55 protein-coding genes are annotated in these 57,263 nt (G+C 56.7%); 39 read left to right on the top strand and 16 right to left on the bottom strand.

From position 1 onward, the window contains the following. The first annotated feature begins 6 nt into the window (after positions 1–6). On the top strand, positions 7–2,484 hold the full coding sequence (locus GH722_00565) for a GAF domain-containing protein (protein MRG70245.1): 2,478 nt from the start codon (positions 7–9) through the stop codon (positions 2,482–2,484). Continuing rightward, positions 2,481–3,206: a hypothetical protein gene (locus tag GH722_00560; protein ID MRG70244.1), complete on the top strand. Its 726-nt coding sequence runs from the start codon at positions 2,481–2,483 to the stop codon at positions 3,204–3,206. Before GH722_00565 ends, GH722_00560 begins: the two co-directional genes overlap by 4 nt. Here GH722_00560 and GH722_00555 read toward each other — a convergent pair. Both GH722_00555 and GH722_00550 read right to left on the bottom strand, forming a co-directional pair. After that, entirely contained in the window at positions 3,203–3,847 is a 645-nt protein-coding gene (locus tag GH722_00555; GenBank protein ID MRG70243.1) for a methyltransferase, read from the bottom strand. The two genes, GH722_00560 and GH722_00555, sit on opposite strands and share 4 nt — an antisense overlap. Continuing rightward, positions 3,848–4,771, bottom strand: coding sequence for a 4-hydroxybenzoate octaprenyltransferase (locus GH722_00550; GenBank protein ID MRG70242.1), 924 nt, complete (start codon positions 4,769–4,771; stop codon positions 3,848–3,850). A gap of 36 nt (positions 4,772–4,807) precedes the next feature. Between GH722_00550 and GH722_00545 the strand changes: the two genes are divergently transcribed. The 15 genes from GH722_00545 to bmt all read left to right on the top strand — a co-directional run bounded on the left by GH722_00545 (position 4,808) and on the right by bmt (position 22,433). Continuing rightward, positions 4,808–5,563, top strand: a complete 756-nt coding sequence (locus GH722_00545) for a 16S rRNA (uracil(1498)-N(3))-methyltransferase (protein ID MRG70241.1) — start codon at positions 4,808–4,810, stop codon at positions 5,561–5,563. Positions 5,564–5,588: 25 nt separating this feature from the next. After that, positions 5,589–6,956, top strand: coding sequence for a glutamate--cysteine ligase (locus tag GH722_00540; protein MRG70240.1), 1,368 nt, complete (start codon positions 5,589–5,591; stop codon positions 6,954–6,956). A 15-nt stretch (positions 6,957–6,971) separates the two neighbouring features. Continuing rightward, positions 6,972–7,205 carry a hypothetical protein gene (locus GH722_00535; protein ID MRG70239.1) on the top strand — a complete coding sequence of 78 codons (234 nt, stop codon included), beginning with the start codon at positions 6,972–6,974 and terminating at the stop codon, positions 7,203–7,205. 148 nt (positions 7,206–7,353) lie between these two features. After that, positions 7,354–10,236: a molybdopterin-dependent oxidoreductase gene (locus GH722_00530; protein MRG70238.1), complete on the top strand. Its 2,883-nt coding sequence runs from the start codon at positions 7,354–7,356 to the stop codon at positions 10,234–10,236. After that, positions 10,233–10,988 carry a 4Fe-4S dicluster domain-containing protein gene (locus tag GH722_00525; GenBank protein MRG70237.1) on the top strand — a complete coding sequence of 252 codons (756 nt, stop codon included), beginning with the start codon at positions 10,233–10,235 and terminating at the stop codon, positions 10,986–10,988. The genes GH722_00530 and GH722_00525 overlap by 4 nt, the downstream gene beginning before the upstream one ends. 4 nt (positions 10,989–10,992) lie before the next feature. Beyond that, positions 10,993–11,943: a dimethyl sulfoxide reductase anchor subunit gene (locus GH722_00520; protein MRG70236.1), complete on the top strand. Its 951-nt coding sequence runs from the start codon at positions 10,993–10,995 to the stop codon at positions 11,941–11,943. 83 nt (positions 11,944–12,026) lie between these two features. Then, positions 12,027–12,917, top strand: coding sequence for a hypothetical protein (locus GH722_00515; GenBank protein MRG70235.1), 891 nt, complete (start codon positions 12,027–12,029; stop codon positions 12,915–12,917). A 6-nt stretch (positions 12,918–12,923) separates the two neighbouring features. Next, entirely contained in the window at positions 12,924–13,601 is a 678-nt protein-coding gene (locus tag GH722_00510; GenBank protein ID MRG70234.1) for a transglycosylase SLT domain-containing protein, read from the top strand. A 64-nt stretch (positions 13,602–13,665) separates the two neighbouring features. Beyond that, on the top strand, positions 13,666–15,651 hold the full coding sequence (locus tag GH722_00505) for an SUMF1/EgtB/PvdO family nonheme iron enzyme (protein MRG70233.1): 1,986 nt from the start codon (positions 13,666–13,668) through the stop codon (positions 15,649–15,651). Beyond that, positions 15,651–17,099, top strand: coding sequence for a hypothetical protein (locus GH722_00500; GenBank protein ID MRG70232.1), 1,449 nt, complete (start codon positions 15,651–15,653; stop codon positions 17,097–17,099). Before GH722_00505 ends, GH722_00500 begins: the two co-directional genes overlap by 1 nt. After that, positions 17,099–17,626: a hypothetical protein gene (locus GH722_00495; GenBank protein MRG70231.1), complete on the top strand. Its 528-nt coding sequence runs from the start codon at positions 17,099–17,101 to the stop codon at positions 17,624–17,626. Before GH722_00500 ends, GH722_00495 begins: the two co-directional genes overlap by 1 nt. Further along, entirely contained in the window at positions 17,626–18,738 is a 1,113-nt protein-coding gene (locus tag GH722_00490; GenBank protein ID MRG70230.1) for a hypothetical protein, read from the top strand. Before GH722_00495 ends, GH722_00490 begins: the two co-directional genes overlap by 1 nt. Next, positions 18,735–20,153: a DUF4384 domain-containing protein gene (locus tag GH722_00485; protein MRG70229.1), complete on the top strand. Its 1,419-nt coding sequence runs from the start codon at positions 18,735–18,737 to the stop codon at positions 20,151–20,153. The genes GH722_00490 and GH722_00485 overlap by 4 nt, the downstream gene beginning before the upstream one ends. A gap of 26 nt (positions 20,154–20,179) precedes the next feature. Then, positions 20,180–21,370, top strand: coding sequence for an aminotransferase (locus GH722_00480; protein ID MRG70228.1), 1,191 nt, complete (start codon positions 20,180–20,182; stop codon positions 21,368–21,370). Beyond that, positions 21,294–22,433 carry a betaine--homocysteine S-methyltransferase gene (gene bmt, locus GH722_00475; GenBank protein MRG70227.1) on the top strand — a complete coding sequence of 380 codons (1,140 nt, stop codon included), beginning with the start codon at positions 21,294–21,296 and terminating at the stop codon, positions 22,431–22,433. The genes GH722_00480 and bmt overlap by 77 nt, the downstream gene beginning before the upstream one ends. Positions 22,434–22,439: 6 nt before the next feature. Here the strand turns inward: bmt and GH722_00470 are convergent, their stop codons facing one another. The 6 genes from GH722_00470 to GH722_00445 form a co-directional block, all read right to left on the bottom strand. Continuing rightward, a complete protein-coding gene (locus GH722_00470) occupies positions 22,440–23,600 on the bottom strand; it encodes a hypothetical protein (protein ID MRG70226.1) in 1,161 nt (386 codons plus the stop codon). Then, complete coding sequence (locus GH722_00465; protein MRG70225.1) at positions 23,492–24,061, bottom strand: hypothetical protein; 570 nt, start codon at positions 24,059–24,061, stop codon at positions 23,492–23,494. The genes GH722_00470 and GH722_00465 overlap by 109 nt, the downstream gene beginning before the upstream one ends. Beyond that, positions 23,791–24,456, bottom strand: a complete 666-nt coding sequence (locus GH722_00460; GenBank protein ID MRG70224.1) for a branched-chain amino acid ABC transporter permease — start codon at positions 24,454–24,456, stop codon at positions 23,791–23,793. Before GH722_00460 ends, GH722_00465 begins: the two co-directional genes overlap by 271 nt. Before the next feature lie 106 nt (positions 24,457–24,562). Beyond that, on the bottom strand, positions 24,563–25,393 hold the full coding sequence (locus GH722_00455; GenBank protein ID MRG70223.1) for a helix-turn-helix domain-containing protein: 831 nt from the start codon (positions 25,391–25,393) through the stop codon (positions 24,563–24,565). 102 nt (positions 25,394–25,495) lie between these two features. After that, the gene (locus GH722_00450; GenBank protein ID MRG70222.1) at positions 25,496–26,689 is read right to left on the bottom strand and encodes an acetyl-CoA C-acyltransferase; all 1,194 of its coding nucleotides are present in this window, start codon (positions 26,687–26,689) and stop codon (positions 25,496–25,498) included. Between the two features lie 16 nt (positions 26,690–26,705). Next, a complete protein-coding gene (locus tag GH722_00445; protein MRG70221.1) occupies positions 26,706–27,359 on the bottom strand; it encodes a flavin reductase family protein in 654 nt (217 codons plus the stop codon). 97 nt (positions 27,360–27,456) lie between these two features. Here GH722_00445 and GH722_00440 point away from each other — a divergent pair, with 97 nt between their 5' ends. The 5 genes from GH722_00440 to GH722_00420 are packed head-to-tail and all read left to right on the top strand — an operon-like array spanning position 27,457 to position 32,203. Then, positions 27,457–28,179, top strand: a complete 723-nt coding sequence (locus GH722_00440) for a WYL domain-containing protein (protein MRG70220.1) — start codon at positions 27,457–27,459, stop codon at positions 28,177–28,179. Positions 28,180–28,227: 48 nt separating this feature from the next. Continuing rightward, a complete protein-coding gene (locus GH722_00435; GenBank protein MRG70219.1) occupies positions 28,228–29,490 on the top strand; it encodes a homoaconitate hydratase family protein in 1,263 nt (420 codons plus the stop codon). Beyond that, positions 29,490–29,987, top strand: a complete 498-nt coding sequence (locus GH722_00430) for a 3-isopropylmalate dehydratase (protein MRG70218.1) — start codon at positions 29,490–29,492, stop codon at positions 29,985–29,987. The genes GH722_00435 and GH722_00430 overlap by 1 nt, the downstream gene beginning before the upstream one ends. After that, positions 29,987–30,847: a carboxyvinyl-carboxyphosphonate phosphorylmutase gene (locus GH722_00425; protein MRG70217.1), complete on the top strand. Its 861-nt coding sequence runs from the start codon at positions 29,987–29,989 to the stop codon at positions 30,845–30,847. Before GH722_00430 ends, GH722_00425 begins: the two co-directional genes overlap by 1 nt. Positions 30,848–30,850: 3 nt before the next feature. Next, entirely contained in the window at positions 30,851–32,203 is a 1,353-nt protein-coding gene (locus GH722_00420) for an amidase (GenBank protein ID MRG70216.1), read from the top strand. A gap of 3 nt (positions 32,204–32,206) precedes the next feature. Here GH722_00420 and GH722_00415 read toward each other — a convergent pair whose 3' ends face one another. Together GH722_00415 and GH722_00410 are read right to left on the bottom strand one after the other, a co-directional pair. Beyond that, a complete protein-coding gene (locus GH722_00415; GenBank protein ID MRG70215.1) occupies positions 32,207–32,500 on the bottom strand; it encodes a hypothetical protein in 294 nt (97 codons plus the stop codon). Then, on the bottom strand, positions 32,475–34,556 hold the full coding sequence (locus GH722_00410) for a 4Fe-4S dicluster domain-containing protein (GenBank protein ID MRG70214.1): 2,082 nt from the start codon (positions 34,554–34,556) through the stop codon (positions 32,475–32,477). Before GH722_00410 ends, GH722_00415 begins: the two co-directional genes overlap by 26 nt. A gap of 169 nt (positions 34,557–34,725) precedes the next feature. Between GH722_00410 and fdhD the strand changes: the two genes are divergently transcribed. Continuing rightward, positions 34,726–35,604 (top strand): formate dehydrogenase accessory sulfurtransferase FdhD, encoded by an 879-nt coding sequence (fdhD, locus tag GH722_00405; GenBank protein ID MRG70213.1) that lies wholly within the window; start codon positions 34,726–34,728, stop codon positions 35,602–35,604. After that, positions 35,597–36,223 carry a molybdenum cofactor guanylyltransferase MobA gene (gene mobA / locus GH722_00400; protein MRG70212.1) on the top strand — a complete coding sequence of 209 codons (627 nt, stop codon included), beginning with the start codon at positions 35,597–35,599 and terminating at the stop codon, positions 36,221–36,223. Before fdhD ends, mobA begins: the two co-directional genes overlap by 8 nt. A 6-nt stretch (positions 36,224–36,229) precedes the next feature. On the opposite strand, the gene GH722_00395 is transcribed toward mobA, so the two are convergent. The 5 genes from GH722_00395 to rpoH all read right to left on the bottom strand — a co-directional run bounded on the left by GH722_00395 (position 36,230) and on the right by rpoH (position 41,982). Further along, entirely contained in the window at positions 36,230–37,258 is a 1,029-nt protein-coding gene (locus GH722_00395; GenBank protein ID MRG70211.1) for a DUF4340 domain-containing protein, read from the bottom strand. Between the two features lie 26 nt (positions 37,259–37,284). Continuing rightward, positions 37,285–39,195 (bottom strand): ABC transporter, encoded by a 1,911-nt coding sequence (locus tag GH722_00390; GenBank protein MRG70210.1) that lies wholly within the window; start codon positions 39,193–39,195, stop codon positions 37,285–37,287. 12 nt (positions 39,196–39,207) lie between these two features. Further along, positions 39,208–39,942 carry an ABC transporter permease subunit gene (locus GH722_00385; protein ID MRG70209.1) on the bottom strand — a complete coding sequence of 245 codons (735 nt, stop codon included), beginning with the start codon at positions 39,940–39,942 and terminating at the stop codon, positions 39,208–39,210. Continuing rightward, positions 39,935–40,894: an ATP-binding cassette domain-containing protein gene (locus GH722_00380; GenBank protein ID MRG70208.1), complete on the bottom strand. Its 960-nt coding sequence runs from the start codon at positions 40,892–40,894 to the stop codon at positions 39,935–39,937. The genes GH722_00385 and GH722_00380 overlap by 8 nt, the downstream gene beginning before the upstream one ends. Before the next feature lie 215 nt (positions 40,895–41,109). After that, positions 41,110–41,982, bottom strand: a complete 873-nt coding sequence (gene rpoH / locus GH722_00375) for an RNA polymerase sigma factor RpoH (GenBank protein ID MRG70207.1) — start codon at positions 41,980–41,982, stop codon at positions 41,110–41,112. 336 nt (positions 41,983–42,318) lie between these two features. On the opposite strand from rpoH, the gene GH722_00370 reads away from it, so the two are divergent. The 9 genes from GH722_00370 (at position 42,319) to GH722_00330 (ending at position 50,391) form a co-directional block, all read left to right on the top strand. Then, entirely contained in the window at positions 42,319–42,834 is a 516-nt protein-coding gene (locus GH722_00370) for a DUF3305 domain-containing protein (GenBank protein MRG70206.1), read from the top strand. Next, positions 42,746–43,387 carry a DUF3306 domain-containing protein gene (locus GH722_00365; GenBank protein MRG70205.1) on the top strand — a complete coding sequence of 214 codons (642 nt, stop codon included), beginning with the start codon at positions 42,746–42,748 and terminating at the stop codon, positions 43,385–43,387. The genes GH722_00370 and GH722_00365 overlap by 89 nt, the downstream gene beginning before the upstream one ends. A 280-nt stretch (positions 43,388–43,667) precedes the next feature. Then, positions 43,668–44,168, top strand: coding sequence for a molecular chaperone TorD (locus GH722_00360; protein ID MRG70204.1), 501 nt, complete (start codon positions 43,668–43,670; stop codon positions 44,166–44,168). Positions 44,169–44,248: 80 nt separating this feature from the next. Beyond that, a complete protein-coding gene (locus GH722_00355) occupies positions 44,249–44,455 on the top strand; it encodes a twin-arginine translocation signal domain-containing protein (protein MRG70203.1) in 207 nt (68 codons plus the stop codon). 33 nt (positions 44,456–44,488) lie between these two features. Next, positions 44,489–47,359 (top strand): molybdopterin-dependent oxidoreductase, encoded by a 2,871-nt coding sequence (locus GH722_00350; GenBank protein MRG70202.1) that lies wholly within the window; start codon positions 44,489–44,491, stop codon positions 47,357–47,359. 12 nt (positions 47,360–47,371) lie between these two features. Then, positions 47,372–47,968 carry a 4Fe-4S dicluster domain-containing protein gene (locus GH722_00345; GenBank protein ID MRG70201.1) on the top strand — a complete coding sequence of 199 codons (597 nt, stop codon included), beginning with the start codon at positions 47,372–47,374 and terminating at the stop codon, positions 47,966–47,968. 96 nt (positions 47,969–48,064) lie between these two features. Then, positions 48,065–48,265 (top strand): hypothetical protein, encoded by a 201-nt coding sequence (locus GH722_00340; GenBank protein ID MRG70200.1) that lies wholly within the window; start codon positions 48,065–48,067, stop codon positions 48,263–48,265. A gap of 31 nt (positions 48,266–48,296) precedes the next feature. Further along, positions 48,297–49,376 carry a formate dehydrogenase subunit gamma gene (locus GH722_00335; GenBank protein ID MRG70199.1) on the top strand — a complete coding sequence of 360 codons (1,080 nt, stop codon included), beginning with the start codon at positions 48,297–48,299 and terminating at the stop codon, positions 49,374–49,376. A gap of 43 nt (positions 49,377–49,419) precedes the next feature. After that, positions 49,420–50,391 (top strand): hypothetical protein, encoded by a 972-nt coding sequence (locus GH722_00330; GenBank protein ID MRG70198.1) that lies wholly within the window; start codon positions 49,420–49,422, stop codon positions 50,389–50,391. 210 nt (positions 50,392–50,601) lie between these two features. Here the strand turns inward: GH722_00330 and GH722_00325 are convergent, their stop codons facing one another. Beyond that, positions 50,602–50,778 (bottom strand): DUF3553 domain-containing protein, encoded by a 177-nt coding sequence (locus tag GH722_00325; protein ID MRG70197.1) that lies wholly within the window; start codon positions 50,776–50,778, stop codon positions 50,602–50,604. 76 nt (positions 50,779–50,854) lie between these two features. Here GH722_00325 and GH722_00320 point away from each other — a divergent pair, with 76 nt between their 5' ends. The 6 genes from GH722_00320 (at position 50,855) to GH722_00295 (ending at position 57,234) form a co-directional block, all read left to right on the top strand. Continuing rightward, positions 50,855–51,481: a hypothetical protein gene (locus GH722_00320; protein MRG70196.1), complete on the top strand. Its 627-nt coding sequence runs from the start codon at positions 50,855–50,857 to the stop codon at positions 51,479–51,481. Positions 51,482–51,604: 123 nt separating this feature from the next. Then, positions 51,605–54,391 carry a response regulator gene (locus GH722_00315; GenBank protein ID MRG70195.1) on the top strand — a complete coding sequence of 929 codons (2,787 nt, stop codon included), beginning with the start codon at positions 51,605–51,607 and terminating at the stop codon, positions 54,389–54,391. Beyond that, positions 54,388–54,876 (top strand): chemotaxis protein CheW, encoded by a 489-nt coding sequence (locus GH722_00310; protein ID MRG70194.1) that lies wholly within the window; start codon positions 54,388–54,390, stop codon positions 54,874–54,876. Before GH722_00315 ends, GH722_00310 begins: the two co-directional genes overlap by 4 nt. A 46-nt stretch (positions 54,877–54,922) precedes the next feature. Then, positions 54,923–55,288: a response regulator gene (locus GH722_00305; GenBank protein MRG70193.1), complete on the top strand. Its 366-nt coding sequence runs from the start codon at positions 54,923–54,925 to the stop codon at positions 55,286–55,288. Positions 55,289–55,363: 75 nt separating this feature from the next. Further along, entirely contained in the window at positions 55,364–56,419 is a 1,056-nt protein-coding gene (gene cheB / locus GH722_00300) for a chemotaxis-specific protein-glutamate methyltransferase CheB (GenBank protein MRG70192.1), read from the top strand. Beyond that, entirely contained in the window at positions 56,419–57,234 is an 816-nt protein-coding gene (locus tag GH722_00295; GenBank protein ID MRG70191.1) for a chemotaxis protein CheR, read from the top strand. The genes cheB and GH722_00295 overlap by 1 nt, the downstream gene beginning before the upstream one ends. Positions 57,235–57,263: the final 29 nt, after the last annotated feature.

Raw genomic sequence — 57,263 nt, 5'->3', positions numbered from 1 at the left:
CCACTCTTGCAAATGATGATAGCGGCGGTCAGAGTCTTCCCGACAGGTGGGAATGATAACCGTGCAGAAGATAATTCTGCCGGAAACGGAGCGATAAGGTTGGCAGGAGTTACGGTTCCGGAGGGGCATTGCAAGTGGCTGATTGAGCAGGGAATAGCCCTCTCTGCGGAACGCCATCTTGACCGGCTGATCTCGCTGATTGTCGATCAGTCCCAGATATTTGCAAAATCAGACGGCGCATTCCTCTATCTTCGTTCCAATGACAAGAAATCGCTTGTTCCAACAGCTGGTCGGCTGAACAGCTCCACGATTACATATGGTGGCGCCGATTCTCCGGCGGCTGACCCCAGTATTCCGGAACTGGAACTTTTCGATCATGAAACCGGCGATCCGATCTTTTCAGATATCGTTGCGCTGGCTGCGATGAAGGAAGAGCCGGTACTTGTTGCGGATCGTGCGGATTCAGAAGGGCTCGAAATTGCTTCGGTTGATTGTCTGGCAGGCATTCCCGGATGGAAACCCAAAGCGATTTTTGCCATACCGCTTCGCAATAATAATGATGTGGTTGTCGGTGTTCTGGTTCTGACCGATCCGGGCGAGGGTGGTGTTTTCTCCGAAGATATCTGTCAGGCGATCGGCATTTTCTCGAATCAGGCCGGTATTGCACTCGATAATCAGATCCTGAACCGCAGGCTTAACGATATCGGCATGGCCCTGTCGGCTGAGCGTAATCGTGACCGCCTTATGGAACGCATTCTGCTTGAAGCGAAGTCGATCACGAATGCGGATGGTGGAACGCTGTATCTTCGGGGCAAGACAGAGCGCAAACGCGATGGTTCGGGACTGCACTTCAATATCAACAGTGATGGCGACCAGCTGAAATTCGCCATCATGCGGACGGATTCCCTGAACATTGCCATGGGCGGCACGACAGGTAAGGACATTCCGTTCCCGCCGCTGCGCCTGTATGACGAAATCAATGGTGAACCGAATTATTTCAACGTCGCGACCCATGTCGCGCTGACCGGTGAGACCAGCAATATTCCGGATGCCTATGAGGCGGAAAATTTTGACTTCTCCGGCACCAAGAAATTCGACAAAGGGACCGGATACAGGTCGAAATCCTTTCTGACTGTTCCGCTGAAGAACAATGCGGCAGAAGTTATTGGTGTCATTCAGCTGCTGAATGCGCAGGATCCTGAAAGTCAGGAAATTCTGCCATTCAGTCAGGAAGTTCAGCCGATTATCGAAGCCCTGGCTTCGCAGGCGGCGATTGCGCTGGATAACCAGATGCTGCTGCAGGCCCAGCGGGATCTGCTGGATGCCTTCATCGAGCTGATAGCCAGCGCGATTGACGCCAAGTCACCCTATACGGGTGGTCATTGTCAGCGGGTGCCGGAACTGACGATGATGCTGGCGGAAGCGGCGGCGGAGTCTGATGATTCCCGGTTCGCGGATTTCTCGATGGACGAGGATGAACGTTACGAACTGCATATCGGGGCCTGGCTGCACGATTGTGGCAAGGTCACGACACCTGAATATGTTGTCGATAAATCCACCAAGCTTGAGACCATTTATAACCGTATCCATGAAGTGCGGATGCGGTTTGAAGTGCTCAAACGGGATGCGGTCATTGAGTATTACAAGCAGGTCGCTGAAGGTGTACGTCCTGAAGCTGAACTGCAGGCCGAACTTGAAGAACGCTGGGCAAAACTGGATGACGATTTTGCCTTCATTGCGGAGGCCAATGTCGGCGGCGAATTCATGGCGCCGGAGAAAGTCGACCGGGTGAAGGAAATCGCGTCAATGAAGTGGACGCGTACATTGGATGACCGGCTTGGTCTCAGTCATGAGGAAGAAAAGCGGAAAGCCCGGACGCCGGCTCAGGATCTGCCGGTCGAGGAAAATCTGCTTGTCGACAAGGAAGAGCATATTGTCTACCGGGAAGGCGACAACAGTACGGAATATATGAAGTTCGGTTTCCGGCTGGATGTGCCGGAGCATATGTACAATTTCGGTGAGGTCTACAACCTGTCGATCGGACGGGGGACCCTGACGCCCGAAGAGCGTTTCAAGATCAACGACCATATTGTTCAGACGATCATCATGCTGGAACAGCTGCCGTTCCCGAAAACCCTGGCAAAGGTTCCGGAATATGCCGGTGGACATCATGAAACGATGATCGGGTCCGGTTATCCGCGGAAACTGAAACGGGCGCAGATGTCACTTCCTGCGCGGATGATGGCGATTGCTGATATCTTTGAAGCCCTGACGGCGGCAGACAGACCCTACAAGAAAGCTAAAACCCTGTCTGAAGCCATCAAGATCATGGGCTTCATGAACAAGGACCAGCATATCGATCCCGATCTGTTCGAACTTTTCCTGAAGTCTGGTGCCTACAAGAAATACGCCGAACAGTACCTGTTGCCTGAGCAGATTGATGAAGTTGACATCGAACAATATCTGCCAAAGGCGGCGGAGTGATCTCTGATCGCCTGAAACGCGCCCTCGATTACCCTTACCCGGCTCCGAAACCGCCCTGGATATTCAGTGACCACCGGGTTTTCACGCCGGGTGACCCCCTGTTTCAGAAAGTCTTTCAGGATATCGGGTCACAGGCCCGGCATGCGGTCGTCGCGGCAGGCTCGAACCGTGCGCCTGATCAGCTTCGCCGGAAGTTTGAACCGCAGGATATTGTACCCGTTTCGATGGTTACCTTACGGGATGTCGATACCGTATATTCCGCTCATTTTTCTGCCTATGGTTCCGTACCGGCAACGCTGACAGAGGCTGCGGGGCTGTCACTGCGCAGTGCTGTGCTGTGGCTGACCGATGAGCAATTGGAACGCATGAACGAAACCGAAGCGCTGGGCGTCAATTACAGACTGGGCTGGATTGCCCGACCGGCATTGTCCCGGCGGTTTGGCCTGAAAAGCCCCCGGACGGGTGCCTATATTTCACTTCATGGTGCATTGACGGACGATGATGGGTCAGCTGTGCCTCTTGCGGGGTTTACGGTGCGGGGCAGGAAACGACGGGGGCTGACACAGCAGGAAGTCCAAAAGCTGGTCAGTGACCGTCTGCATCCGGGATCGGCGATGGAAGACTTTATCGGGATGACCATCGATAATACCGATGAGCGAAACCGGCGACGGGATAGGCTGAAGAAGACAGCAATTCTGCCTGACGATACTTTCTGGCCCTAGCTTCCGACGCGCCAGACGCCGACGGACCGGGTAATCCGGTCTTCCAGTTCCAGTGATGTCGGGATGTCATAACGGCTGATGCAGCTCATGTTCACCTGATCGAAATAGGTGCGGCCGGGGTCGGCGAGTAATACGCTGACGTCTGCTGCAGCGGCTTTCTGTAACCAGTCTGTCACCCGTCTGGCCAGTGGTTTCTCATAGCAGATATCGCCCGCCAGAATGACATCAAAGCCGGAGATCTCCTGATCCAGAAAATTCGATTGTGTGGCTTCCATATCGACCTGGTTTGCGGCGGCATTTTCCCGGATTGCAGCAAGAGCGAACTGGTCGATATCAGCGGCAACAACCCGTTGTGCACCAGCCAGACAGGCCGCGATGGCAACCAGACCACTGCCGGAGGCAAAATCCAGTACAGTTTTACCCCGGACCGTTTCCGGATGATCCAGAAGGTACCGGGCAAGACCAAGACCGCCGGGCCAGGCGAAAGCCCAGAATGGCGGCTGTAATCCCTGTTCCGACAGTTCATCCTCTGTTGCCTGCCAGATCGGTGTGATTTCTGTGGCGAGATGCAGACGGATTTCCGGTGTGAACGGGACCGTGATCAGTTCGGTGTTGGCAATAACGAAGGTGCGGGCGTCCATTCAGCCCAGCGGTGGGATCAGGAATCCCGCGAGCACCAGCCAACCGAAAAACCGGTTCGATTTGAATTTCCGCAGGCAATCGGCGGCATCATCAGCATCAAGGGTTTTAACCTGCCAAACCAGTTGCACCGCGCCAGCCGCGATAAAGGCCAGGGTTATCCAGCCATAGCCCGCACCATAGGCTGTAATCAGCAGCAGAACGGTGGTCGCCGCGTAGAACCCGCCAATCCAGACCGGGCTGGTATCGCCAAACCGCAGGGCTGTTGATTTAATCCCGATCAGCGCATCGTCTTCCTTGTCCTGATGGGCGTAGATTGTGTCATAGCCAAGGGTCCAGAATATCCCGGCGATATAAAGCACCACAGGCCAGATCTGCAGATCACCACGAACTGCGGCCCAGCCCATGATGGCACCCCAGTTGAAGGCCAGTCCAAGAAAGAACTGTGGCCAATAGGTCACCCGTTTCATCAGTGGATAGATGAGGACCAGCAGCAGGGAAGCGACACCAAGCATGATCGCCATATTGTTGAAGGTCAGCAGAATAAACAGACTGATGAGCAACTGGATGGCCAGCCATGCCAGGGCCCCTTTGACCGAGACGGCGCCGGATGGAATGGGTCGGTCGGCAGTGCGGGCGACACGGCCATCGAAGTCCTGATCGACAATGTCATTGTAGGTGCAGCCGGCACCGCGCATCAGCACGGCGCCAATGGAGAACAGTGCGAACAGAGTCAGTGTGCTGCTGGTCGGCCAGCCCGGAGTCGCCATGGCGATGCTCCACAGACAGGGAAGCAGCAGCAGCCAGGTGCCGATAGGACGGTCCAGACGGGACAGGCGTCCATAGGGTTGCAATGGTGCAGGCACGGCTTTCTCGAAAAGGCCGTCACGGGGAATGTCACTGGCTGTGGAAGTCCGGGTGTTCATGCTATATCGCAACTGAATTGAATTTTGAATGGGCTGATGATGGCTGCGCCTAGACTGTTTGTCGACGATGACCTCGGGGAAGGCAATGAGATAAGGCTGGATAAACAGCGCAGCCACTATCTCAGATCTGTTATGCGGCTGAATGCCGGAGCTTCCGTGCGGCTTTTCAACGGGCGGCAGGGTGAATGGCGCAGCCAGATCGCCGATGCGGGTAAGTCTGTCACGCTGAAGGTAGGGGAAAATCGCCGTGCACAGCAGCAGGCAACCGAACTCTGGCTGGTCTTTGCGCCGATCAAGAAAGACCGGATGGATTTTCTGATCGAGAAAGCCACGGAACTGGGAGTCACTGACCTGCTGCCGGTCATTACCCGGCGAACCATTGTCAGCCGGGTTAACACGGACCGGCTGAAAGCACAGGTCATTGAAGCGTCGGAACAATGCGAGAGGCTGGATATTCCAACCGTTCACGAAGCAGTGAAACTGTCTGACCTGAAGTCAGCCTGGCCTGATGACCGGGTTGCATTCGTATTGGATGAAGCGGGTTCCGGGGGTTCTGCGGCTGTGGCGATGTCAGCAAAGGCGGGTCATCCGGCGGCATGTATTAGCGGACCGGAAGGTGGCTATGAGAAATCCGAACTTGACCTGCTGCGAACTCTGCCGAACTTTGTCCCCGTAAGTCTTGGTCCGCGGATCCTCCGGGCCGAGACAGCCGCTCTGACGAGCCTTGCGATCTGGCAGTCTGTCTGCGGCGATGGTGAGGCCCCTCCTGTGCCGCAGGCATTGCGGGATTGATTGAATTAATAGTTTTGGAATTGAAATGTCTGCACCTTCCGCCGGTAACGCGAATCCGATCACCTCGAAAACCCAGTTAGTCGAATATCTGGAAAGCGGATCAAAGCCGCCTTCTGCCTGGCGGATTGGTACCGAGCATGAAAAATTTGCCTTCCATAAGGATACACTTCGTCCGCTGGCTTATGACGGACCAGATGGCATCCGTGCCCTGCTGGAAGGCCTGACCCAGTATGACTGGATGCCGGTCATGGAAAAGGGCAATCCGATTGCCCTGAGCCGTGGTGACGGGTCTTCGATTTCGCTGGAACCGGGCGGACAGTTTGAACTGTCTGGTGCCCCGCTTGAGACCGTCCATCAGACCTGTTCAGAGGTGAATGGCCATCTGGCACAGGTCAAGACGGTGGCCGAGCCGCTGGGAATTGGCTTCGCAGGTTTCGGATCTAACCCGATCTGGACACCTGATGAGGTACCCTGGATGCCGAAAGGCCGCTACAAGGTCATGGGCGACTATATGCCGCGTGTCGGAACCATGGGTCTCGAGATGATGAAGACCACCTGTACCGTGCAGGTGAATCTGGATTATGCGTCTGAAGCGGACATGGTGAAGAAATTCCGTGTTTCCCTTGCCCTGCAGCCGATTGCGACAGCGCTGTTTGCCAACTCACCGTTCAGTGAGCGCAAGCCGAATGGGCGGCTGAGTCATCGCAGCCATATCTGGACCGATACCGATAACGACCGTTGCGGCATGCTGCCCTTTGTCTTCGAAGACGGATTCGGATTTGAACGCTATGTCGATCACGTGCTCGATACGCCGATGTATTTTGTCTATCGTGACGGCGTCTATAACGATGTGGCAGGAAAATCCTTCAGGGATTTCATGAACGGCTCGCTTGATGGATTTCAGGGGCAGGTTCCGGGTATGGGGGACTGGGAAGATCATATGTCGACCCTGTTCCCGGAAGTCCGGCTGAAGAAGTTTCTTGAAATGCGAGGAGCTGATGGTGGTCCCTGGCGACGTATCTGCGCCCTGCCGGCATTGTGGGTTGGCTTGCTTTATTGCGACGAAGCGCTCGATGCAGCCTGGGATCTGGTCAAGGACTGGACCATCGATGAGCAGCAGGAACTGCGGGACAATGTTCCGACCCTTGCACTGAAAACGCCGTTCAGGAATGTCACGGTCCGGGAAATCGCCCGCGAGGTTCTGGCGATTTCGAAGACCGGTCTCAAGCGCCGTGCCCGCCTAAGTTCCATGGCACTGGATGAAACCCATTTTCTGAATGCCCTGCATGAGACGGTTGCCAGTGGTGTGACACCGGCCGAGGAAATGCTGGAGAAGTATGAAAATGAATGGAACCGTTCTGTGGAGCCGTCCTTCCGTGACTATGCTTACTGAAATGGATATCGCCTGATGCGTGACGCCGATGCCATCCTTGATGCCAGTGGCCTGAACTGTCCTCTGCCTGTGCTGAAGACCCGAAAGTCACTGGCAGCCCTGGAGACTGGGCAGATACTCAAGATGATATCGACGGACCCCGGGTCAAAGGCGGATATGGCAGCGTTTGCAGAAGCGACGGGGCACCGGCTGTTGCAAAGTGACGAGAAGGATGGCCGGTTCGTATTCCTTATCGAGAAGACTTCCTGAAGTCATTTTGACTGGTCTTCATTTATTCTGAAGATCACCCCCAAAAGAACTGAGTAGCCAGATCGTGCTGGTCCGGTGAAAATCAGTATGCTGGCTAATTGTATAGTCCGTACAAGTGGTTATGTTGTCGCGTAACCAAGGGGGAATGATGTCGCGTAAAGATAGAACCGACCCATCAAACGCTGTTGATCTGTCGCCGAAAGTGGCTGACGAGATCAAATATACGACCTGTTACATGTGTGCCTGTCGCTGTGGCATCAAGGTCTACATGCTGGATGGCAGCATTCGTTACATTCAGGGCAACCGGGATCACCCGGTCAACCGGGGTGTCCTCTGCGCCAAGGGGTCTGCCGGGATAATGACCCAGAACTCCCCGGCAAAGCTGACCAAACCGCTGAAACGGGTTGGCCCTCGTGGTTCGGGTGAGTTCAAGGAGATCGAGTGGGAAGAGGCGCTGCAGACGGCGACTGGCTGGCTCGGTAATATCCGCAAGACAGACCCGAAGAAACTGGCTTTCTTTACCGGTCGTGATCAGAGCCAGGCACTGACCGGCTGGTGGGCGTCACAGTTCGGCACCTACAACTATGCCGCTCATGGCGGGTTCTGTTCCGTCAATATGGCGGCAGGCGGACTCTACAGCATCGGTGGCTCATTCTGGGAATTTGGTGAGCCGGACTGGGAGCGGACGCGCTATTTCATGATGTTCGGCGTTGCGGAAGATCATGATTCGAACCCCATCAAGATGGGCCTCGGTAAGCTCAAGGGACTGGGTGGCAAGTTTGTCTCGGTCAATCCGGTGAAGACCGGCTACAGCGCGATTGCAGATGAATGGGTTGGTATCCGGCCTGGCACTGACGGGCTTTTTGTTCTGTCGCTGGTGCATGAGTTGCTGAAGGCCGACAAGATCGATGTCGAATATCTGGTGCGCTACACCAATTCGCCATGGCTGGTGACCCGGAACCCCGGCGGCGCAGATGATGGCCTGTTCGCGCGCGATGCGAATGGTGATCCGCTGATGGTTGACAGTGAGACCGGTGAACTGGTCAGTGCCAACCTGGCTGAAATCAAGCCCCGCCTGATCGGTGAAGCCGACCTGCCCGGTGGCGGTAAGGCTGTGACAGTGTTCCAGCTTTTGGCAGAGCGTTATCTGGATCCGCAATATGCGCCGGAAGCGGTGTCGGAGCGGACCGGGGTCAGTGCTGACAACATCCGTCGCATAGCTGCCGAGCTTGCTCATGTTGCCTTCGAGGAACAGGTTGAAATCGACGTTGAATGGACAGACTGGGCCGGACGCAAGCATGACAAGATGATCGGTCGTCCGGTCTCCATGCATGCGATGCGTGGTATTTCTGCCCATTCCAACGGATTCCATACCTGCCGTTCCCTGCATCTGTTGCAGATGCTGATCGGCTCGATCGATTGCCCCGGCGGGTTCCGTTACAAACCGCCATTTCCAAAGCCGATCCCGCCGGGCATCAAGCCGGGCAACAGCTGTGCCCCGGATACGCCGCTGAACGGCCCGCCGCTCGGTTTTCCGACAGGTCCGGAAGACCTGCTGGTTGATGAAGATGGCGAGCCGATGCGCATCGACAAGGCGTTCAGCTGGGAATTCCCGGTCGCTGCCCACGGCATGATGCATATGGTCATCACGAATGCCTGGAAGGGTGATCCCTATCCTGTCGATACGCTGATGATGTTCATGGCCAACATGTCGTGGAACTCCTCGATGAACACCAAGGGTGTCATGGAGATGCTGACCGACAAGAATGAGGAGACGGGTGAGTACAAGATTCCCCGGATCATCTATTCCGATGCCTATTATTCCGAAATGGTCGCCTATGCGGACCTGGTGCTGCCGGATACCACTTATCTGGAACGGCATGACTGTATCAGCCTGCTGGACCGTCCGATCTGTGAGGCCGATGGTGCTGCTGATTCAATCCGTCAGCCGGTGGTTGAACTGGACCGGGATGTACGGCCGTTCCAGTCGATGCTGATTGACCTCGGTGCCAGACTTGGTCTGCCGGGGCTGGTGAATGAAGATGGTTCGCCGAAATATCCCGGCGGCTATCCGGACTACATCGTCAATCATGAGCGGGCACCGGGTATCGGTATGCTGGCCGGCTGGCGCGGTGAGGACGGCGAGTCCTGGGGCAAGGGTGCGCCAAATCCGCAGCAGCTGGAAAAATATATCGAGAACGGCTGTTTCTCTCACTATGAGTTCCCGGAAGAACATCGTTTCTACAAGATGGCGAACAAGGGCTATCTGGAATGGGCGGCATCCGTCGGCTTTGTGCCGAAGGCGGAACAGATCGTCCTTCAGATATACAGCGAGCCGTTGCAGAAGTTCAGGCTTGCGGCCCGTGGTCATGGTGACCGTCAGCCGCCGGAACGCCACCGGGCCCGCGTCGATGCCTATTTCGACCCGCTGCCGATCTGGTATGCGCCGTTCGAAGGGACGATGATTGACGAGGAAGAATATCCGCTGCATGCGCTGACCCAGCGCCCGATGCAGATGTATCATTCCTGGGGGTCACAGAACGCCTGGCTGCGTCAGATCACCGGCTCCAACAAGATGTATATCGGACGCAAACTGGCAGAACGACTGTCGATTGCGGATGATGACTGGATCCGGGTGACCAGCCATCATGGGAACATCAAGGCGCAGGTCGCTGTCATGGATGGTGTCAACGACGATACCATCTGGACATGGAACGCGATCGGTAAACGTTCCGGTGCCTGGAATCTTGATCCGAAAGCCGGGGAATCACAAAAGGGGTTCCTGCTCAATCATGTGATTTCCGAACTGCTGCCGGCGCGCAGTGACGGCCACCGCTATTCAAACTCTGATCCGGTAACGGGACAGGCCGCCTGGTATGACCTCAGGGTCAAGGTGGAGAAAGTGGCGGGTGATCATGATGCGGTCTCCGAACCACAGTTCCCGACATTACCGACGCCGGAAGGTCTTCCGCAACGACCGGCAATCCTCAAATATGGGCAGAGTTTCCGCAAGGAAAGGGGCGAAGGATGACCACATTACCCCAGACGACGGAGAAAAAGCTCGGCCTCGTCATTGATCTGGATATCTGTGTCGGCTGTCATGCCTGTGCGGTGAACTGCAAGGAATGGAATGCTGGCGGTCACGCGGCTCCGCTGACCGATCTTGACCCCTATGGTCCGGATCAGACGGGTGTCTGGTTCAACCGCATTCACACCTTCGAAGCAGATGGCAGCGGCGAATGCGGTGTTGGCACAAGCCAGACCGTGCATTTCCCGAAATCTTGTCTGCATTGCGAAGATGCCGCCTGCGTTACCGTCTGCCCGACGGGCGCCTCGTTCAAACGGGTGGAAGACGGCATTGTGCTGGTCAATGAAGACAAATGCATCGGCTGCAAACTCTGCAGCTGGGCCTGTCCTTATGGTGCCCGTGAATATGATGCCAGCGAAGGTGTGATGAAAAAGTGCACGCTGTGCATTGACCGCATCTACAATGAGAATCTTGACGAGATCGACCGGGTTCCGGCCTGTGTCTCGACTTGTCCTGTCAGCGCCCGTCATTTCGGTGATCTCGGCGATCCGGACTCGGATGTCTCGAAGCTGGTTGAAGACCGTGGCGGATATGACCTGATGGAAGAGATGGGCTACAAGCCAACGAACAAGTATCTGCCGCCACGCAAGCGGCGTGTTGAAGCCGTGGATATCGGTGCGACGGCCTCGCTGGATAGCGTCGTCGATACCGATAATCCGTTGTTGCGCTGGGTCGACCGGCTGTTGTCGAGGTAAAATCATGCATCCCGCTCTCTCGGTTATCCTGTTCACGACGACATCCGGTATCGGATATGGTCTGCTGTTCTTTTATGGACTTGGCGCGTTTCTGGGGCTTTTGACTGCTGACCGCTGGTTCGGCACCGTGGGGCTTGGTTTTGCTCTGGCGCTGGTGACATTCGGACTGCTCAGTTCCACCTTTCACCTCGGCCATCCGGAACGTGCCTGGCGGGCGATGAGCCAGTGGCGGACATCCTGGTTGTCGCGTGAAGGGGTTGTCGCCCTGCTGACCTATGTTCCGGCCGGTCTGTTTGCTGCGGGCTGGGTTTTTCTTGAAAGCAACGATGGGGTCTTTGCCCTGCTCGGCGGCCTTGCCGCAATCGGTGCTGTTGTGACCGTCGGTTGCACGGCGATGATCTATGCCAGTCTGGCGACAATTCACCAGTGGCATAGCCGCTGGACGCTGGGCAGCTATCTCACACTGGCGCTTGCCACCGGCGCTGTCTGGTTCTGCCTGTTCTCTGCGGTACTGGGTGAAGGCGCCGGAGTTGGTCTGTCGATCCTGACAATGTCGGCAGTGCTCGTGGCCTGGGCGACGAAGATGGGGGCATGGAAGCGTAATGATACGACCAGCCATCCCTCGACCCCGGAAAGTGCGACCGGACTGGGGCGCATTGGCAAGGTTTCCATGCTGGAAGGACCGCATACGGAAGCCAATTATCTGATGCGGGAAATGGGCTTCAAGGTCGCCCGGAAACACGCTGAGAAATTGCGGCGGATTGCCGTTCTCTGCGGTTTTGTCGCGCCTGCTCTGTTATCGCTTGCGGGTGCTTTTCTGGCCGGGGGCTGGGATATCATTGTCTTTCTGGCGGCGGCGGTTCTGGTCAGCGTTGGCGTGTTTGTTGAACGCTGGCTGTTCTTCGCTGAGGCGAAGCATGTCGTGACCTTGTTTTATGGCGCGAAGGCTGCCTGATGAAAAATCCGGGTGACCCCGGCTAAATTCGCTCTCGGCCCTTCATAACCTTCCTGTATGATCGTTACGGGAAGGACCACGATATGCGGCTGTTATTCGCTCATGCCCTGATTGCGACGCTGTTGCTGCTGTCTGCCTGTGCCGGTCATCCGGCTGTAGCGGCAGAGGGGCCGGTCGTCATGGTTGCGGGTATTGACCGTGATCCGGACTCTGTTGTCCGTACGAACCGTATAAATCAGCGGGTTGAGGATGGTCTGGTCCGCCAGTTGCGTGACAGGGGATATCGGGTTGTCGATGAAACAGCGGTCTCACTGGGCACGCTGGAGACCGGGCGCAGCCGCCGGGATGAGGGCGAGGTGATCGGGGGTGCCCGGGCTGTCACGACACCCCCTGTCGACCTTCTTGTTCTCTACACTATCTATGCGAATGCCGAGAGCGGCAATTATGCAAAGGTTATCCGGACCCGGGTGACGGGTCGCATCGTGAATGTCAGTTCAGGCGAGCGGCTGGGCGCGTTTGAGACCGCCTTTCCGAAGCCCCGTCATGCACCGCTTGGCTGTGGCCGTGATTGTATTCTGGAGATCGCGGGCCATCAGGCGGAGATTCTCTCCCGCGATCTCGGAAGCATCCTGTCGGCATATATTGAGAGTGCCATACAGGGACAGACAGACAATCTGACCGGGATTACAGAGAAACAGGGACTTGTCCGAAGTTACAGCCTTGCTTTTGAACAGTTCTCGACCGCTGAGATTACCCGTATTGAGGAATATCTCGTCGCGTTCAGCGGTTACCGGACCTACCGGCCTGTCCGGGTTATGCAGCTTCATGCGGAATACTGGTATGAGACCACGGCGGAAGCAGCGCGGATGAACCGTAATTTACGGAAGATGCTGGATTATCTCGGTGTTCAGGGGCGGGTCGCCTTTACGGGCGACAGCTTTGTGGTCCGGAAGCTGCCGAAGTCGGCGGGGTGAGCGGTGATGCGCTGGCGGATTGCTCCGGTTGTTGTGGCTCTCCTCTGTCTGTCGTCATCAGCGGCTTCGGCTGCGGAGATACCCTATCCTGAAATTCAGCATCTGATTCTGCGTCAGGCGCGGGCAACGGGTGTGCCGCCCTCACTGGCAATGGCGGTTGCGCGTGTTGAATCGGGATTCAATCCGGCGGCAGTCAGTCCAGCCGGTGCCATCGGTGTCATGCAGATCATGCCGCAAACCGGTAAAGGCGAGTTCGGGGTAGAGGAGAGCGCACTCCGTGACCCCCGGACCAATGTTCGCATCGGCGTTGAATTCCTCCGTCAGCTCTACCTTCGCTATGATAACCGGTGGGATCTGGCGCTCTCGCATTACAATGGCGGGTCGCTGACGCCGGGTGATGAATGGCAGCCCCACGACTATACACTGGGATATATCGCGAGGGTTATGGCCTGGAAGAAGATCTATGGTTTTCAGCAGCAGTTATGGGCTGGACTGTCTGAACAGCAGGTAACTGACGACGGGGCGAAAATAACAGTCATTGATATCCCGGCTCCGGTGCGGGCATCTGCGATCACCGGATCGTCTGATGATGCCTTCAGTGGTCGGGATTTCGCTACTCGTTTACGGATCGCAGAACGGACATTGGATGACTTTCCTGTTACGGAAACGGGTGAGGGTGGTTGACGTACCGGATTGATTGCCAACAAATCAATGAAGTCATGATTTTTGCGTGTAGGGGCTGGTCAAGTTGGTTGGACGGTATCAATCGTTCTGTGTTGTTCTGTTGTCTGCCGGGTTGCTGCTGGGTGCGCTGTCCGCTGCTTTTGCCAATGCCGGGCAGCGCGGGATCGAGATTGAAATCATTCCGGATGACAGCAAGGGGCAGACTGACGTTGTTAATCTCTACAGGTCTTCCCATGCGCTGGTTATCGGTATTGACGCCTATTCAAACGGCTGGCCACGACTTCACAACGCGGTTGCCGATGCCCGTGCTGTTGCTGAAAGTTTGCGCCAGCGTGGCTTCAGCGTCGATTATTTTGAAAACACGACTTCGGACAAGCTGAGGCAGATTTTCCGGCGTTTCTTTATCGAACGGGGTGCCAGTCCGGACTCCAGGCTGTTTGTCTGGTTTGCCGGTCATGGCCATACGCTTGATGGCGAGGGCTTCATCATCCCGTCTGACGGCGCGACCCCCGACGATGATACAGGGTTTCGCAGAACGGCTCTGCATCTGCGCGATATTGGTAATTTTGCGCGACTGGCCCGGTCCCGGCACAGCCTTGCGGTTTTCGACAGCTGTTTTGCCGGTACGGTTTTCGGGGCGACCCGTGCATTGCCACCACCAGCGGTCCGCCGCGCCGTGCTGAATCCGGTCAGGCAGTTCCTGACCTCGGGCTCTGCCAATCAAAAGGTGTCCGATGACGGTCTGTTCCGGCGTTTGTTTCTTGAAGCGCTTGATGGCAAACGGCCCGCTGACGCTAACGGCGACGGTTATCTGACGGCCTCCGAACTCGGCCTCTTCATGGGGGATGCTGTCAGCAATTATACAGGTAATGGCCAGACGCCACAGTTCGGCCCCTTGCGTGATCCGCTCTATGACAAAGGCGATTTTGTTTTCTTGCTCGACCGTCAGCCTATGACGCCATCCGGCGGTCATCAGACGGATGCGATAGTCTGGAACAGCCTGCGCGACAGTCAGCGTCCGGAAGACTTCCAGTTGTTTATCGATACCTATCCGGAAAGTCCCTTTGTCCCCTTCGCTGCAAACCGCCTGTCAGCCCTGCGGACAAAGCCCGCCGGGCTGATCGACCCTATGGACACTGTTCTCTACGTGATCGTTGACCGGGCCAACCACCGCAGAGAGCCAGGGGTTGAAAGCGAACGGGTTGGCCAGTCTGTCAGAAACGCTGCCGTTCAGGTAACAGGCAAGCTGCGTGATGCGCCATGGTTCCGGATACGCAGGGAAGATGACCGGACAGTCTTCATTCATGCCAGTCTGCTGTCGCCTGAAAAGCGGGCTGATGTCTCGGAAGTCCGGTCATCTGTCAGGCAGCCCGGCGATCTGTTTTCCGACTGCAAGACCTGTCCCGAGATGCTGGTCACTCGTTCCGGACGTTTTATGGCAACCAGCAGGAGTAGCTCGCGCTTGTTTGATATCCCCGAGCCTTTCGCGATCAGCAGTCACGAGATTACCCGGTCAGAATGGGCGGCCTGTCTGAAAGGCGGTGGCTGTGGGAGATATCAGCCAAAAGCACGTGAGGCCGCTTCGGAGGAGACGCCAGTCAGTCATGTTTCCTGGGATGATGCGATGGCCTATGTCCGCTGGTTGTCGGAAAACACAGGCCTTCCCTACCGGCTGCCCAGTGATGCGGAATGGGAATATGTGGCGACGGAGTTTGGTCTGGTGCAACGGGATGTTGCGGATCAGTCGCTGCAGGATGTCGTTCATGATGAACGCCGTATTGGCGGGCCTTCTCAGCCGGTCGACGCCCGTGCGGCGAATACGGCCGGTGCTTATGGCATGACTGATGGTGTTCGGGAATGGGTGGCTGATTGCCGGATCGGTCAGGAGACCCGGCGTTGCGTTACCCATGCTGTCCGCGGGGCCGCTACTCTCGAAAATGAGAACGGTGATGTGACATTGCCACGTGTGTGGATTGAGCCTGATGCCCGTAGCCCGGTCATCGGATTCCGGGTTGCCCGGGATCTGAAAAAGGGGGAGCTTGGACAGTGATGGCCGGGGACGAAATTATCCATCTGTACCGGGTTGGTGCCGAAGGCGATCCGATATCCGTGTTCTCCGGACTGGTGGAATCCGGTCGCTATCCGGATAGCCGGGTTCTGCAGAAAATTGCAAAAATCGTGGCGGGAGCAGGTACAGGCCCGAACCGGGACACGGCATGGTATGAGCTTGCCCATATGGCTGCAGCGCTGGCGCAGGGCGGAATTGTCGGCGGCGCACGGTTCGGCTTTCTGCTGGGTCAGCAGACCATTACGGTTGGTGCTATCCGGCAGGCCATACAGGAGATGATGACGCCAGCGAAAATGGTGTCTGTCGATGCTGTCGGAATTGAAATTGACTATGGTACTTCGCGATTTGCGATCCGGTTTTCCCGGATGCCGGTCTTGTTCGGCCTTTATGAATTTCTGTCAGGGATTGATGATTTCAGCTTCTTCAAACCCTTGCAGGACATTCTTGATGCCCTCGCCAGTGAGGCACTGGGGGAGGCGGATGTACGGCAGGCAGCAAGCCAGATTTCATCGCATATGCGGGGATATCGCCGGACGCATATGGCTTATGCCCGGCGCGAGGAAAAATTCGACCGGCTATGCGCCTATCTGAACCACCGGGCTGAAACATCGGGTGTCTGGCAGATTGACGATGATGCAGTGCTGGATTTCTGGAAGTCTCATGCCAGCGGCAGTGACTTCCGGTCTTTCCGGACCTGTTTTGATGGTTTCATTTCGCTGATGACGGTGCTGGAGACGGCGCGTCTGGCGATTTCAATGTCCCATGCGGCTCCTGTAGGACAGGACCGGGAAGATTCAGAGATTGATGTTGCCGATACTCAGGCGGAGCCGGCCGATGAATGGGTGAACCCCTTCATGGTCTTCGATGAGGAGGAGATGCAGGAGATCAAATTCTTCAAGACCTCATCTGAACGCCGGCCCCTTGAAATTCTGATGTTCTATGGACCGGCTGTGCTGTCATTGCCGGAGGGCTATTTCCGGCATGAATGCCTCGGCGCTGTCCAGACCGCGATAACCGTTGATCTTCAGTTGCGGCGCGGCGCGGAGTCCGTCCGTCGGCGATTGTCCTGTGATGAGGCGGAGACCTATACAGACCGTCTGGCGGTTCTTGAAAAGCTGAAATCCCATCTGCACCGGCTGCAACTGGCTTCGCTGCATTACATTTCCGGCACGGCGACGGATGGACAACTGAAGTCTGAGGCGAGACAGGCGGTAACCCGGCTGAAACGCAAAGGGTTTGATCCGGAGGATGTTGGCGCTGAACGACGTGAACTGTTTTCACAGGCTGCGGTGACGCTGGTGCGGATGTCTGATCATCTGAACCGGTGCCTTCTTCAGTTCGCAGGAATGGAAGAAAAACTGCCGGAATTATTCGAACAGGACCGTCAGGAATTTTCGGCTATATTCAGCCAGCTTTACGGGACTGAATGATGGCTACTTTTCGACCTCCGAAACGCAATGAAGAGGCAGGTTTGCGAGAGGCCTTCGTGGCGGAAGATATCCGTGGCGAGTTGCTGCTCGGAGGGGAGACATTTGTAACACAGGCGGTGAGTACAGGGCGGCTTTATCAGCAGATACTGTCAGACCAGCTGGACTGGACAGATTTGTCTTCCGGTGCCAGGCGAACTGCGATGGAAATTGAACGCAGTTTGTCCGTCGTTGATTTTGGCACTGCCATCGCCGCTGCGGACGCCGGTCCGGTAGAGCGGCGATACCGTGGCTATTCGATTACGTTCCGGGAATCACAATCTGACCCGAACCTGACTTATCTGCTGATCAGCGGGACGTCGATGACGACGGATAACCCGGCTAACCTCATTGTCTTTGGTATGGATGAGCGACGAATTTCCTTTCCTTTGCCACCATCACGACGAGGCGTCATTCAGGTTTTGATCGATACCAGCAGTGAACTCTATGACCTGCTGTCAGAGCCGTCTTCTGTCCTGATTCTGCGATAATGATGTATGCGGTCTATATTGCGACAACTGACGGGCCGGTGCGCATTCAGCGCCTGCAGCCGGAATCCGCACCGCTGAGTGAGGTTTTTATCGGTCGTGGTGTGACGCCGCTCGGCTTCCTCAGTGCGGGCTTTGATAATTTCATGCAGCCGGGGAGACCCCCTCATACGGCATTTGGTCCGTTCAGCATGCCGGGCTTTCGTATGGACCTTTCCTCGCCTGTTGAAAGTGGAGAGAGCTGGCAACTTGCGGTTTTTCTGGCTTGCGGCCTGGCGCGTTCGGGCCTGCTGGCAGGGCCGAATGATGCAGTGGATGTCAGCCTCTGCCTTACCGGGCGTGTTGATGCTGACCTTACGGTTCGAAAGGTTGGTCATCTGGACATCAAGCTTGAGAAACTGCGAGGGCTGATCACCAGGGTCGGGCATCCGGTGAAGATTTTCGTTCCGGCGGATGAACTGCCGGAGGCGACAGGGAGAAGCGGGAATGTGACGGCAGTCGATGATGCCCTTGAAGTTTTTGACCAGCTTGGTCTGCCACGCCCGGAGTCTGCCAGAAAGACAACAACCGGCAAGTCATGGACCCTGACAGGCAAGGCAGGGGCTGTTTGTCTGGTTCTCGGATTGCTCGGGTTTCTGATTTATGAGTTTCGGCCCGGCAATGACCGGGAGTCCCCGGAAGACCGTGTGATGACAATGGAACAGGTCGCTGACCTGGCCCCCCGTCTTGCTGTTAACGTCCTCAGACCTCCGTCAGGGGAAAGCTGCGCCGCTGTTCATTTTGGCAATGTGCAACCGGTTCAGGAAGATGTTCCCCTTCATAACAACGCGGTCCGGTTATCCGTTTCACCGCTGTTATGTGGTCTGTCTTTCGTCATCAGGGCCGCAACACGCGGGGAGAACCTGTCGACCTATGCGGACTTTCAGGGTGCCCGCGTCGCCGAGATGATCGGGCAACCGGGTGAGGCATCACTACCGGTCCGCTTTGCCGACCAGCATGAATGGTCGGTGATGCTGCCGGCCCTGCTTTCTGAGGAATTCAATGTCACTGTGTTCGCGATGACAACGGGAGAGGAACCTGTCGCCCGCCGGTTGAATCTGTCGGTGACGCCATGAGGCTCCTGATTCGCAGTCTGATCCTGTCATTCATCATTCTGTCCATGATCTCTGTGGCCATCCGTGCACAGAACGTGGATGACGTCGCTGAAAGTTTTCAGGCTGGTCTCACCCGACTTGTCGGGGAAGTGACGGACAGACCGGTAAGGCTTGCCCTGTGGTCGGGGCCGGAGAAGGGAATGCCTGTCGCGGCATCCGTCATCTACGGGCTTGAGGCGGATCTGCAAAAGGCACTTCTCAAACTGAACCCGGTGCCTGAAATCCTTGCCCGTTCCGAACTTTCAGCCCTCATCGGCAATCTCTCGGCGACCGGTGCACTTGATGATCCGACAGGTGATCCTGTGGGTGAGTTGTTGTCGAAGGTCCGTGATGTCGATGCGCTGGTGATTGGGGATTATCGGCTTGATGACCTGACGCTGATCGCCCGCTACCGGCTGGTCTCGCTGTCCGGACAGGTGCTCGCGGTATCCGGAGGCGTGCAACATGCCTTGACCCCGGCTGATCTTCAGGCTGAACCCGGTGCCGTTGCTCTGGATGTTGCAGTGGATGACCTGTCGAATGCGATTGTCGAGGCGCTTGCCGATACAAGAGAACTGCAGATGGGTGTGGTTCGGCTGGCCGGTAATGGCGGCATATCGCCGTTTGGTGAATATATTCGCAAGACACTGACAGGCCGGTTGCTGGCCCGCAATGAAAACATGATCGGAGCGGCCCCCCTGCAGATCATCAATCAGGGGACGGAAGTGACAGCCGCAGATAGCCCCGTGGTGAGTGGTGATTACTGGCTGCGCGGGACAACAGTAAGCCTGGTTATCACTGTCATGCGGGAAAACGAGGTGCTGGGTGTATTCCAGCGCCAGATCCGAATGGACAGCCTTGGCGGTCTGCGGCTTGTCCCCGATGAAAACTTTGATCTGCTGACGATGACAGATGATGTCGGTCCGCCGACAATCGGTCTTTCTATGCCGGGTGGTCTGGCCGTGCTGAAGGTCGGCGACCCGCTGATGTTTGATGTTCGCCTCAGCAGAGCCGGTTATCTCTGGTGTTATTATCTTCAGGCTGATGGTCTTGTGCGGCAGGTCGTCCCCAATCCGGGTTTGCTCAACCGGCGGGGCGACAGCTGGCTGGATAGCGGGACTGACCGGCGGCTTCCCGTTCCGGAGCGTGACGGGTTTCGACTTGTTGCTGCGCCACCGGGCGGCCCGGAGCTGCTCAAATGTCTGGTGACCGACAGGGATGTGCGCCGGGAACTGCCGCAGGAAATGCAGGGGCTGTCGCTTGATCCGCTGCCGCCGGGTCTGAACGGCAGGATTGTCGAGATATTCCGCAGTCTGCCGAACCTTCGGATTGCCGAGGACAGTCTGTTTATAACTGTTGTTGATCCTTCCGGTGAGGGTGCTACATCGGTCAGGTGATCCCCGTCTGTGGAGAGACTTAACCCATGGCTTTCAGCCTTAATCCCCTTGTGTCGGCAATCGAAGAACCACCGATTTCAGAAGCACATAGCTGGCTGGACGGGGTCTCATTTACGGTTGAGAAGCCGCTGATCGATCTGGCACAGGCAGCGCCCGGTTATCCGCCGGAGGAAGGGCTGCGTCGGTTTCTGGCGACAGCAGTCATGGAAGAGGCAACCAGCCGCTATACCGATATTGAAGGATTGCCTCTGCTTCGGCAGTTGCTGGCGACGGATATGTCGGAAACCTATCAGGGAACGGTATCACCTGAACAGGTTCTGATTGCCGCAGGCTGCAACCAGTCTTTTTATCTGACGGCGATGACCCTGTGCCAGCCGGGGGATGCGATGCTGGTTGTCAGTCCGTGGTATTTCAATCATCGGATGACGCTGGATATGCTGGGTGTTGAGCCGGTTGCCCTGCCGGCCCGGGCAGTTAATGGCTTTGTTCCGGACCCGCAGGATGCTCGCCGACTGATGACCGACCGGATAAAGGCGATCCTTCTGATATCGCCGAACAATCCGACCGGCGCTGTCTATCCGGAACAGGTGTTGCAGGAGTTCGCCGATCTGGCGGCGGAGCAGGGGATTGCCCTGATTGTCGATGAGACTTACCGCGATTTCCTGGCACCGGAGGTCAGTCGTCCGCATGGACTGATTGCCCGGTCAGGATGGGACAGCCACCTGATACACCTCTATAGCTTCTCGAAGGTTTATTCGATGACCGGCTATCGTGTTGGGGCCGTTGTCGCCGACCCGGTGCTTATTACGCAGATCGCCAAGGTGATGGATTCTCTGGCCATCTGTGCGCCCCGTATCGGGCAGCTGGCGGCAATTTACGGGTTGCAGAATCTCCATGACTGGCGAGCCGGAAACCGGCGGGTCATGGCTGACAGGGTGGCCGCTTTCACGGCGGCCCTGGAAGCGGTGGAATCCGGTTATGAAATTCAGTCGATCGGTGCCTATTTTGCCTTCCTCCGGCATCCGTTTGAAGCCTCATCATCTGTCATCGCCCCGGCTCTGGCCCGGGAGGCCGGGTTGCTGACGCTGCCTGATACCATGTTCGGTGGTGCGGGTACGCATCTGCGCGTCGCTTTTGCGAATGTTGATGGCGCGGAAATGCCAGAAGTTGCCCGCCGGTTGCGGCAGTTTGAGCAGGATCACGCCGGAGCACGATAGTCCGGCGGATTACCGTCGACGGTATTTCCCTGAACCTGCTGATCCGGATAATCGAATGACCAACCTGCTTTCGACCCTGCTTGCTGAACGTGACTGGCTGCTGGCTGACGGAGGGACCGGCACCGGTCTTTTTGCACGCGGTCTTGAGACCGGAGATGCGCCGGAATTATGGAATATTGATTATCCCGACCGGATCCGTGATCTGCATCAGGAATTTGTCGATGCAGGGTCTGACATCATTCTGACCAACTCTTTCGGCGGCAATGCCATGCGCCTGAAATTGCACAATGCCCAGGGCCGGGTTTACGAACTGGCGGCCGCAGCTGCAAAAATAGCCCGCGATGTCGCGGATGCAGCAGATCGGCCGGTTGTCGTCGCCGGTTCAATGGGGCCGACAGGTGAGTTGTTGTTTCCGGTTGGCAGTCTTTCCCATGAAGACGCCCGTGACGCTTTTGCCGAGCAGGCACGGGGGCTCGCGGATGGCGGGGCTGATCTGCTCTGGATTGAAACCATGTCATCGCGTGAGGAATTGCAGGCTGCGGTCGAAGGTGCCGCATCAACAGGCAAGCCGGTGGTCGCAACGATGACCTTTGATACAGCCGGGAAAACCATGATGGGCGTTGCCCCGGAGGAAGCCTCGAACTTTGCTGGTGCGATGGCAGTGGCCCCGGTGGGCTTTGGAGCCAACTGCGGGCTTGGGGCCGGGGAAAATATTTCGTCCGTGGTTGGTGTTGCGAAAGCAATCTGGCCGGGTGCGGTGGTGGTCGCCAAGGCGAACTGCGGTATTCCGGAATGGAAAGGGGATGGTTTTGTCTATACCGGAACGCCTGAAATCATGGCGACCTATGCCCGCATGGCGCGGGATGCCGGTGCGCGGATTATCGGTGGCTGCTGTGGCACCCGTGGCGAGCATCTGGCTGCGATGAAGGCGGCGATGGAAGATTATGCACCGGGTGAGCCTCCAACAGATGAACGTATCAGGGATGTGCTTGGCGAGACACCGCCGAAGCCAAAAGTCACACCGCATGGCGAGGCACCGCGCCGGCGCCGTCGTCGGGCGTGATTCCGGTTACAGATTAAAGGCCCAGTGCGGCGGGGCCGCACCGGCGACCGGACTTTTGAAAGTATATATCCGGTCATCCAGCAGATTGCCGAAGTAAACGGTCTTGAGGTCCGGCCCGCCAAAGGCAATGGATGAGATGTTCCGGAGATGGGCCGACTTGATGGTGTCGAGATGCGGGCGGTCCATCTGACCGGCCTCATAGGCGGCCTCGACCATGTCGAGATGGTCCGGATCAGCATCCTGCAGGATGATCTGCTGTTCACCGTCCGGCATGACCCGGATGACCGTGTTGGAAATGATGCTGACAATCCAGACCCCCCCTTCAGCATCAAAGCCAAGTCCGTCCGGAAATATTCCCGGCCCGAATTCTGCAACTGTTTCCCGCTCAACCAGCCGGTTGTCATCGGTGATCCGTAACCGGGTCAGCCTTCTGGCAAAGGTTTCATTGACGTAAAGATGCCGCCCGTCCGGATGAACCAGTGATTCATTCGTATAGCCAAAACCCTCCGCGGCAATTCGTGTGCCCCGTTTGTCTTTCAAGATGATGTAGCCGTCGGCGACATCCTTGCGATAACCGAGCGCCCGGGGAACCCGTTTTGTTGAAACGGTTGCCCAGACCCGGCCCTCGGTATCGTAATTGACGAAGTTGCAGGGCGGCAGGGCTTCACCGTCGAGTTCGACCAGAAAGGGTTCCTGCTGACCATCCGGTGTGACCCGCCAGACACCACCCGGCGGTAACAGGCTGGCACAGAGTGCACTGCCATCGGGCATCAGGGAAAAGCCGTTGGTGGCAACCACGGGATCGCCGGGCCCAAGAATATCAGTGCGGGTTCCGTCCGGTGATATACGCGATATGCCCCCGCCAAAATGAGAGCAGTAAACCGCGCCGGAGCGGGTTGCCGCGACACATTCCGGGCGTGTCAGCCCTGAACCGAAAGTTCCGAAGGCGGCGGCGTCAAACTGGAAGCTGCTGGTGGTACTCATGATCTGATTTCTCTCCCGGAATGGAGCCGGATCATTGCGTAATGTATACGTTGCTGTCAAACCACCTAATGCTTTTACAACAGATAACGGATCACAGCGGTGGTGCCGACACCGGCGGCGATGGTCAGCGCCAGATTTCCTGACAGTTTCATGGCTGCTGCTGCCGCGACGGCACCCATCCATTCTGCCGGTCCGCCATTCCAGATCGGCGGGGCGATCATTGCGACAAAGACTGTCTGTGGTGCTGTATCCAGGAACCGGCGAAGCCGGGGGCCGGGCTCAACCAGGCTGATGATCCAGTAACCGCTGAGGCGGGTGAACGCTGTTGCTGCTGCCATTGCGAGAATGGTCAGGACGATATGGGGATCAAAGCTCATGGTCGTACCGCCGCAATCAGGGCACCTGCGGACGCGGCGGCAATGATGCTCCAGCTTCCGGGAAGAACTGTCGCCAGCAAGGGGGATAAAACCGCTGTTGCGATGAAAGGTGGCAGGTCGCGGCGCTTTGGTTGCAGCAATGCCAGCATGCCGATGAACACGGCAACACCAAGGAAGTCGAGCCCGAACAGACGGGGATCGGGCACCAGATCGCCGAACCATACCCCGGCCATAGTGGCGCTGAGCCAGATCGGGAAGAACAGGCATCCCGCGCCAATGATGAAGGCAGGGCCGGTTGGCACCTGCCGGCTGCGGGCCATGGTCAGTGCCCATGATTCATCGACCATCATCAGCAATGCCAGCCAGCGCAGGGGGCGGGGATGCGACCTGATCAGCGGTGTCAGGGTTGCCCCCATCAGCATATGCCGTGCGTTGACGGCAAAGACGGCGGTTGCAATGGCAATCAGAGTGGCGCCCTGATCGAACATCTGGACGGCCACCAGCTGGCTGGCCCCGGCAAAGACGGTGGCGCTCATCAGGCCCATCTCGACGGCGCTCAGTCCCGCCTGCGACGCGGTGACGCCAAGTGTCAGCCCGAAGACCAGTGCACCGACGGAAACAGGCAGGGCTGTTCTTACACCTGCAAGGAACTCGGGATTCATTCTGTTACCTTCTGCGCCATTGCGACTTTGTGCCCCGGATCAGTTCCGGAGCAGACGAGGATGTATAGGGGGGACAGGAGGTTTCGTCTTGAACGAAATGGCGCGGTCAGCCCGCCCGAAACTGTGCGGGCGTGATGCCTGTGGCCTGGCGAAAGACGCGGGTCAGATGTGCCTGATCCGAGAACCCGCAATCTGTTGCGACATCAACCGGGGCCTGACCCTGCCGCAGCATCCATTCTGCTGCGCGGACTCGCCGGTGCATCTGGTAGGCATGTGGCGGAAGACCAACGCTGTGCCGAAAGGCCCGGCTTAGCCGGTAGGTGCTGATGCCGGTGATTGTGGCAAGATCGTCAAGGCTGATGGGCTCTGCAAAATGCGTGTCGATATAGCTGCGCGCCAGTGTGACGGCACGGGGTTCATTACGGCCAGCCTGGTCAAGGTCGGGAGCAACGCCGGAGCGTTCAACCACATCAGCGAACAGACCGAGCAGCAGTTCGCCCCGGGCCAGCGGTACATCTGTCTTTGCGATTGCGCCATGCACATCCTGAAAACAACGCCACAGATCGGGGTCCGGCAGCGACAGATTGGTGAACTTCTCGTTCTGGTTACGCCCGGTCATTTCCCGGACCGTCTCGGCAAAACTAGCCTCATCAATCAGAAGAATATGCTGTTCCCAGTCATGATCTCCAACGCCGCAACCCCAGTGCACCGTATCCGGATTGACTGTCATCAGAATGCCCGGTTCGGCAATGAAAGACTTCCGGGGTGTGTTTACCTGCATGGCACCATTGGTGACGATGCCGATACCTACCCGGTCATGGGCATGTTTGCGGAAGGAAAAATCTGAAAAGCGGGCATGCGACAGTTCGGCCCCGCCATATTCAGGAATACGCCGGAAGGTAAGGTCGATCGATTTTCCATCACCCGAGAAGCACATCTGCAGATTATGCCGTAAATCAGGGCTGTGGTCTTGAACGTTTTGGCGCTGGACCGAACTGCCCCCTCTTCCCGATTAGCAGGGGATGAGGGGGCAGATTGATTAACTGGCCAGGTTTTCGACAATCACGGCGATGCCCTGACCACCACCGATACACATGGTCGCGAGGCCGTAGCGACCGCCTGTGCGCTGCAATTCATAAAGCAGCTTGGTGAAGATGATGGAGCCGGAAGCTCCGATGGGGTGGCCGAGTGCAATCGCGCCACCGTTCGGGTTGGTCTTGGCCGGATCGAATCCGAGGTCCCTGGAGACAGCACAGGCCTGCGCCGCAAAGGCTTCGTTGGACTCGATGACATCGATATCGTCGATACTGAGGCCGGCACGGGTCAGCGCATTGCGGGAGGCATTGACCGGACCGATGCCCATGATTTCCGGTGCAACACCGGCATGGCCATAGGCAACAATACGGGCCATCGGCTTTGCACCGCGCTTTTCAGCTTCACTTGCTGCCATCAGCACGACGGCCGATGCCGCATCATTGATACCCGATGCATTACCAGCCGTTACCGTGCCGTCTTTCTTGAAGACCGCCCGAAGTTTCGACATGTCCTCTGGTTTGGCATTCATACGGACATGTTCATCGGTCTCGAACATGACGGTTTCGCGTCGCTGCCTTACCTCAACCGGGACAATCTGCTCCCTGAAACGGCCTTCACTGGCGGCAAGTGATGCGCGACGGTGGCTTTCCAGGGCGAAAGCGTCCTGATCCTCACGGCTGATCTGATATTGCTCAGCCAGATTTTCCGCCGTGATGCCCATATGGCCATTACCAAACGGATCGGACAGTGCCCCGACCATGATATCGACAATCTTGGCGTCACCCATTTTCTGACCCCAGCGGGCAACAGGGACAGTCATCGGGCTGCGGCTCATGCTTTCTGCGCCGCCTCCGATAGCGGCGGTGCAATCGCCGAGCATGATATGCTGGGACGCCGTGACAATGGCCTGCAGGCCAGAGCCGCAGAGACGGTTCAGGGTCAGGGCCGGGGTCTCGATGGGGATGCCGGCATTGACCGCCGCAACCCGGGACAGATACATGTCTTTCGGTTCCGTATGGATGACATTGCCCATGACCACATGGCCGATATCACTGCTGTCGACACCGGCGCGCGTTACGGCCTCACGGATTACAGTCGCACCGAGATCTGTCGGGGCGACATCTTTCAGACTGCCGCCAAATCCACCGATAGCAGTCCGGACGGCGCTCAGCACCACCACTTCATTCTGTGCACTCATGATATCTGTCTCCTGCTTATTCGGCGGCGTTGCTGTTAATGATCCGGTCTTCCTTCAGTTCTTTCTCCATTGAGAAGACTGAGGTGACGGAGGTGTAATCCATATAGCCGAGGCGGGCGACCGGCTGAATTTTCAGGACATCGACCAGGCCATCAGCGGTAATGTAATCGTCATCAATATGAATACCAACGACTTCACCGAATGTGACGATTGTCGGCTCGTTTGCCTTGTGACCGGGAAGCTCCACCAGCTTGATGGTACGGCATTCCATCTTTACCGGTGAGGCTTTCACCATCGGTGCGTTGACGATCTTCGCCGGTTCGATTTCGAGACCGGCCAGTTCAAACTCGTCGACTTCCGGCGGCAGTGTTTCGGAAGTTTTTGTCATCTGGTCCTTGAGATCGTAGCTGACCATGTTGGCGACGAATTCCCCGCTGTCGCGGGCGTTGGTGACACTGTCTTTCATCCGGCCACCCTCGAAATACCCGCTGGAGGCGAACATCAGGATTGGCGGATGGAAACCGACGCCGTTAAAGAAGCTGTAGGGTGCGACATTTGGCACGCCTTTCGAATCGTAAGAGGATATCCAGCCGATGGGCCGGGGAATGACGATGCTCTTGAACGGATTGTAGGGCAGTCCGTGATCATTATTCTTGGGTTCGTAAAACATTGGAAATCTCCATAATTTTCGCGATCCTACACGCCGCTATCCGACAGGCCAACGGTTGCTGTCATCCGAACCGGTCGCGCTATACAGGAACTGACCATTGCCCGCACAAGACCGCCTGTTCCAGATTGTCCAGATATTGCAGCGCCGCCGGAACCGGCTGACGACCGCTCAGCTGATTGCCGAGGAGCTGGAGGTCTCACTGCGCACGGTTTACCGCGACATGGCCCGTTTGCAGGCGGCGCGGGTGCCTGTAGAGGGTGAGGCCGGGCTGGGGTATCTGCTGCGCGACGGTTTTGATATGCCGCCGCTCATGTTTACGGAAGAAGAGGTCGAAGCCATCGTTCTGGGCGCGCGCACGGTACAGACCTGGGGAGACCGGGAACTGGGGCGTGCTGCAGAAAACCTGCTGGGCAAAGTCGAAGCGGTTCTGCCGGACCGGCTGAAGGCAAAGCTGATGGATGCGGTGCTCTACGCACCGGACCTTGGTCAACGTCCACAGATTCGGGTCGATATGGCTGACGTGCGCCGGGCCGCCAATGACCGTCGTAAGATCAGGCTGATATACACAGATGCCGCCGGAGCGGATACGGAGCGGGTAATCTGGCCGCTGGGTCTGGCTTTTCTTGGAAGTGTCTGGCTGATTATCGCCTGGTGCGAATTACGGCAGGATTTCCGGACTTTCCGGGCTGACCGGATGGTGGATGCTGAGTTTCTGGAGGATATTTATCCACGGGAAAGTGGAAAAACCTTGCGAGACTTTATGCAATGGATGGAAACAGAGTCGGAAAAAAAGTTGGCAGAAGACTGCGATAAATCATAATGTTATAAAAATATAACTATTAAGACTTTTGTCTGGGGGATATTGGAAATGCCAATGACATTGGCGGAAAAAATTGTCGCAAGGGCGAGCGGCAGGGAACAGGTCCGCCCGGGTGAGATTGTCACCTGTTCAGTTGATCTTGCAATGTGCCACGATTCCAGTGGCCCTCGCAGATATGGGCCACGTCTGAAAGAACTTGGCGCCTCGGTCTGGGATCCTACAAAGGTTGTGGTGGTCAGCGATCACTTTGTCCCGGCTGTAGATGCTGAAAGCGCCCGTATCCTGAAGCTGACCCGTGACTGGGTGGCAGAAAACAAGATTTCCCATTTCTATGACATGGAAGGTATCTGCCATATCAAACTGGCGGAGGGCGGACATCTGAAACCAGGCATGTTTGTCTGTGGGGGAGATTCGCACAGTACAAATGGCGGCGCGTTTGGCTGCTACATGGCGGGGTACGGGGCTACGGAAATGACCGGGGTGATGGTCACCGGTGAAATCTGGGTCAAGGTTCCGGAGACGATCCGGGTCAATATTACTGGTGATTTCGGGCCGGCTGTCTCTGCCAAGGATATCATGCTGCATCTCTGTGCCACGCTGGGCATGGATAATCATTTTCGCGTGGTTGAATATGGTGGGCCGACTGTCCGGTCGATGTCGATGCGCGAGCGCATGGTGCTGACCAACATGGCCGCAGAACTGGGGGCTGAAACGGGTATCATCGAGGGTGATGAGATCACGGCCGGCTGGCTGCGGGAAATGGGTGCCGAAGTGCCCGCCGACGTGATGGACTGGAAAGGCGATGATGACGCAGGCTATCTGGCTCAGCATCAGCTCGACATCCAGTCGCTGCCGCCACAGGTTGCAGCACCGCATTCGCCGGAAAATTCAAGCGCGGTTGAGAACCACACCGGAACGACCGTCGATCAGTGCTATATCGGAGCCTGCACAGGTGCGAAACTTAGCGATCTGCATATGGTGGCAAAGGTTCTCAAGGGGCACAAAGTCGCAAAGGGTACCCGGTTGCTTGTTGCACCATCCTCAACCGCTGCCATGCGTGATGCGGCGGCAGACGGTACGTTGCAGATCATTACGGAAGCTGGCGGTATCATGTTGCCAAGCGGCTGTGGTGCCTGCGCCGGTCTTGGCGCGGGTATTCTGGCGGCAGGCGAGACATGTATTTCCAGCACGAACCGGAATTTTCAGGGCCGGATGGGCTCGGGCGACAGCGAGGTTTATCTGGCGTCACCCTATACAGTCGCCGCGTCTGCGATAACCGGGCGGATTGCTGACCCGCGGGAGTATGTCTGATGATTGAGTCAGCCCGCGTCTGGAAATTCGGCAACAGCCTGAATACCGATGTTCTGGCCCCCGGCCTGTATTTCAAACTTCCGGCAGAAGAGGCGGTCGTTCATTGTCTGGAGACGGTCCGGCCGGAATTCGTCAAGGATGTCCGCCAGGGCGATGTTTTCGTTGCCGGTGATGACCTGGGGATCGGATCATCACGGGAACAGGCCCCACAGAATCTCAAGATGCTGGGGATCTCTGCAATCATCGCCAAATCCTTTGCCCGTATTTTTTACCGCAACGCTCTGAATATTGGTCTGCCGGCACTGGTCTGTGCTGAAACCGATCAGATTGAGGATGGTGACAAACTGTCCATCGATCCGGTTGCAGGCAGCATCATCAATGAAACCAGGGGGCAGACCTATCAGTGTGATCCGATACCGGAGCATCTGATGGAAATGATTGCTGATGGCGGCCTGATGCCACATCTGAAAAAGAAAATCGCAGCGGGACAGAAATAATGACCAGCCTGAAACAGCAGTTTGCCGCGCCGGAGCTTGTGATTGCGCCGGGCATTTATGATGCAATGACCGCATTGCTGGCTGAAAATGCCGGATTTTCCGCAGCCTATCTTTCCGGTGCTGCTATCGCCTACACACGCTTCGGACGCCCGGACATTGGTCTGGTCAGCATGTCGGAAGTCGCGGAAACCATGGGCTGCATTCGTGAACGGGTCGATATTCCGGTCATCATTGATGCGGATACCGGCTTCGGGAATGCCCTGAACACAATGCGGACCGTGCGGCTGTTTGAACGCTGTGGTGCCTCCGCTATTCAGCTTGAAGACCAGACCATGCCCAAACGCTGTGGCCATCTGAAGGGCAAGACACTGGTTCCGACGGGTGAAATGTCCGGCAAGATCAAGGCTGCGCTGGATAGCCGCCGCAGCGAGGAAACCCTGATTATTGCCCGCACCGATGCGGTGGCCGTGGAAGGGTTTGAACAAGCAATCGAGCGGGCTGTTGCCTATGCCGAAGCTGGCGCGGACATGCTGTTTGTCGAAGCGTTGCGCTCAGAAGAAGAAATGCGGTCGGCCTGTAAACAGCTTGGTGGTCTGGCGCCGATGATGGCGAATATGGTTGAAGGCGGAGCAACGCCTATCCGCTCCCGGGAGGAATTGCAGTCTTTCGGATACTCCCTCGCGATTTTCCCCGGTGGCACTGTCCGGGCAGTCGCGAAAATGTTGTCGGCTTATTATGAAAGCCTGCACAAACACGGGACGACTGATCCTTATCGCGCTAATATGTTTGAGTTCGAGGAACTGGCGGCCCTGGTTGGCACGCCGGATATGCTTGAGCTTGGGAAACGTTACGACGGGTAAATAATGACATACGATCCGGCTGCCTCCACTCTTCGGTCCTTCCATGCGGCGCTGCCGGATTTTGAGAAAGGCACATCAACCCCCCGGGACTTTCTTGAAGGCTGCATCGAAGAAGTCGAATCACGGGAAGACAGCCTGAAAGCCTTCGTCGTTGCGGACTGGGAAAAAGCGCGTCAGGCGGCAGATGCTGCCAGCAAGCGGTATCGCGACGGTTCTGTTTTGTCGGCGATTGACGGCTTTCCGGTCGGTGTGAAGGATATCATCGAAACCCGTGATTTCCCGACACAGATGAACAGCCCGATTTATACCGGCTGGCAGTCGCTGCGCGACGCGGCCTGTGTGCGTGGTCTGCGGCTGGCTGGCGCCGTACTGCCCGGCAAAACGGTCACCACGGAATTTGCCTGCGGGGAAAGCGGTCCGACGCTTAATCCGCATGATCCGGATCGCACACCCGGCGGTTCATCCTCCGGAACGGCGGCTTCGGTCGGTGGCGGACTGATGCCCGCCGGGCTTGCAACCCAGACCCGGGCTTCAACGATCCGCCCGGCATCCTATTGTGGCGCTTACGGATTCAAGCCAACCCATGGCAGCCTGACACTGGCCGGGGTGCACCCTGTTTCCGCCAGTCTTGACCATCTCGGCGTCATTGCTGCGTCGGTCGAAGATGGCTGGCTGATTGCCCGGCATATTGCTGAATTTGCCGGTGGTGAAGCAGGTCGCCCGCCGCTTGATGGGCCACTGGCACCGCCAGAGGCTATTCAGCCTGCCAGAATCGGGGTGATCTATTCCAGCGGCTGGTCTGAAGTGGATGAAGAATCTGCCAATGCCTTCATGCAGGTTGAGGAAAGGCTGGCAGATGCCGGCGTGACGATCATCAGTGCAAACGCAGATGGCCATATTGCCCGGTTCGAAGAAGCGATTCACGAAGCTGACCCGTTGTCAGTCGACCTGATGGCGATCGAGCTGGAATGGCCGATGGCGGCTTATCAGGAAGCGGGCGGCAAGCTGGGACCAACGATTTCAAAATATGTCGATAACGCAAAGGCCATTACCAATCAGGGTTATCGTGACCGGCTGGAACGCCGGGATGTCATGGTTGCGGAGATGGAACGGCTGCGCCCGGAAGTTGACGTGCTGATTTCTCTGTCGGCCTCAGGCCCTGCGCCGAAAGGGCTGGGTTACACGGGAAGCCGCAGCATGATCGCGCCCTGGACATTGCTGGGAACCCCGGCCTGGAGCCTGCCGGTGATGGTTTCCGACGGCATGCCGCTTGGTTTACAGGTTATCGGTTTCCGGGGTGATGACGCACGTCTGACCGGGATTTGCCGCTGGATCACACAAAAGCTTCTGGGCTGATCGTCAGCCCAGAAGGGCAATCACTTCGGACTGTTCTTCCGTCCAGCGTGACCAGGCGCGGGCATCCATACCCCATTGATTTTTGTGATGCGGGTCCGCGCCTGCATCAAGCAGCAACTGGCAGATGTCCGTATACCCGTTTGCGGATGCATACATCAGGGCACTGTTACCCCATTTGTCGGTTTCACCGGCCTTGCAGCCGGATGCCAGAGCGTCGCTGACTTTCTGTGTGTCACCGGACCGGACCTGTTTAATGAGGTCTGTTGCTGTGTCACTCATGGCTGTCTCCATCGACATCCAGACCACGGGCTTTGGCGTCAGCTTTGGCTTGCACCCTCAGTTCCTCGCGTTCCCGCAGATAGTCGTCGGTGGTGCGGGTCGTGCGCGGCGTGCCCGCGGCAAAGGGATTGTCTGTATGTTCAAACTGCACGACAACACGGCAATCCTCGCACATGCGGATGCGGTCAACGGCGCTGCCGGTGAACATGGAATGGTTTTCCAGCTTGGCCGCAACCTTGTCGATGGTAGCCCTTGTGCCGAAAGGCTTGCCGCAGCGAATGCAGTGAGCAGGTTCGTCCCGTTTGATCAGCAGCGACGACCTAGCTGACTCGTCGAAGTTGATTCTGGGTTCCAGCGTGATCACCTGCTCGGGGCAGGTGGATTTGCAGAGGCCACACTGGACACAGGCGCTTTCATTGAAGCTGAGCTGAGGGAAGTCTGGATCATCGGACAATGCACCAGTCGGGCAGGCGCCGACGCAGGACAGGCAAACCGTGCAGCCATCGGTGTCGACTTTCACATTGCCGAATGGGGCACCTTTCGGGAGCGGAAGCTGTTCGACCGGTGCCGGAGCTTTGCCATGCAGATGGGTCAGGGCCAGCATGGTCAGTGACCGCTTGCCGCCAACGGGCATGAAAGAGGAAGGCTCGACACCGGATTGACCGGTGATTGCATAAAGCTGTTCGCTCAGCTGATCCGGATCATTTGTATTGATCAGGCCAAAGCGACCGGAACCATAGCCGAGACCCGACATCACGGTTTCCGCCAGTCCGATCTGCGAGGCCAGACCTTCTATTTCCCCGGCATGCTGGGGGCCAACGAGAATACGGATATCACTGGCACCATAGGCGGCCGCCGTGGTCAGGAAATCCAGTCCGACCTGGGTCGCCTCATTGACTGCGAAGGGCAGGACATGCGCAGGCAGACCTTTGCCAAAACGCGCTGACAGATCGATCAGGTCCTGTCCGCTTCTGGCGTCATGCACCAGAATGACCGGATTCTTGCCGCCTGCATCATGAAAGGCGCGGGTCAGTGTGCGCAGACGCTGCAACAGGTCGCTTGCATTGGGATAGTTATAGGCGGCGGCTCCGGTCGGGCAGACGCTGGAGCAGGAACCGCAGCCGGCGCAGATATAGGGATCGATTGAGACATGATCGCCAGCGGGGGTGATCGCGGATGTCGGACAGACATCAATGCACCGGTTGCAGCCGAGTTGGGTTGAACGGGAATGAGCGCAGATATCAGCATTGTAGCGGACATATCGCGGCTTCTCGAATTCGCCGATCAGGTCAGCAATTTCAAAAATGGCAATGGCGGCTGCGGCTTCGCTACCGGGATCAGCACGCAGGTAACCGTCGCGTTTTTCCGGTGCCGGAAACAGCGAGGAGCCCCCGGTCAGATCAAGAATCAGGTCACAGGTTGACGATACCCCGTTCGTACCGGCCCCGAAGGTCAGCGACCCGCGGGAAGAGGGGATCGCCGGGGCGTAGTTATTGACATAAACCTCGAATTTTCCGAGATGTCCGGCAGCCCGTGCGATCTCACCCTGAAAGATGGGGATATCAACGACAGAGGGGGCGATGGCGTCGCTGCCCGGTTTCAGCAGGACCGTCACGTCCAGCCGGTTGCTGAGCTTCCGGGCGACCTCAATCGCTGTGCTGTCGCTGCCATAAATCAGCGTTGTGCCACCGGACTTCAGGGTGACATTGGTGGCTGATGCCGGCTCGAACCCGCTTTCGGAAATCAGGGCGGCAATCTTCGGCATGCTTTTGTCAGCTTCTTCCGACCAGCCTGCGCGTTCCCGGATATTCACAAACCTGATATCCGCATTTTCCCGGCGTTCATTGGCCAGTTCAGCAAAAAGAGGTGCTTCCTGCGTGCAGGCAACGGTAAGGGAAGCGCCGGTTTCAATGGCTTTCAGAAAGCGGTCGACCTGTGTACGACAAAGGTGACTTGCCACATCCAGATTGCCCTCCATTCCCGCCTTGCCACAGACTTTCCCGAGGGCGTTGCCGTCCAGCGGCATCGTCCCCTCGCAATCGCAAACCAGAAGCTCGCGTCCATCAACTTTCATGGATATGCCGTTCCCTGCTTTTTTGTTGTTCCGACTATATCCCCGGGCTTCGATCCTATCGAGTGGTTTCGGCAGATCGTACCGATTACCGGGTCTGTCTGCCGCATGGTGGAACTTATCCGCTTTCGTGACCCTTGCCGAAAGCCTGCGGGGTGATCACTATCCTGCCATGAGTGAATTTCTGATACAGCCCGATCCCGATGACCCGCGACTGACAAACCGTGTCAGTGGCGTTGATCAGGATGGCCGGGCGATCGAGACATCGGTAACTGTCGAGCGTCCACTGACCCTGTTTCTGAACGGTCAGGAAATCGTCACCATGATGACGATCTGTGACTATCCGGAATATCTGGCAGTCGGCTATCTGCTGAACCAGAACATGCTGCGTGCGGACGATGTGATCACCGGGATTGATTATGATGATGATATCGAGACGATCATCGTTCGTACCGAACGAGCGACCGATTACGAAGAGAAACTGAAAAAGAAAATCCAGACATCAGGCTGCGCACAGGGAACTGTTTTCGGTGACCTGATGGAACGGTTTGATGACATTGATCTTCAGAAGGATGCGGTTCTTCGCACGTCGGAACTTTATCGGCTGGTGAAGAAGATCAATACCGCCCCCAGCCTGTATCTGAATGCCGGAGCCATTCATGGCTGTGTGCTCTGTGAAGGCGACCGTCCTCTGGTCTATATGGAAGATGTCGGGCGACATAATGCGGTCGACAAGATCGCAGGATATATGCTGCTGAAGGGCATCGGTCCGGAGAACAAGCTGTTCTATACCACCGGGCGCCTGACCAGCGAGATGGTCATCAAATGCGTACAGATGCAGATCCCGATGCTGGTCTCGCGCTCCGGTTTTACGGCCTGGGGGGTCGATCTGGCACGACAGGCAAATCTGACACTGGTCGGCCGGGCCAGGGGACAGCGGTTCATTGCGCTGGCCGGGCTGGAGCGGATTGTCTATGACGCCGACGGCAGCGAGGCCGGAGAGGCCGAGGGTGCCGACCGAAACCGCAAGGGTGCCCGGCGGGATGACTGACAATCCGGTAAATGTCGCGGCTGTTTTGCTGGCAGGTGGTCAGGCACGGCGTATGGGTGGCGGCGACAAGTCTCTTCGCCTGCTGGGCGGGAAAACCATTCTTGCACATATCGTTGACCGGATTGTGACCCAGACCGGGATGGTGTTGCTGAATGCCAACGGAGATACAGATCGCTTTGTAGATACCGGTTTGCCGGTTGCCCGTGATGTGGTGGAAGGCTTTGCCGGACCGCTGGCCGGGATCCTGACCGGGCTGGAATGGATGCAGGCGAATCAGCCGGGAATAACCCATATCATCAGTTGCCCCACCGACGCCCCCTTCATTCCGGAAGATCTTGTCGCCCGCCTTGTGACGGCGGTGTCTGATGCGGGAGCGGACATTGGTTGTGCGCGTTCCGGTGAGCGTACGCATCCCGTTGTCGGTCTCTGGCCGGTCGCCCTGGCAGAACCTCTCCGGGAGGCCCTGACGGTGCGGGACATTCGCAAGATTGACCGCTGGACGGCAGAATATTCCGTTGCCTATGCAGACTGGCCGGCTGTGCCGGTCGATCCCTTCTTCAACGTGAACCGCCCGGAAGATCTGGCGCTGGCCGAAGAACTGCTTTCCGGGCGGGGCTAGCTGGGGTCAGGAAGTAGGTTCTGCCAGCATGTCTTTCATCTGCTTGGTCAGATCATCATAGCGCCATTTAGGAACCTGATAGAGCCAGCGGCGACGATCAATCCCGGTCTTCTCATCTGCACTGCGTCCGGCGGTGTGTAGTCCTTCAACAGCCAGAACAGATTGATCGCCATCATTCTGCAATTTCAGAATGACGGTGCCGCCGTCGAAGGTCTCGGCCACCAGCATGACTGTTTTCGTCGGGTCGAGGGTTACTGCGGTGGCTGGCAGAACTGTCTCCAGCGTCATGCTTTGCAGAGCATTGGCGAAGCTGCCGGTAATTGCCGGGCTGCGCAGTTCCCGGTCTGCCGGTTTGTCGACGAGGATGAAATTGTCTTCGGGTTTTTCCCGCTCCACGACCAGTTCATGACCGTCCGGATGGGAGACGGTTACACGTCTGACATCAGCAGTTGTGATGGCCGGGATGATCTTTGTATCGACCACATCGCGCACCCGTGCGCCGACTGCCAGGTCACCAACTGTCAGCCAGGCCCGATCATCATCAAGAGCGCGGACATAGCGGCCGGTCTTGTCGAGCCCGACCTGGCCAAACCACGCTTTGCCGACGATCAGATCCGCCAGTACCTCGCCATCTTTGTTCTTGATGGTGACCCGTTTACCTTCTGCCCCGGTTTCGGTGACATCATTGACCTGCAATTTCGCAAACCGGTCTTTGAGTGCGGTCTTCGGTTCCAGCCTCCGGCTGTCGGCCAACCCGACCAGAAGGTCGCGGACCTCGATATTGCTCGCGGGATAGCCCTCCAGATCGCCACCCAGAACCCACTGATCACCGTTGCGGATCAGTTCTGTCCGGTCGCTGTTGCTTTGCAGGGTGATCGAGGCGACGGCGCTCATATTCTCGCCGAGATTATCGACAAAGGGCTCGCCAGCACCGGCTTCCAGATTTGACCCGGAGCGCAGCCCGGCAGCGGTTATGGCTGCTGCCACCGAAAGCCCGGTAGCGACCAGCAGGATGACGAAGGTGGATTGTTTCATGGTCGACGCTCCAGCTTTCTCGGTCTTCAGGACGTGGTCATCGCGTGCGAACGACGGCGATAGCGAAAGAATGTCACCAGCAGCAGGGCAATGATGACCAGCAACGGCATCAGCCAGATATCAAGGAACTTCAGCGTACTGTCGAGTTGCTCGATATCCTGGCGGAGTGCGCCCTGCACATCCCGTAATTCACGGCGAAGCTGAATCATCTCAACCCGGGTCTGTTCGATTTTCTGTCTCTGATCATCTGACAGAACAGCCTCAACCTGTGCCGGGTCTGCGCCGCCGCTTTTCAGCAGATCTTCCAGTTCGCGCTCGGCAGTTTTCAGCTTTGCGAGCAGTTCCTGTTCCTTGGCGCGGAACTGAATTTCTGCCTGACGTTCGAGATTCTCGACCACCAGGAAGGGGCGGGAAGATTCGCCGCGGGCACGAAGGCCGATGAGGGATTCGCTGCCGCTGAGTGAATCCAGCGCGTTCACGACGAAGTTCGCATTATCGGCGAAGGGGACGCTGACATTCTGGCCCATGAAATTCTGACTGTCGGCCCAGTACTGATCGTAGAGCATATCAACATCGGAGACGACGATGACCCGCAGGGAATCGGTCCTGGCAACATGTGACGGTGCGGCTGTACCCTTGTCGGCAGGCGCACCGTTCGGGAAGGCGCTTTCCGCCGATCCGGTGATCCGGGCCGCCAGCAGCAGCTTCTCGCCGCCAGACTTGAAGTCATTCAGCATTTCAAGAACCTGAGGGGTCGGCCGGGCGTAACCCGCATCGATCAGCATGGAATCCGTGCCGGTTTCAATGAGCGGCTGGACCGTGGTTGTTGCCCCTTCCAGTACCCGCAAGGCACCGGGGGTGGCAAAATTGATCTCTTCAAGCTGGCCGGTGACGACGTCATTGGTGTCAAAGTTCGCCGGCTTGGCGGATATCCAGGCCACATAGTCGGTAACCACCGGACGCTGCATGGCAGCCCCGCCAAGGGTTACGCGGCGGGCGGCAGAACGATCTGCTGCAAGCTTCTGATCGATCAGTTCAACACCCCAGGACTTCATCAGCCGGACCAGATCAGACTGGTCAGGCTGTGGCGCCTTGCCCATGCCCATCGGTGATGCCGCCAGTGGTGCGGTCTCTGCATTGGCATCAACAAATACCAGTGCGCGGCCGCCCTTCATGACAAACTGGTCAATCGCGTACTGAATGTTGTCTGAGAGATTGCGGGGATGGGCGAGCAGGAGGATGTCGATATCCTCCGGGATCGTGGCGATATCCGTGGCCACCGGAACGACCGAGAAGAAATCCTTTATCCGCGCAACAAAACCCCATTCGGGACGTGCGAACTGAGGGTTCGGATTCCCCATCACCGGCAGTTCCGTCATGATGCCGATGGTTGGCTTTTTCGGGGTCGACAGACTGTAGACCAGCTTCGTCAGGTCATATTCGATGAAGCTTTCCCGGTCGCGGACAAAGAACGAGACGATCTCCTGATCATCGGTACTGTTGGTCGCGGCCAGTCCGAAATAACCAAGATCATTGGCGCTGTTGATCGGGACACCGCGAAGGCCGAAGGCAACGGCGCGGTCTTCCTCGTCGGTAAAGGGCTCGGGGTTGAAAAGCTGTAACTGCAGCTTGCCACCGGAGATATCGGAATACTGTTCGAGTAATTCGCGGACCCGGTTGAAATAGGTCGCATATCCGGGGCTGCGTTCACCGAGTGATTTGGAGAAATACAGGCGGGCCGTGATCGGTTCCTCGATATTTTCCAGCACCTGACGTGTGCCATCAGAGACGGTGAACAGTTTGTTCTCCGTCAGATCAAGCCGGGTGGCATTGAAGGTCGTGTTGGAGAAGATATTGATCGCGAAAAACAGGACGATCAGCAGCGGTATGGCAATCAGGCTGAGCCGTCCACGGTCGATGTTCTGAAACAGTTTCATGTCAGATCCCCCTCACGACGCTTTCTTGAGATCAAGGATCAGAAGATTGATCCACAACCAGACGAAAATCAGTGATCCGAAGAAGATGATATGACGAATGTCGATGACCCCCTTGGATATCTGCTGGAAATTGGTCAGGAAGCTCATCGAGGCGACGGTTTCGATCAACAGATCGGGTGCCCAGCCGCGGAAGAATTCAAGCACCAGTTCGACACCGCTCATGGTGAACAGAAAACAGACACTGGCCCCCAGAATAAAGGCGATGACCTGATTTTTGGTCAGGGCGGAGATGCTGGCTCCGATGGCCAGATAGGCACCGGCCATGATGAAACTGCCGATATAGCTGGCAAGGATGACGCCATTATCAGGCTCGCCAAGGAAGTTCACGGTGATCCAGAGCGGGAAGGTCAGAGCCAGTGCAACACCGGCAAAAATCCACGCGGACAGGAATTTCCCGATGACGGCTTCCTGCGGCGTAACAGGCAGTGTCATCAGCAACTCGATGGTGCCGCTTTTGCGTTCTTCTGCCCAGAGCCGCATGGAGATTGCGGGGATCAGCAGCAGGTACAACCAGGCGTGAAAATTGAAGAAGGGCTGAAGGTCGGCCTGACCACGGTCAAAAAAACCGCCGATATAGAAGGTGAACGACCCGGAGACTGCCAGAAAGATAACGATGAAGACATAGGCAACCGGGGTGGTGAAATAACCCGCAAGTTCCCGTCGGGCGATCAGGGCGATGTTACGCATTGCCGGTTTCTCCCGTGGTCTGAGCTTTGGTGATTCGCCGGAAAATATCGTCGAGCCGCCCTTTTTCGACAGACAGCTCGGATACCGGGATATTCTTTGCCTTCACCAGATCTGCGACTTCACTGATGATTGGCTTTGCCTCCAGGGCATTGACCCGAAGCCGGGTAACGCTGTCGGTTGCCGATATCTGGTCAACACTGGCGACACCGGAAAGAAGCTTCAGCGCCTCTGTCAGTCCGGCGGCGTTCGCCGTATCCAGGGTCATGACAACCGCGTTGTGATAGGGCAGGCGGGCCTGCAGGGATTCAGCCGTTCCGTCGGCCAGCAGTTTGCCACGTGCGATGATGACGGCGCGACTGCAGATGGCTTCAACTTCTTCCAGGATATGGGTGGAAATGACAATCGCCCGGTCCGGCGACATTTCGGCAATCAGTTCGCGCACCTGCTGTTTCTGGTTTGGGTCGAGACCGTCCGTCGGCTCGTCCAGAATCAGGACTTCCGGATCATGAAGGATTGCCTGAGCCAGCCCGACACGGCGTTTGAAGCCTTTCGACAGGGTGTCGATAGGCTGGTACATGACTTCCTGCAGCTGGATTTTCTCGGCAACGCGTTCGATCCGGCGCTTCCGTTCCGCCCCGTCAAAGCCGCGGATGCCGCCAACAAAATCCAGAAAGCCGGCGGGTGTCATGTCACCATAAAGCGGCGCACCTTCCGGCAGATAGCCAATACGCTTTTTTGCCGCGACCGGTTCGCGGGAAACATCATGACCGCAGACCGAAATGCTGCCGGCTGTCGGTTCCAGAAAACCGGTCACCATTTTCATGGTTGTCGATTTTCCGGCGCCATTCGGGCCGAGAAAGCCAAGGACTTCCCCGGACTGAACCGAAAGGTCAATGCCATCCACCGCAGTGAAGGCGCCGAACCTTTTGGTCAGACCGCGGATCGAAATCATTTCTGACATATTTTGCCTCTTGATCCTGTAACCGATTTCGGACGGGGCCGGGCCGAAAATATACGGATCAGACAGCGCTCTGCACGCCTTTCAAAGGCGGTGCCTGTTTTGATGGTCATGAGAGCGCCGTCGATCATGGACCGGATGGCCCGTCTGGAGGGAGACGTCATTACCAGTATTCAGCCGATTTGGAAGTTTACCCCAGTCCTTGTTTGTCAGGCAGCAGCAAGTGCCAGACTCTCCTTCATCTTGTGCTGCAGCTTTTCGAAGGCCCGGACTTCGATCTGGCGGATACGTTCGCGACTGACACCATACCGGTCGCCGAGTTCTTCCAGCGTCAGAGGGTCTTCGACCAGCCGGCGACTGACCAGAATGTCCTGTTCACGTTCGTTCAGGATGTCCATTGCAGATTTCAGCATCTGGCTGCGATAGCCCAGCTCCTCGGAGGCGGCATAGGCTTCCTCCGGGTTCGGTGTGTCGTCTTCCAGCATTTCAATATGCTGCATTTCGCTGTCCTGGCTGAGCGGCGCGTTCAGGGAGGAATCGCTGCCAATCATCCGGCGACTGAGGTCTGTCACCTCATGCTCGGGCACCTGCAATTCGCTTGCGATCTGCCGGGTTTCAAGGGGGGACAGCTCACGGTCGTCCAGCATGCCAAGACGTGCCTTCACGCCTTTCAGCTTGAAGAACAGCCGTTTGCGCGCCGCATTGGAGCCGGTTTTGACGATGGACCAGGAATTCAGCACGAACTCGCCGATGGCAGCACGAATCCACCACATGGCGTAGGTTGAGAGACGATAGCCGAGATCCGGGTCGAATTTTTTCACGGCGGTCATCAGCCCGATATTGCCTTCAGCAATCAGGTCTGAGACGGGCAATCCGTAATTCTTGAACTTGAATGCAATCTTGGCGACCAGCCGCAGATGGCTGGTAACCAGCTTGTGCGCAGCCTCGACGTCACCTTCATCACGCAGACGTTCAGCCAGAGCGGTCTCCTCTTCCTTGGAGAGCATCGGGAACGCGCGGATTTTCTGAAGATAGCTGTTCAGGCCATTGTCTGGGACAAGTGGCAAATTGATAGACGACATCCTGTATCCTCCTTTAACGGACACCATGACTCAGCGTCGGCGTTACCAGAGACGGATACTGTGGCAGGAAGATGGCGTCTTTCGGATTGCCCTGAACATTCAGCGACATCCCGTAAACTCACTACTGAGTTGCCAGATCCTTGAGCCAAGCAATCTGTCTGTCCGGTATTGGCAGACCCTGTACAGGCATCTGCCACCGACATCCATAATATACAGTTTTTTGCTTTCCGGTTCAATAGTCACCATCAATTGATGCTGTGGGGTTATGGAGAGTTTTTCGACTCATTGCTTTTCCGGTGAGGGGGGCGTTCAGTAGATAAAAAGGGAGGGGCTGAATTGGACAGGATCGAACGGCTGAAGATCGGCATCGTGATTGAACGTCGGCGAATCGATAACCCCTGGGTAGATTACTCCTGGCGGGCGGTGTCGGTGTTCTCCGGTGCGCCCGACATTGAGGAATGGCAATCTATTCAGTCCGGACCGGACTGGGTGCAGTTTCATGCGGCGACGCTGGATCTTGAACTGTTCCGGCGCGAAACGGAAGGTTATCTGTATAATCTTTCGATGGATAAGCCGTCGCTGTACGTGCTGATGCGCCGGGGCGAGGAAGCGGAAGACCATGATGTCGAGCCACACCATGTTACAGCCTGCCCGTATGAGGCGCTGGCCTATGCAAATAATGGCGACGATATCGTCGATGCGGTGCCCATGCCGCCGGAAGTGCTGGGGATGGTAAGGGACTTCATTCAGGCTTTTCACGTCGATGAGCCTCAATACAAACGTAAGCGCGACAAGGTGGACCCGGACAAGCTGGGATTTAGCCGGAGAAAGCGGGAACGCCATGACGGATGAGAAAAGCTTCCTCAGTCGCTGGTCACAGCGGAAGGCTGTGGAAACAAAGCGGCCGACGAAAGAGGAGACGACCGATTCTGAAATGACGGTTGAGATGACTCCGGACCCGGTTGCGGAGAAGGCTGTCGAGCCCGTCGAAGAAACAGCAGCTGACCCGCTTCCGGATATCGAGAGTCTTGGCAAGGATTCCGATTATACCGGGTTCATGAAGGAAGGCGTGCCGGATCAGCTTCGTAAACTGGCGCTGCGCAAACTCTGGCAGTCCGATCCCGCCTTCGCTTTTCGGGATGGTCTTGATGACTATGACGAAGATTTCAACCTGGCAGAGGGCATCGTCGAACAGATCAAGACGTCCTATCGGGCCGGGTCCGGATATGAAGAAGATGATCCGGAAAAGGAGGGTGTTCCCGATGCTGACGGTGAGGCTGCCGGAACGGAAGAGAATGCCGATGACGTGACGGAGGAGGGCGATTCCGCTCAATCTGCGAACGATATCGCTGAAAACTCTCCCGATACTAGTGTCGAGGAAGTTCCGGATCGCGGAAAAGCCTGAGATTTTTTTGGAATAAATGGCGGGAATGCACGGAATGCCGGGCAGGTTTGCGTTTATATCCATTGACCGCTGAAGAGAGATGGCATTCAATCATTATATTAAGTCAGGTTAACTGGCAGGATTGCGGTTCCATCGAGGACAGCAGTCGGGGAAATCGTTCAGGAGATGTTATGTGGCAGCGGCTATCAGTCACTTGACAGACATATCCGAAGAAGATGAGCTGAGGGCTCGCTTCTATGGTCTGCTTGCCGCCTTGCTTGCCAAGCCGGCGGACGCGGAAATGCTTGGCCGACTCTCCAAAATCGAAGGTGATGAAACCGACATCGGAATCGGTCTGCGCGCTCTGGCAAACGTGGCGCGGGCAACCGGACCGGAAGCGGTTGAAACAGAATTCAATAATTTGTTCATCGGTATCGGCAAGGGCGAGCTGGTGCCGTTCGGCTCATACTATCTCACCGGGTTTCTGAACGAGAAGCCGCTGGCGAAACTCCGCGACGCGATGGAGCATCACGGGATATCGCGGGCTGATGAGTTGCATGAGCCTGAGGATAATATTGCATCGGTCTGCGAGATGATGGCAGGGCTGATCACCGGTGCTTTCGGTCAGCCCGTTTCTCTGGCCGAGCAACGGGCTTTTTTCAATGCGCATGTAGGAAACTGGGCGGGACAGTTCTTTGCTGACCTCGAAGCAGCATCCGGTGCTGTTTTCTACATGCCGGTTGGCACCGTCGGACGTGCCTTCATGGCCATTGAGGAGGAAGCTTTTCAGATGACGGCCTAGCGTCGGGACTGTGCGGCGGGTCCCCTGGGCAATCTATCACCGCTGCGAGACGTGCACGTAACCGGGAAAGGGAGAGTGCAATGAGTAAGGAAAGGGAAGTGTCGACCGCATCGCGCCGGTCGTTCCTGAAATCGGCCGGACTTGCTGCTGGCGCCGCTGGCGTCGCCGCAACCGCGATCGGTTCTGGATCGGACGAAGCGTCGGCGACAACGGTAAAGAGCCCGACTTCGGTGGGCTATCGGGAAACCGATCATGTCCGGAAGGTCTACGAACTCTCGAAGTTCTGATCTTCCTTAAAAGACAACGATAGGAGAGGCAAAATGCTAACCAAAAAAAATGGTGGGGTTGCGACGAGCCCCCGCCTGACGAAAGCGTTAGCTGGCATTGCAGGGAAGACGGTTGATCGCCGGACCTTCCTCAAAGGTTCAGGCCTTGCTGCCGGTGGCATAGCGCTCGCCTCCGTCATGCCGGGAACAGTGAAGAAAGCAGATGCGCAGGTTGCGGCCGGCGCAGGTGATGTGAAAATCATCAAATCTGTCTGCACTCATTGTTCTGTCGGCTGTACGGTGCTTGCGGAAGTGAAGAATGGTGTCTGGGTCGGTCAGGAGCCGGGTTTTGACAGTCCGTTCAACCTGGGCGCTCACTGCGCCAAAGGTGCTTCGGTCCGCGAACATGCTCATGGCGAGCGTCGGCTGAAATATCCGATGAAGCAGGAAGGCGGCCAGTGGAAGAAGATCTCCTGGGAACAGGCAATCAACGAAATCGGCGACAAGATGCTGGAAATCCGCCAGCAGTCCGGAGCGGATTCCGTGTACTGGCTGGGTTCCGCCAAGCACAACAACGAACAGTCCTATCTGTTCCGTAAGTTTGCTGGCTTCTGGGGGACAAACAACGTCGACCATCAGGCGCGTATCTGTCACTCAACCACGGTTGCGGGTGTTGCAAACACCTGGGGCTATGGGGCGATGACCAACAGCTACAATGACATGCATAATTCGCGGGCGATGTTCCTGATCGGGTCAAACCCGGCAGAAGCACATCCTGTTTCGCTGATGCATATCATGAAGGCGAAAGAACAGAATAACGCTCCTCTGATTGTTGCAGACCCGCGCTTTACGCGGACTGCGGCGCATTCGGATGAATATATCCGGTTCCGTCCGGGCACCGATGTTCCGGTGATCTGGGGTATTCTGTGGCACATTTTCGAGAACGGCTGGGAAGATAAGGAATATATCCGCAGCCGGGTCTGGGGGATGGACCAGATCAAGGCTGAAGTGGCCAAATGGACACCGGAAGAGGTCGAGCGCGTCTCGGGCGTTCCGGGGTCTCAGTTGCGCCGTGTTGCCCGTACCCTGGCTAACAACCGGCCCGGTACCCTGGTCTGGTGCATGGGCGGTACCCAGCACACGATCGGGAATAACAATACCCGTGCTTACTGTGTCTTGCAGCTCGCACTGGGCAATATCGGTACACAGGGCGGGGGAGCGAATATCTTCCGCGGTCACGATAATGTTCAGGGGGCCACGGACCTTGGCGTACTCTGCGATACACTGCCGGGCTATTATGGTCTGGCAACGGGGTCGTGGAAGCACTGGGCCCGCGTATGGGATGTTGATTACGACTATCTCCTCGGTCGTTTTGCCGACAAGAAACAAATGGAATCGAAGGGCATTCCGGTGTCCCGCTGGTTCGACGGGGTTCTTGAGGCAAAGGAAAACATGGATCAGGCAGACAATGTCCGGGCCATGGTTTTCTGGGGTCATGCACCGAACTCTCAGACCCGTTTGCCGGATATGAAGAAAGCCATGGAGAAGCTTGATCTTCTCGTGGTGGTCGATCCCTATCCGACAATGTCTGCGGTCATGCATGATCGCAAGGACGGCACCTATCTGTTGCCGGCGGCAACACAGTTCGAAACCTACGGTTCGGTTACGGCATCGAACCGGTCGCTGCAGTGGCGTGAAAAGGTTGTCGAGCCGCTGTTCGAATCAAAGCCCGATCATACGATTATTGCACTGTTCGCGAAAAAGTTCGGCTTTGCCGACGAAATGTTCAAGAACATCAAGATGAACGGTGAAGAGCCGGACATTGAAGACATCACCCGCGAATTCAACAAGGGAATGTGGACAATTGGTTATACCGGTCAGTCGCCGGAACGTATGAAGCTCCATATGGCCAATCAGGCCACCTTCGACCGTACGACACTTCGGGCGAATGGCGGTCCGGCTGACGGTGACTATTATGGTCTGCCGTGGCCTTGCTGGGGGACGGCTGAAATGAAGCATCCGGGAACTCCGGTGCTTTATGACACGTCAAAACCTGTAGCTGAGGGCGGTCTCTGCTTCCGCGCCCGTTTCGGTGTGGAACGTGAAGGCCAGAACCTTCTGGCTGAAGGCTCCTATCCTGTCGGATCGGAAATCAAGGACGGTTATCCTGAATTCACCATGGCCATGCTCACGAAACTGGGCTGGGATGGTGATCTGACGGATGCTGAACGCAAGGCAATCGATGCTGTTGCCGGCGAGAAAACCAACTGGAAAGTCGACCTTTCAGGCGGCATTCAGCGGGTCGCCATCAAGCATGGTTGTGCACCGTTTGGTAATGCCAAGGCCCGGGCCGTTGTCTGGACCTTCCCTGATCCGGTACCGGTTCATCGTGAGCCGCTTTACACGCCACGGCGTGACCTGGTGGCTGACTATCCGACCTACAAGGACCGGAAAGCCTTCCGTCTTCCGACACTGTACAAGTCAATTCAGGACAAGGATTTCGCAAAGGATTATCCCGTTGTTCTGACATCCGGCCGGCTTGTTGAGTATGAAGGGGGTGGTGAGGAATCTCGTTCGAACCCCTGGCTTGCTGAACTTCAGCAGGACATGTTCGCCGAGATCAATCCCTATGATGCCAACAATCTCGGCATCAAGGACGGGGAGATGGTCTGGGTCCATGGCCCGGAAGGCGCGAAAGTGAAGGTGAAAGCCATGCTGACAGAACGTGTCGGCAAGGGCGTTGCTTTCATGCCGTTCCATTTCGGCGGTCACTGGATGGGCGAGGATCAGCGTAGCAAATATCCGAAAGGTGCTGATCCCTATGTACTCGGGGAGGCCAGCAATACGGCCCAGACCTACGGGTATGACTCCGTCACTCAGATGCAGGAGACGAAATGTACTCTCTGCCGCATCGAAAAAGCATAGGGAGCGATAGTCATGGCTAGAATGAAGTTCCTTTGCGACGCGGAACGCTGCATCGAGTGCAACGCCTGTGTCACAGCCTGTAAAAACGAGCATGAAGTGCCGTGGGGCGTAAACCGCCGTCGTGTCGTCACCATCAATGACGGCAAGCCGGGTGAACGTTCTATCTCGGTTGCCTGCATGCACTGTTCGGACGCGCCCTGCATGGCCGTCTGTCCGGTTGATTGCTTCTACCAGTCCGATGAGGGCGTGGTGCTGCATTCGAAGGACCTGTGCATCGGTTGTGGTTATTGCTTCTATGCGTGCCCGTTCGGTGCGCCGCAGTTTCCGCAAGCCGGCAACTTCGGCAGCCGGGGCAAGATGGACAAATGTACTTTCTGCGCCGGTGGTCCTGAAGAGGACATGTCGCAGATTGAGTTCTCAAAGTACGGGCGAAACCGTCTTGCAGAAGGCAAGCTGCCACTCTGTGCTGAAATGTGTGCGACCAAGGCGCTGCTTGCCGGTGACGGTGATGTGGTTGCCTCTGTCTACCGTGAGCGTGTCGTCGCTCGTGGTTTCGGGTCCGGAGCCTGGGGTTGGGGCACTGCCTATCAGCTCAAGTCCGGGTCCTGATACAGGGTCTGCTGAATGCATAAAGGTGGAAGGGGTGGCGCTCGCGCGTCACCCCTTTTGCTTAACGAAAGCGACGACGGAAAAGGAAGACCGGATATGACATCGGGACATCGCCTTGGGCTGCTGGTTGCAGGACTTGGGCTAACCATGCTGCTGGGTGGTTGTTTTGAAGATCAGAAACGCCCGCTGCTTGAATACAAGCCTGGTGTCTATCAGGGAAAGAAGGACAGCGATCTGAGCTCTTCGGAGCTGGATCATCTTCGTCAGCGTGCGGCGCAACAGGCACAGCCTTTCTAGGTTCAATCGGGGAAGCCCGGGGAGAAATGAAATGAGAGACAATCACACACGGTTTGGCTGGATTACGGGTTTTCTTGCTTTGGCCCTGATTGCCATTGCGCCATCGCTGCAGACACCTCATTCGCCCGGTGGGGCAAAAGCTTATGCCCAGCAACAGGGTGCCGTTCCTGGCCAGTCGCTGGGGAATACCAGTGATGCCGATTTCTGGCGCATGATCCGCAGCGGCGGGGCTGGCACGCAAGGCGGTATTCAGGGCAGTGTTTCGATTCCCGACAAGAAGGCGGGAATGCTGGTTCAGTCAGAAGGGGAACAATGGCGCAGCATCCGTAATGGTCCGCTGAAAACCTACGGCGCTTACGGACTTGGTGGCATGGTTCTGTTGCTGGTCCTGTTCTTTCTGATACGCGGCCGGGTGAAAATTGACGGGGGCTGGTCAGGTCGCCTGATCGAGAGATTCACCACTCTGGAACGCGCAGCTCACTGGCTGACGGCCAGCAGTTTCATCCTGTTAAGTCTGACGGGGCTTAATCTGCTGTTTGGCAAGCATGTGCTGTTGCCGGTTGTTGGTCCGTCAATCTTCGGGGTCATTACCTATTACGGCAAGATCAGCCATAATTTCATCGGTTTTGCCTTCATGGTTGGCATAGTGCTGATGTTCGTGATGTGGGCCGTTCATAACATTCCGAACAGGCATGACCTGGTCTGGCTGGCAAAAGGTGGCGGGCTGATTGGCAAGGGCCATCCGCCGGCGAAGAAGTTCAATGCCGGTCAGAAGGTGATTTTCTGGACGACGGTTGGTGGTGGTGCGGTGCTGTCCTGGACAGGGCTGCAACTGATGTTCCCGTTTGGCGGTATCCTGTCTTTCGCGCTGGCGACAAGCATCTTCGATATGCAGCTTATCGTTCTGATTCACTCGATCCTCGCGGTGGTGATGGTCTGCGTGATCATTGCTCATATCTATATCGGTACAATCGGAATGGAAGGTGCCTTTGATGCCATGGGCAGTGGATATGTTGATGAAAACTGGGCACACGAACATCACAGCATATGGCTGGATGAAGTGAAGAATGAAGCGGGCGAAATTGATACGGCAAAGCAACCCGCTGAATAAACGCGCCTGACGAACCGATGAAAATGCATCGAAGGATCAGTTGATGCAGCGGTTTATCACTCCGGTTTCCCGCCGCGGCATCATCGGTGCTGCGGCGGGATATCTGGCCTGCCATGCAGTGCCGGTCCGGGCAGATGAAAGGCCGCACAGGTCAATCGTCAACTGCGTTGCTGTTTCCCCGGAGGGGACAGTGATGGCGACCGGTGGATGGGATACCCGGATTGTTCTCTGGGATACAGCAGAGCGAAAACCACGGCAGGTTCTGTCTGGGCACCGGGGCAGCGTCTCCTATCTCGCATTTGCTGATCAGAAACATCTGCTGTCCGCTTCATGGGATACACAACTGAAACTCTGGGACCTTCAGAGCAATTCTGCCGTGCGGTCTTTTGAGGGCCATCGCGAGAATGTCTCGGCCCTGGCGATTGACGGTGATGTAATTGTTTCCGGTGGATGGGACCGGGAAATCATCATGTGGGAGGCGACCACCGGACAGATTATCCGGCGCATTTCTGGCCATCAGGAGCAGGTTCTGGCGGTGGCCTTCCTGCGGAAGCATGGATTGCTCGCCAGCGCCTCCTACGACCTGACGGTGAGGCTGTGGCATCGCGATGATGGTCGTGAGGCGACTATTCTGGAAGGCCATGGGCGCAGCGTGAATTGTCTGGCCGTCTCGGATGTGACGGGCAGCCTGATTTCCGGCGCAACCGATGGAGAGATTATCGTCTGGGATGTTGCCAGCCGGAAGGAAAGGTTGCGGCTTCCGGCTCATGACGGATTTGTCGCGTCGGTGGCAATCCTGCCAGGCGGGCGGGAGTTTGTTTCTACCGGCGGCGATGGTGTTCTGCGCCGATGGGATATTCAGGGCGGGCGAAGGTTACAGGAAACCGCTTCCGTGAACAGACCACTTTGGTCGGTCACTGTTTCTCCGGACAGTCGGGAATTCTATCTTGCCGGCCATGACGGGTTTGTCGGCTCCGTACTTCCGGACGGGTCTGTAATTCAGTCCTGGGCCTGATACCTATTTAATATCACCCAGCCGGACACTGTCCGTCGAGTATTTCTGGCCAGAAGATGTGGAGATGCTGTCCAGCGTAATACCGGACCCTGCGGCGATGATAATCATCGCGGCGACACCAATAATGAAAGCTCTCATCTGTGAAACCTCCCTGATACAGGATGACAGTACAGCGCGGGATCGCCCGCGTGCAAGATGTGTTGTTGCTTTCTAGTCGTCATTGGCGATGACGATAAGGTCTACCTGATCTGCCAGTATAAGGACCTTTCCGGCATGTTCGAAGTTTACGGTAATACGACCGTCAATCGCCGACTGCACCTGCCCCAGTCCCCAGTCATCCCTGTCGGGGTGTTTGACCAGTGCCCCGGGTGTGATATCCGAAGGAATCATTGTCGTTTGCTGACTTTATTCATGTCCGGACCTGCTGCCTCCTCATTCATCTGTTTCAACAACTGAGCTTGCCATGACCATCGACCTTCGACTAGCCGATCTTGTGGCGTCCCGCCTGTGTCATGATCTTGTCGGGCCGGCGGGTGCCGTTGCCGCCGGTCTCGAACTTCTCGAACAGCCATCTGACATGGATCCGGAAGCAATGGATCTCGTCCGGATGAGCGCCAGCCAGCTGAATGCCCGGCTCAATTTCTTCCGTCTGGCTTTTGGCAAGGCAGAAGCCGGTTCGGTTGACCTGCAGTCTATCGAACGGATCATGGCCGGTTACCTTGGTGACAGTCTGACCTTTAACTGGCATCCACCACAGGATATGGCGGGAAACAAGATCACGCGCCGGTCGTCGCGTCTGCTGTTTCTGGCCTCAATGGTTGCCCAGTCTGCCATTCTTCGGGTGCACAGCCTGTCGACCCAGATTGCATCGACGGAAACCGGTACTGCGCTGGGGGTTCTTGCTGAAGGACAAAGCGGGGAAATGGATCCGGCGATGCGCCGTGTACTGGATGGTACGGCAACGGATGATGACTTCGTTCCCGCATTGCTGCCGGGACTTCTGCTCCATCATTGTTGCAGGGACGGTGGATGCGAACTTCAGTATGATGCGGGTAAAGGTGTGACGGAGATTGCCATTCTTTGTCCGTGATGCAGTTGCCCCGTCAGCTTTCTATTGCGGTTAATACGGAGAGACGAAATTTTCTACATCGTTATAGTAGTGGTCGATTAAATGAAATGAAGCGCATCACTGCGTCTGACCGGGGTTGGGAACATGGATGATCTCCTGAGCGAATTTTTGACTGAGACTTCTGAGAGTCTGGCAGTTCTGGATGTTGAACTCGTCAAGCTTGAACAGGATCCGAATGATCAGGGAATTTTGTCGAATATTTTCCGGCTGGTTCACACGATTAAGGGAACCTGCGGATTTCTTGGTCTGCCACGACTGGAAGCTGTTGCTCATGCTGGCGAGAACGTACTCGGCAAGTTCCGGGACGGTGAGCTGGAGGTTACGCCGCAAGCGGTCACACTGATCCTGCAATGCCTTGACCGTATCAAGGATATCCTCTCCGTACTGGAAGCGACCGAAGCTGAGCCTGAGGGCGATGATGCTGAACTGATCGCACAGCTGAACGCTATGGCGGATGGCAATATGCCGTCGTCGGCTCCGGATGCAGCACCTGCCGAAGATGTTGTGGCGGATTCCGATGCCGGGCCGGTTATCAGCGATTTCGGATTTCCCGTCGCTGCGGAGCTTCTTGAAGAGGTCGAGGCCGCAGAGTCTGCGGGGGTGAAGGCAGCAAGCGAGGACGAGATCGCGGCGGCAATGGCGGCAGAACTTGAGGCAAAATCAGCCGCTGCTGCACCTGCTCCTGCGCCTGAAAAGAAGCCGGCCCCCGAGCCGGCATCTGTTCCCGCCAGGGTCGCAACCCCGCCCGCAATATCCAAACCATCACAGCCCGCTGAGGCAGAGGCCAGCGCGCCGAAGGAATCCAGTGTTGCGGCACAAAGCATTCGGGTGAACGTAGACCTTCTGGAAAACCTGATGACCCTGGTCAGCGAACTGGTGCTGACCCGCAACCAGCTCTTGCAGATGGTTCGTAACCGCGATGACAGCGAGTTTACGGTTCCCTTGCAGCGACTAAGCCATATCACCACCGACCTGCAGGAAGGGGTGATGAAGACCCGGATGCAGCCGATCGGGAATGCCTGGGCCAAACTGCCGCGTATCGTTCGTGATCTCGCCGTTGAAATGAACAAGAAGATTGACCTGCAGATGGTCGGTGCGGAGACCGAGCTTGACCGGCAGGTTCTTGAGCTCATCAAGGATCCGCTGACCCATATGGTGAGAAACTCCGCAGATCATGGCCTTGAAGATACCCCCGGCCGGATTGATGCCGGAAAGCCCGAAGTCGGGCGGATCCTTCTGAAGGCCTTTCATGAGGGTGGTTATATTATCATCGAAATTGACGATGACGGGCGCGGTATCAATATCGACCGGGTCAAGGCGAAGGCCCTTTCAAATGGCCTGGCAACGGAAAGCGAACTTGACTCTCTCAGTGATCAGCAAATTCAGCAGTTCATCTTCAAGGCCGGTTTCTCGACAGCCGAGAAAGTGACCTCGGTCTCCGGGCGTGGCGTCGGCATGGATGTCGTGCGCACCAATATCGAAAAGATCGGTGGCACAATCGAACTGCGCTCCACAGAGGGTACAGGCTCAACCTTCATCATCAAGATTCCCCTGACGCTGGCGATTGTGTCTGCGCTGATTGTGGAAAGTGGCGGTGAACGCTTTGCCATTCCACAGCTCAGTGTTCTTGAACTGGTCCGGGCGTCGAATGATTCCTCGCATCGGATTGAACGTATCCATGATTCGCCGGTTCTGCGGCTCCGGGATCGTCTGCTGCCACTTGTGACCCTGTCGAAGATACTCGGTCTGGAGGAAGATGATTCAGATGACCTGAGCCAGGATGGTGCGACAGGCGATGACCGGTTCATCGTCGTTTCCCAGGTCGGTGCGACAACTTTCGGAATTATTGTTGACCGGGTTTTTGACACCGAGGAAATCGTTGTGAAGCCGGTCGCTCCCATTCTCCGCCATATCACGCTGTTCAGTGGTAATACGATACTTGGTGACGGCAGTGTCATCATGATCCTTGATCCAAACGGGATCGCGACAAAACTCGGAGAAGCTTCTGCTGACCGGAGTGACGAGGAAGTGGTTCAGAAGACGATCGAGATTGCTGACCAGAAAACATCGTTGCTGGTTTTCCGGGCCGACAACAAGAAGCTGAAGGCTGTCCCGCTGGCGCTGGTTGCCCGTCTTGAGGAAATCGACCTGGCGACAGTCGAGTATGGTGATGACCGGCCTGTGGTCCAGTATCGCGGCCAGTTGATGCCTCTGGTCAATTTCGATGGTTCCGGCGAGCTGGCTTCCGAAGGAAAAGTGCCGGTTCTGGTTTTCACCGACCGGAATAAAAGTATGGGCCTGGTCGTTGAGGAAATCGTCGATATCGTTGAGGATCATCTCAAGATCGAACTTGAAGGGGATGATACGGCTCTGCTGGGCAGCGCAATCATTTCCGGAAAGTCGACTGATGTGATTGATGCCAGTTTTTATCTGACCAAGGCATTCGGGGACTGGTTCTCGCATCGCGACGGTGCTGAACAGCAGGTCGTCAATGGCCGGGTTCTGCTGGTTGATGACAGCCCGTTTTTCCGCAATCTGTTGTCTCCTCTTCTTTCAGTCTCGGGCTTCCGGGCAGTCGTTGCTGAAAGTGCAGAGGCTGCGATCAGTATCCTTGAACGTGATACGGAGTTTGATGCCGTTGTCAGTGATATTGAAATGCCGGGGATGAACGGGTTTGAGTTCGCGGAAGCCATGAAAGCCGACCAGCGCTGGAGCCGACTTCCGATCATTGCGCTGTCCAGCCGGACTTCTGAAGCTGACTTTGAACGCGGGCGCCGGGTTGGCTTTAGCGATTATGTCGCAAAGGACGACCGTGACAGCCTGATTGATGTTCTGCGTACCACCATTTCCAGCGCCGGAGCCACAAAATGAGCCAGACACTTCCAGCACATCGGGCAAGGACGGATATTGAGGCCGTCGGCACGACCCAGCAATATGTCACGATGACAATTGCCGATCAGCTGTTTGGTATTCCCGTGCTGACGGTTCAGGATGTTCTCGGACCGCAGAAAATTACGCGGGTGCCCCTCAGCCCGCCAGAAGTGGCCGGGTCGCTTAATTTGCGTGGCCGTGTTGTGACGGCGGTAAATATGCGCAGACGCCTCTCTCTGCCGCCACAGGCGGACGAATCAGATAATATGAGCATCGTGGTTGAGCATGGTGGTGAACTCTATAGTCTTATTATCGACGAGGTCGGCGAAGTTCTCTCGCTGAACAACAGTATTTTCGAGCGCAATCCGGGAACACTGGATCCGAGATGGCGGGAAATTGCAGCAGGGGTATACCGGCTGGACAAAGAACTAATGGTAGTTCTTGATGTAAACCGAGTACTGGATATTTCGAATATTGCCGCATGACATACCGCTGGTATGAGGCAGATGATTGTCACAGGACGTAAGACGTATGAAAACTTGCCTCATTGTCGATGATTCCCGGGTTATCCGGATGGTCGCCAGGAAAATTCTTGAGGAACTCGGATTTGCCACGAAGGAAGCTGCTGACGGGCAGCAGGCTCTGGATTCATGTCTGGAGGCAATGCCTGAAGCAATCTTGCTGGACTGGAACATGCCGGTCATGAACGGCATCGATTTTCTGCGGAAACTGCGGGAACTCGAAGGTGGTGATAAGTCGGTTGTCGTGTTCTGCACCACTGAAAATGACATTGAGCATATTCAGGAAGCGATCGCGGCAGGCGCAAACGAATACATCATGAAGCCGTTCGACAGCGAGATCATCCAGGCCAAGCTTTCGCAAGCGGGCATCCTCTGACGGCTGTCAGCCGTCAGACCTAATGTAGGGAATGATCAGAAAGTGAGCGCCTTGGGGAGCAACCACGCCAAAGTCATGGTGGTCGATGATTCTGCGGTTGTCCGCGGTCTGATCGTGCGCATGCTTGAAAAGGCGGGTGTCGAGGTCATCGCTTCAGTCGGGGACGGACAGCAGGCAATTCGTGCGCTTGATCGCCATCACCCTGATGTCGTCATTCTTGATATTGAAATGCCGGTTATGGATGGCCTTACGGCGTTGCCGCAGCTTGTTGCAAAGCAGCCGGGCATCAAGATCATCATGGCATCGACGCTGACGGAAAAGAATGCGGCGATCAGCCTGAAGGCACTTCAGCTCGGGGCGGCGGAATATATCCCGAAACCGACAGCTGCCCGGGAGATTTCAGGCGGGCAGGATTTTCAGCGTGAACTGATTGATAAAGTCACGGCGCTTTCCGGGAAGCGGGGTAAGTTTAGCTCTGCGACGTCAGATGCTGTTCGTGCGGCTGCGGCTCCGGCCAGACCCCAGGCGGCGGTTACAACCCGTCCCGAGACGACCCAGCCTGTTCGGGTGATTGCGATTGGCAGCTCTACCGGTGGTCCTCAGGCTTTGTTCGAGGTGCTTAAGCATCTCACCGGCCTGTCTCAGCCAATCCTGATCACACAGCATATGCCACCGACATTCACCCGAATTCTGGCCGCCAATATCGAGCGCCAGACAAAGCTGCCGACGGTGGAAGCGACAGATAATCTCCGGATTGAGCCGGGCAAGGCTTATGTCGCTGCGGGTGATTATCATATGATTGCAGAAAAGAGCGGTACCGGTGTCTGCGTCCGTCTTGTGCAGTCGGCTCCGGAGAACTTCTGTCGGCCGGCGGTGGATCCGATGTTCCGCAGTGTCGCGTCGGTTTACGGTTCTGGCGTTCTTGGTGTTATTCTCACTGGTATGGGCCATGATGGCCGGGACGGTTCAAAAACAGTGATTGACCATAACGGTATGATCGTCGCGCAGGATGAGAAAAGCAGCGTGGTCTGGGGAATGCCCGGTGCCGTTGCGACAGCGGGACTTGCCAGCAAGGTGCTGCCACTTACCGATATCGGTGCCTATCTGCGACGCAGGGCGGGAGGACGCTGATGAGCCTAAGCTCACTCGATTTCGCTTTCATCAGCGGGATGCTGAAACAGCGATCCGGTCTGATTGTTACGCAGGACAAGATGTATCTGCTTGAATCAAGGCTGATGCCGATTGTCCGCAAGCGTGGCATGAAAGACCTGCCGGAACTGATCAGCCAGCTGAAATCCAGCCGTGATGAAGGGCTGACCCAGGAAGTCATGGAAGCCATGACGACCAACGAGTCATTCTTCTTCCGCGATACCCGTCCGTTCGACATTCTCCGGGATCAGATCATGCCGGGCTTGCTGGAAAAGAATGCTTCACGGAAGCAGCTTCGTATCTGGTGTGCCGCGGCATCCAGTGGTCAGGAGCCGTACAGCATCGCAATGATTCTGAAGGAAATGGCGGCGAAGACCGCTGGCTGGCGAATTGAAATTATCGGTACGGACATTTCCCGGGAAATTCTTCAGAAGGCCAAGGCGGGGCTGTATTCACAGTTCGAGGTACAGCGCGGGTTGCCGATCCAGATGCTGGTGAAGTATTTCCAGAAAAGTGGGGATCTCTGGCAGATCGACAGTTCTCTGCGGGGCATGGTCCAGTACCGCGAACAGAACCTGCTGGGCAGCCTTGCTGCGCTTGGCAAATTCGACGTTGTCTTCTGCCGGAATGTGCTGATTTATTTTGATCAGCCGACCAAGAAGGAAGTGCTGGACCGGATAGCCGCAATTACCAACCCGGATGGATGTCTGTTCCTGGGCGGTGCGGAGACGGTGCTGGGGGTATCCGATAAATTCAAACCGATGGCCGGGGCCAGAGGCGTCTACATCCCGACCTGATCACCGCCCCGGATAACAGTGATCAGGCG

Source organism: Alphaproteobacteria bacterium HT1-32 (assembly GCA_009649675.1).
Lineage (GTDB): Bacteria > Pseudomonadota > Alphaproteobacteria > Rhodospirillales > HT1-32 > HT1-32.
The sequence above is the reverse complement of the archived record's forward strand: the minus strand, read 5'-3'. Positions and strand labels throughout refer to the sequence as shown.

What these genes read in the sequence shown, in the direction of transcription:
- GH722_00555 (MRG70243.1), bottom strand. Translation starts at nt 3,847, where the DNA reads ATGGACGCCCGCACCTTCGTTATTGCCAACACCGAACTGATCACGGTC.
- GH722_00550 (MRG70242.1), bottom strand. Translation starts at nt 4,771, where the DNA reads ATGAACACCCGGACTTCCACAGCCAGTGACATTCCCCGTGACGGCCTT.
- GH722_00545 (MRG70241.1), top strand. Translation starts at nt 4,808, where the DNA reads ATGATGGCTGCGCCTAGACTGTTTGTCGACGATGACCTCGGGGAAGGC.
- GH722_00540 (MRG70240.1), top strand. Translation starts at nt 5,589, where the DNA reads ATGTCTGCACCTTCCGCCGGTAACGCGAATCCGATCACCTCGAAAACC.
- GH722_00535 (MRG70239.1), top strand. Translation starts at nt 6,972, where the DNA reads ATGCGTGACGCCGATGCCATCCTTGATGCCAGTGGCCTGAACTGTCCT.
- GH722_00530 (MRG70238.1), top strand. Translation starts at nt 7,354, where the DNA reads ATGTCGCGTAAAGATAGAACCGACCCATCAAACGCTGTTGATCTGTCG.
- GH722_00525 (MRG70237.1), top strand. Translation starts at nt 10,233, where the DNA reads ATGACCACATTACCCCAGACGACGGAGAAAAAGCTCGGCCTCGTCATT.
- GH722_00520 (MRG70236.1), top strand. Translation starts at nt 10,993, where the DNA reads ATGCATCCCGCTCTCTCGGTTATCCTGTTCACGACGACATCCGGTATC.
- GH722_00515 (MRG70235.1), top strand. Translation starts at nt 12,027, where the DNA reads ATGCGGCTGTTATTCGCTCATGCCCTGATTGCGACGCTGTTGCTGCTG.
- GH722_00510 (MRG70234.1), top strand. Translation starts at nt 12,924, where the DNA reads ATGCGCTGGCGGATTGCTCCGGTTGTTGTGGCTCTCCTCTGTCTGTCG.
- GH722_00500 (MRG70232.1), top strand. Translation starts at nt 15,651, where the DNA reads ATGGCCGGGGACGAAATTATCCATCTGTACCGGGTTGGTGCCGAAGGC.
- GH722_00495 (MRG70231.1), top strand. Translation starts at nt 17,099, where the DNA reads ATGGCTACTTTTCGACCTCCGAAACGCAATGAAGAGGCAGGTTTGCGA.
- GH722_00490 (MRG70230.1), top strand. Translation starts at nt 17,626, where the DNA reads ATGATGTATGCGGTCTATATTGCGACAACTGACGGGCCGGTGCGCATT.
- GH722_00485 (MRG70229.1), top strand. Translation starts at nt 18,735, where the DNA reads ATGAGGCTCCTGATTCGCAGTCTGATCCTGTCATTCATCATTCTGTCC.
- GH722_00480 (MRG70228.1), top strand. Translation starts at nt 20,180, where the DNA reads ATGGCTTTCAGCCTTAATCCCCTTGTGTCGGCAATCGAAGAACCACCG.
- bmt (MRG70227.1), top strand. Translation starts at nt 21,294, where the DNA reads ATGTTGATGGCGCGGAAATGCCAGAAGTTGCCCGCCGGTTGCGGCAGT.
- GH722_00470 (MRG70226.1), bottom strand. Translation starts at nt 23,600, where the DNA reads ATGGATGGGTGCCGTCGCGGCAGCAGCAGCCATGAAACTGTCAGGAAA.
- GH722_00465 (MRG70225.1), bottom strand. Translation starts at nt 24,061, where the DNA reads ATGCCTGTTCTTCCCGATCTGGCTCAGCGCCACTATGGCCGGGGTATG.
- GH722_00460 (MRG70224.1), bottom strand. Translation starts at nt 24,456, where the DNA reads ATGAATCCCGAGTTCCTTGCAGGTGTAAGAACAGCCCTGCCTGTTTCC.
- GH722_00455 (MRG70223.1), bottom strand. Translation starts at nt 25,393, where the DNA reads ATGTGCTTCTCGGGTGATGGAAAATCGATCGACCTTACCTTCCGGCGT.
- GH722_00450 (MRG70222.1), bottom strand. Translation starts at nt 26,689, where the DNA reads ATGAGTGCACAGAATGAAGTGGTGGTGCTGAGCGCCGTCCGGACTGCT.
- GH722_00445 (MRG70221.1), bottom strand. Translation starts at nt 27,359, where the DNA reads ATGTTTTACGAACCCAAGAATAATGATCACGGACTGCCCTACAATCCG.
- GH722_00435 (MRG70219.1), top strand. Translation starts at nt 28,228, where the DNA reads ATGCCAATGACATTGGCGGAAAAAATTGTCGCAAGGGCGAGCGGCAGG.
- GH722_00430 (MRG70218.1), top strand. Translation starts at nt 29,490, where the DNA reads ATGATTGAGTCAGCCCGCGTCTGGAAATTCGGCAACAGCCTGAATACC.
- GH722_00425 (MRG70217.1), top strand. Translation starts at nt 29,987, where the DNA reads ATGACCAGCCTGAAACAGCAGTTTGCCGCGCCGGAGCTTGTGATTGCG.
- GH722_00420 (MRG70216.1), top strand. Translation starts at nt 30,851, where the DNA reads ATGACATACGATCCGGCTGCCTCCACTCTTCGGTCCTTCCATGCGGCG.
- GH722_00415 (MRG70215.1), bottom strand. Translation starts at nt 32,500, where the DNA reads ATGTCGATGGAGACAGCCATGAGTGACACAGCAACAGACCTCATTAAA.
- GH722_00410 (MRG70214.1), bottom strand. Translation starts at nt 34,556, where the DNA reads ATGAAAGTTGATGGACGCGAGCTTCTGGTTTGCGATTGCGAGGGGACG.
- fdhD (MRG70213.1), top strand. Translation starts at nt 34,726, where the DNA reads ATGAGTGAATTTCTGATACAGCCCGATCCCGATGACCCGCGACTGACA.
- mobA (MRG70212.1), top strand. Translation starts at nt 35,597, where the DNA reads ATGACTGACAATCCGGTAAATGTCGCGGCTGTTTTGCTGGCAGGTGGT.
- GH722_00395 (MRG70211.1), bottom strand. Translation starts at nt 37,258, where the DNA reads ATGAAACAATCCACCTTCGTCATCCTGCTGGTCGCTACCGGGCTTTCG.
- GH722_00390 (MRG70210.1), bottom strand. Translation starts at nt 39,195, where the DNA reads ATGAAACTGTTTCAGAACATCGACCGTGGACGGCTCAGCCTGATTGCC.
- GH722_00385 (MRG70209.1), bottom strand. Translation starts at nt 39,942, where the DNA reads ATGCGTAACATCGCCCTGATCGCCCGACGGGAACTTGCGGGTTATTTC.
- GH722_00380 (MRG70208.1), bottom strand. Translation starts at nt 40,894, where the DNA reads ATGATTTCGATCCGCGGTCTGACCAAAAGGTTCGGCGCCTTCACTGCG.
- rpoH (MRG70207.1), bottom strand. Translation starts at nt 41,982, where the DNA reads ATGTCGTCTATCAATTTGCCACTTGTCCCAGACAATGGCCTGAACAGC.
- GH722_00365 (MRG70205.1), top strand. Translation starts at nt 42,746, where the DNA reads ATGAGCCTCAATACAAACGTAAGCGCGACAAGGTGGACCCGGACAAGC.
- GH722_00360 (MRG70204.1), top strand. Translation starts at nt 43,668, where the DNA reads ATGCTTGGCCGACTCTCCAAAATCGAAGGTGATGAAACCGACATCGGA.
- GH722_00355 (MRG70203.1), top strand. Translation starts at nt 44,249, where the DNA reads ATGAGTAAGGAAAGGGAAGTGTCGACCGCATCGCGCCGGTCGTTCCTG.
- GH722_00350 (MRG70202.1), top strand. Translation starts at nt 44,489, where the DNA reads ATGCTAACCAAAAAAAATGGTGGGGTTGCGACGAGCCCCCGCCTGACG.
- GH722_00345 (MRG70201.1), top strand. Translation starts at nt 47,372, where the DNA reads ATGGCTAGAATGAAGTTCCTTTGCGACGCGGAACGCTGCATCGAGTGC.
- GH722_00340 (MRG70200.1), top strand. Translation starts at nt 48,065, where the DNA reads ATGACATCGGGACATCGCCTTGGGCTGCTGGTTGCAGGACTTGGGCTA.
- GH722_00335 (MRG70199.1), top strand. Translation starts at nt 48,297, where the DNA reads ATGAGAGACAATCACACACGGTTTGGCTGGATTACGGGTTTTCTTGCT.
- GH722_00330 (MRG70198.1), top strand. Translation starts at nt 49,420, where the DNA reads ATGCAGCGGTTTATCACTCCGGTTTCCCGCCGCGGCATCATCGGTGCT.
- GH722_00320 (MRG70196.1), top strand. Translation starts at nt 50,855, where the DNA reads ATGACCATCGACCTTCGACTAGCCGATCTTGTGGCGTCCCGCCTGTGT.
- GH722_00315 (MRG70195.1), top strand. Translation starts at nt 51,605, where the DNA reads ATGGATGATCTCCTGAGCGAATTTTTGACTGAGACTTCTGAGAGTCTG.
- GH722_00310 (MRG70194.1), top strand. Translation starts at nt 54,388, where the DNA reads ATGAGCCAGACACTTCCAGCACATCGGGCAAGGACGGATATTGAGGCC.
- GH722_00305 (MRG70193.1), top strand. Translation starts at nt 54,923, where the DNA reads ATGAAAACTTGCCTCATTGTCGATGATTCCCGGGTTATCCGGATGGTC.
- cheB (MRG70192.1), top strand. Translation starts at nt 55,364, where the DNA reads ATGGTGGTCGATGATTCTGCGGTTGTCCGCGGTCTGATCGTGCGCATG.
- GH722_00295 (MRG70191.1), top strand. Translation starts at nt 56,419, where the DNA reads ATGAGCCTAAGCTCACTCGATTTCGCTTTCATCAGCGGGATGCTGAAA.